This is a genomic window from Kribbella rubisoli (assembly GCF_004217145.1).
Classification (GTDB): Bacteria; Actinomycetota; Actinomycetes; order Propionibacteriales; family Kribbellaceae; genus Kribbella; species Kribbella rubisoli.
The window spans coordinates 284,702-340,489 of record NZ_SHKR01000017.1; the positions used below are offsets into that span (position 1 = coordinate 284,702).

At 68.1% G+C, this 55,788-nt stretch carries 58 protein-coding genes, 2 tRNA genes and 1 riboswitch (1 of these 61 running past the window's edge); of the genes, 35 read left to right on the plus strand and 25 right to left on the minus strand.

The annotated features are described in order from the left end of the window. Window positions 1–55: 55 nt before the first annotated feature. A complete protein-coding gene (locus tag EV645_RS36855) occupies window positions 56–622 on the minus strand; it encodes an O-methyltransferase (protein ID WP_130449012.1) in 567 nt (188 codons plus the stop codon). A gap of 146 nt (window positions 623–768) precedes the next feature. Between EV645_RS36855 and EV645_RS42460 the strand changes: the two genes are divergently transcribed. The 6 genes from EV645_RS42460 (at window position 769) to EV645_RS36880 (ending at window position 5,979) form a co-directional block, all read left to right on the plus strand. After that, window positions 769–924, plus strand: a complete 156-nt coding sequence (locus tag EV645_RS42460; RefSeq protein WP_198682109.1) for a hypothetical protein — start codon at window positions 769–771, stop codon at window positions 922–924. Continuing rightward, window positions 921–1,970: a 3-isopropylmalate dehydrogenase gene (locus EV645_RS36860; RefSeq protein ID WP_130449014.1), complete on the plus strand. Its 1,050-nt coding sequence runs from the start codon at window positions 921–923 to the stop codon at window positions 1,968–1,970. Before EV645_RS42460 ends, EV645_RS36860 begins: the two co-directional genes overlap by 4 nt. An 80-nt stretch (window positions 1,971–2,050) precedes the next feature. Further along, complete coding sequence (locus tag EV645_RS36865; protein WP_130449016.1) at window positions 2,051–3,139, plus strand: branched-chain amino acid aminotransferase; 1,089 nt, start codon at window positions 2,051–2,053, stop codon at window positions 3,137–3,139. A 125-nt stretch (window positions 3,140–3,264) separates the two neighbouring features. Beyond that, a complete protein-coding gene (locus EV645_RS36870; RefSeq protein ID WP_130449018.1) occupies window positions 3,265–3,663 on the plus strand; it encodes a hypothetical protein in 399 nt (132 codons plus the stop codon). Between the two features lie 484 nt (window positions 3,664–4,147). Next, complete coding sequence (gene cimA, locus EV645_RS36875) at window positions 4,148–5,746, plus strand: citramalate synthase (RefSeq protein ID WP_130449020.1); 1,599 nt, start codon at window positions 4,148–4,150, stop codon at window positions 5,744–5,746. Further along, complete coding sequence (locus EV645_RS36880) at window positions 5,743–5,979, plus strand: hypothetical protein (protein WP_130449022.1); 237 nt, start codon at window positions 5,743–5,745, stop codon at window positions 5,977–5,979. The genes cimA and EV645_RS36880 overlap by 4 nt, the downstream gene beginning before the upstream one ends. On the opposite strand, the gene nagA is transcribed toward EV645_RS36880, so the two are convergent. From nagA to EV645_RS36910, 6 genes are read right to left on the minus strand one after another with little or no spacing between them, the layout of a single operon-like run. Beyond that, window positions 5,972–7,099: an N-acetylglucosamine-6-phosphate deacetylase gene (gene nagA / locus EV645_RS36885; protein ID WP_338419176.1), complete on the minus strand. Its 1,128-nt coding sequence runs from the start codon at window positions 7,097–7,099 to the stop codon at window positions 5,972–5,974. The genes EV645_RS36880 and nagA overlap by 8 nt on opposite strands. After that, window positions 7,096–8,565, minus strand: coding sequence for a glycoside hydrolase family 3 protein (locus tag EV645_RS36890; protein WP_157997242.1), 1,470 nt, complete (start codon window positions 8,563–8,565; stop codon window positions 7,096–7,098). The genes nagA and EV645_RS36890 overlap by 4 nt, the downstream gene beginning before the upstream one ends. Before the next feature lie 28 nt (window positions 8,566–8,593). Further along, window positions 8,594–9,415, minus strand: coding sequence for a carbohydrate ABC transporter permease (locus EV645_RS36895; protein ID WP_130449028.1), 822 nt, complete (start codon window positions 9,413–9,415; stop codon window positions 8,594–8,596). Then, the gene (locus EV645_RS36900; protein WP_130449030.1) at window positions 9,412–10,380 is read right to left on the minus strand and encodes a carbohydrate ABC transporter permease; all 969 of its coding nucleotides are present in this window, start codon (window positions 10,378–10,380) and stop codon (window positions 9,412–9,414) included. The genes EV645_RS36895 and EV645_RS36900 overlap by 4 nt, the downstream gene beginning before the upstream one ends. A gap of 6 nt (window positions 10,381–10,386) precedes the next feature. Continuing rightward, entirely contained in the window at window positions 10,387–11,679 is a 1,293-nt protein-coding gene (locus EV645_RS36905; protein WP_130449032.1) for an extracellular solute-binding protein, read from the minus strand. After that, on the minus strand, window positions 11,676–12,902 hold the full coding sequence (locus EV645_RS36910; RefSeq protein ID WP_130449034.1) for an ROK family protein: 1,227 nt from the start codon (window positions 12,900–12,902) through the stop codon (window positions 11,676–11,678). Before EV645_RS36910 ends, EV645_RS36905 begins: the two co-directional genes overlap by 4 nt. A gap of 154 nt (window positions 12,903–13,056) precedes the next feature. On the opposite strand from EV645_RS36910, the gene EV645_RS36915 reads away from it, so the two are divergent. The 3 genes from EV645_RS36915 (at window position 13,057) to EV645_RS36925 (ending at window position 16,174) form a co-directional block, all read left to right on the plus strand. Continuing rightward, a complete protein-coding gene (locus tag EV645_RS36915; protein ID WP_130449036.1) occupies window positions 13,057–13,503 on the plus strand; it encodes a MarR family winged helix-turn-helix transcriptional regulator in 447 nt (148 codons plus the stop codon). 67 nt (window positions 13,504–13,570) lie between these two features. Next, complete coding sequence (locus EV645_RS36920) at window positions 13,571–14,905, plus strand: MFS transporter (RefSeq protein ID WP_198682110.1); 1,335 nt, start codon at window positions 13,571–13,573, stop codon at window positions 14,903–14,905. A gap of 114 nt (window positions 14,906–15,019) precedes the next feature. After that, window positions 15,020–16,174 (plus strand): alginate lyase family protein, encoded by a 1,155-nt coding sequence (locus EV645_RS36925; protein ID WP_242000888.1) that lies wholly within the window; start codon window positions 15,020–15,022, stop codon window positions 16,172–16,174. Between the two features lie 110 nt (window positions 16,175–16,284). On the opposite strand, the gene EV645_RS36930 is transcribed toward EV645_RS36925, so the two are convergent. The 4 genes from EV645_RS36930 to EV645_RS36945 form a co-directional block, all read right to left on the minus strand. After that, window positions 16,285–17,337, minus strand: coding sequence for a ribonucleotide-diphosphate reductase subunit beta (locus EV645_RS36930; protein WP_242000889.1), 1,053 nt, complete (start codon window positions 17,335–17,337; stop codon window positions 16,285–16,287). Then, window positions 17,334–20,162 carry a ribonucleoside-diphosphate reductase subunit alpha gene (locus tag EV645_RS36935; RefSeq protein ID WP_130449040.1) on the minus strand — a complete coding sequence of 943 codons (2,829 nt, stop codon included), beginning with the start codon at window positions 20,160–20,162 and terminating at the stop codon, window positions 17,334–17,336. The genes EV645_RS36930 and EV645_RS36935 overlap by 4 nt, the downstream gene beginning before the upstream one ends. Window positions 20,163–20,343: 181 nt before the next feature. Then, window positions 20,344–20,511: riboswitch (cobalamin riboswitch) on the minus strand. A gap of 66 nt (window positions 20,512–20,577) precedes the next feature. After that, window positions 20,578–21,159 carry a DinB family protein gene (locus EV645_RS36940; RefSeq protein WP_130449042.1) on the minus strand — a complete coding sequence of 194 codons (582 nt, stop codon included), beginning with the start codon at window positions 21,157–21,159 and terminating at the stop codon, window positions 20,578–20,580. 65 nt (window positions 21,160–21,224) lie between these two features. After that, complete coding sequence (locus EV645_RS36945) at window positions 21,225–22,484, minus strand: Fic family protein (protein ID WP_242000890.1); 1,260 nt, start codon at window positions 22,482–22,484, stop codon at window positions 21,225–21,227. A 112-nt stretch (window positions 22,485–22,596) separates the two neighbouring features. Here EV645_RS36945 and EV645_RS36950 point away from each other — a divergent pair, with 112 nt between their 5' ends. Beyond that, window positions 22,597–23,430: a class I SAM-dependent methyltransferase gene (locus tag EV645_RS36950; protein WP_198682111.1), complete on the plus strand. Its 834-nt coding sequence runs from the start codon at window positions 22,597–22,599 to the stop codon at window positions 23,428–23,430. On the opposite strand, the gene EV645_RS36955 is transcribed toward EV645_RS36950, so the two are convergent. The 3 genes from EV645_RS36955 to EV645_RS36965 are packed head-to-tail and all read right to left on the minus strand — an operon-like array spanning window position 23,417 to window position 24,945. Beyond that, window positions 23,417–23,611, minus strand: a complete 195-nt coding sequence (locus EV645_RS36955; protein WP_130449046.1) for a hypothetical protein — start codon at window positions 23,609–23,611, stop codon at window positions 23,417–23,419. The two genes, EV645_RS36950 and EV645_RS36955, sit on opposite strands and share 14 nt — an antisense overlap. Before the next feature lie 9 nt (window positions 23,612–23,620). Continuing rightward, window positions 23,621–24,472, minus strand: a complete 852-nt coding sequence (locus EV645_RS36960) for a 3-methyladenine DNA glycosylase (RefSeq protein WP_130449048.1) — start codon at window positions 24,470–24,472, stop codon at window positions 23,621–23,623. Then, window positions 24,469–24,945: a GNAT family N-acetyltransferase gene (locus EV645_RS36965; RefSeq protein ID WP_242000891.1), complete on the minus strand. Its 477-nt coding sequence runs from the start codon at window positions 24,943–24,945 to the stop codon at window positions 24,469–24,471. The genes EV645_RS36960 and EV645_RS36965 overlap by 4 nt, the downstream gene beginning before the upstream one ends. A 41-nt stretch (window positions 24,946–24,986) precedes the next feature. Between EV645_RS36965 and EV645_RS36970 the strand changes: the two genes are divergently transcribed. The 11 genes from EV645_RS36970 (at window position 24,987) to EV645_RS37020 (ending at window position 34,615) form a co-directional block, all read left to right on the plus strand. Further along, window positions 24,987–25,775, plus strand: coding sequence for a fumarylacetoacetate hydrolase family protein (locus tag EV645_RS36970; protein WP_130449052.1), 789 nt, complete (start codon window positions 24,987–24,989; stop codon window positions 25,773–25,775). Further along, entirely contained in the window at window positions 25,768–27,297 is a 1,530-nt protein-coding gene (gene gltX / locus EV645_RS36975; protein ID WP_242000892.1) for a glutamate--tRNA ligase, read from the plus strand. Before EV645_RS36970 ends, gltX begins: the two co-directional genes overlap by 8 nt. Continuing rightward, window positions 27,294–28,181: a CPBP family intramembrane glutamic endopeptidase gene (locus EV645_RS36980; protein WP_130449054.1), complete on the plus strand. Its 888-nt coding sequence runs from the start codon at window positions 27,294–27,296 to the stop codon at window positions 28,179–28,181. Before gltX ends, EV645_RS36980 begins: the two co-directional genes overlap by 4 nt. A gap of 118 nt (window positions 28,182–28,299) precedes the next feature. Next, window positions 28,300–28,371 (plus strand) — tRNA-Gln (locus tag EV645_RS36985). Window positions 28,372–28,449: 78 nt separating this feature from the next. Then, window positions 28,450–28,525 (plus strand) — tRNA-Glu (locus EV645_RS36990). 122 nt (window positions 28,526–28,647) lie between these two features. Continuing rightward, the gene (locus EV645_RS36995) at window positions 28,648–29,964 is read left to right on the plus strand and encodes an ABC transporter substrate-binding protein (protein ID WP_157997243.1); all 1,317 of its coding nucleotides are present in this window, start codon (window positions 28,648–28,650) and stop codon (window positions 29,962–29,964) included. Next, on the plus strand, window positions 29,961–30,824 hold the full coding sequence (locus EV645_RS37000) for a carbohydrate ABC transporter permease (RefSeq protein ID WP_198682112.1): 864 nt from the start codon (window positions 29,961–29,963) through the stop codon (window positions 30,822–30,824). The genes EV645_RS36995 and EV645_RS37000 overlap by 4 nt, the downstream gene beginning before the upstream one ends. Then, window positions 30,821–31,636 carry a carbohydrate ABC transporter permease gene (locus tag EV645_RS37005; protein ID WP_130449060.1) on the plus strand — a complete coding sequence of 272 codons (816 nt, stop codon included), beginning with the start codon at window positions 30,821–30,823 and terminating at the stop codon, window positions 31,634–31,636. Before EV645_RS37000 ends, EV645_RS37005 begins: the two co-directional genes overlap by 4 nt. A gap of 7 nt (window positions 31,637–31,643) precedes the next feature. After that, window positions 31,644–32,540, plus strand: coding sequence for a nucleoside hydrolase (locus EV645_RS37010; protein WP_130449062.1), 897 nt, complete (start codon window positions 31,644–31,646; stop codon window positions 32,538–32,540). Next, on the plus strand, window positions 32,512–33,504 hold the full coding sequence (locus EV645_RS37015) for a LacI family DNA-binding transcriptional regulator (protein ID WP_130449064.1): 993 nt from the start codon (window positions 32,512–32,514) through the stop codon (window positions 33,502–33,504). Before EV645_RS37010 ends, EV645_RS37015 begins: the two co-directional genes overlap by 29 nt. Window positions 33,505–33,550: 46 nt before the next feature. Next, window positions 33,551–34,615 (plus strand): hypothetical protein, encoded by a 1,065-nt coding sequence (locus tag EV645_RS37020; protein WP_130449066.1) that lies wholly within the window; start codon window positions 33,551–33,553, stop codon window positions 34,613–34,615. A 7-nt stretch (window positions 34,616–34,622) separates the two neighbouring features. On the opposite strand, the gene EV645_RS37025 is transcribed toward EV645_RS37020, so the two are convergent. Next, window positions 34,623–35,189, minus strand: a complete 567-nt coding sequence (locus EV645_RS37025) for an HdeD family acid-resistance protein (RefSeq protein ID WP_130449068.1) — start codon at window positions 35,187–35,189, stop codon at window positions 34,623–34,625. Between the two features lie 69 nt (window positions 35,190–35,258). Beyond that, on the minus strand, window positions 35,259–35,978 hold the full coding sequence (locus EV645_RS37030) for an IclR family transcriptional regulator (RefSeq protein WP_130387568.1): 720 nt from the start codon (window positions 35,976–35,978) through the stop codon (window positions 35,259–35,261). 107 nt (window positions 35,979–36,085) lie between these two features. On the opposite strand from EV645_RS37030, the gene leuC reads away from it, so the two are divergent. The 4 genes from leuC to EV645_RS37050 all read left to right on the plus strand — a co-directional run bounded on the left by leuC (window position 36,086) and on the right by EV645_RS37050 (window position 40,312). Beyond that, complete coding sequence (gene leuC, locus EV645_RS37035; protein ID WP_130449070.1) at window positions 36,086–37,510, plus strand: 3-isopropylmalate dehydratase large subunit; 1,425 nt, start codon at window positions 36,086–36,088, stop codon at window positions 37,508–37,510. 14 nt (window positions 37,511–37,524) lie between these two features. Next, window positions 37,525–38,124, plus strand: a complete 600-nt coding sequence (gene leuD, locus EV645_RS37040) for a 3-isopropylmalate dehydratase small subunit (protein ID WP_130449072.1) — start codon at window positions 37,525–37,527, stop codon at window positions 38,122–38,124. 259 nt (window positions 38,125–38,383) lie between these two features. Continuing rightward, a complete protein-coding gene (gene corA / locus EV645_RS37045; RefSeq protein ID WP_130449074.1) occupies window positions 38,384–39,550 on the plus strand; it encodes a magnesium/cobalt transporter CorA in 1,167 nt (388 codons plus the stop codon). A 180-nt stretch (window positions 39,551–39,730) separates the two neighbouring features. Continuing rightward, window positions 39,731–40,312, plus strand: coding sequence for an HU family DNA-binding protein (locus tag EV645_RS37050; RefSeq protein WP_130449076.1), 582 nt, complete (start codon window positions 39,731–39,733; stop codon window positions 40,310–40,312). An 87-nt stretch (window positions 40,313–40,399) separates the two neighbouring features. Here EV645_RS37050 and EV645_RS37055 read toward each other — a convergent pair whose 3' ends face one another. Together EV645_RS37055 and cofC are read right to left on the minus strand one after the other, a co-directional pair. Continuing rightward, window positions 40,400–40,606 carry a hypothetical protein gene (locus EV645_RS37055; RefSeq protein ID WP_130449078.1) on the minus strand — a complete coding sequence of 69 codons (207 nt, stop codon included), beginning with the start codon at window positions 40,604–40,606 and terminating at the stop codon, window positions 40,400–40,402. A gap of 1 nt (window position 40,607) precedes the next feature. Next, a complete protein-coding gene (gene cofC / locus EV645_RS37060) occupies window positions 40,608–41,279 on the minus strand; it encodes a 2-phospho-L-lactate guanylyltransferase (protein ID WP_130449080.1) in 672 nt (223 codons plus the stop codon). Window positions 41,280–41,295: 16 nt separating this feature from the next. Here cofC and EV645_RS37065 point away from each other — a divergent pair, with 16 nt between their 5' ends. Genes EV645_RS37065 through EV645_RS37075 form a run of 3 tightly spaced genes read left to right on the plus strand, consistent with a single transcriptional unit; the run spans window position 41,296 to window position 44,020 of the window. After that, window positions 41,296–42,123, plus strand: coding sequence for a lysophospholipid acyltransferase family protein (locus EV645_RS37065; protein WP_130449082.1), 828 nt, complete (start codon window positions 41,296–41,298; stop codon window positions 42,121–42,123). Beyond that, window positions 42,120–43,124, plus strand: coding sequence for an NAD(P)H-dependent glycerol-3-phosphate dehydrogenase (locus EV645_RS37070; protein ID WP_130449084.1), 1,005 nt, complete (start codon window positions 42,120–42,122; stop codon window positions 43,122–43,124). The genes EV645_RS37065 and EV645_RS37070 overlap by 4 nt, the downstream gene beginning before the upstream one ends. Further along, window positions 43,121–44,020: an aminoglycoside phosphotransferase family protein gene (locus EV645_RS37075; RefSeq protein WP_198682113.1), complete on the plus strand. Its 900-nt coding sequence runs from the start codon at window positions 43,121–43,123 to the stop codon at window positions 44,018–44,020. The genes EV645_RS37070 and EV645_RS37075 overlap by 4 nt, the downstream gene beginning before the upstream one ends. On the opposite strand, the gene EV645_RS37080 is transcribed toward EV645_RS37075, so the two are convergent. After that, the gene (locus EV645_RS37080) at window positions 44,013–45,128 is read right to left on the minus strand and encodes an ROK family transcriptional regulator (protein WP_130449086.1); all 1,116 of its coding nucleotides are present in this window, start codon (window positions 45,126–45,128) and stop codon (window positions 44,013–44,015) included. The two genes, EV645_RS37075 and EV645_RS37080, sit on opposite strands and share 8 nt — an antisense overlap. 75 nt (window positions 45,129–45,203) lie before the next feature. Here EV645_RS37080 and EV645_RS37085 point away from each other — a divergent pair, with 75 nt between their 5' ends. Together EV645_RS37085 and EV645_RS37090 are read left to right on the plus strand one after the other, a co-directional pair. Then, window positions 45,204–46,310 carry a Gfo/Idh/MocA family protein gene (locus EV645_RS37085; protein ID WP_130449088.1) on the plus strand — a complete coding sequence of 369 codons (1,107 nt, stop codon included), beginning with the start codon at window positions 45,204–45,206 and terminating at the stop codon, window positions 46,308–46,310. 10 nt (window positions 46,311–46,320) lie between these two features. Then, entirely contained in the window at window positions 46,321–47,328 is a 1,008-nt protein-coding gene (locus tag EV645_RS37090) for a sugar phosphate isomerase/epimerase family protein (protein ID WP_130449090.1), read from the plus strand. 3 nt (window positions 47,329–47,331) lie between these two features. Here EV645_RS37090 and EV645_RS37095 read toward each other — a convergent pair whose 3' ends face one another. Then, window positions 47,332–48,504 carry an MFS transporter gene (locus EV645_RS37095; protein WP_198682114.1) on the minus strand — a complete coding sequence of 391 codons (1,173 nt, stop codon included), beginning with the start codon at window positions 48,502–48,504 and terminating at the stop codon, window positions 47,332–47,334. A 91-nt stretch (window positions 48,505–48,595) separates the two neighbouring features. Here EV645_RS37095 and EV645_RS37100 point away from each other — a divergent pair, with 91 nt between their 5' ends. After that, window positions 48,596–49,282 carry a FadR/GntR family transcriptional regulator gene (locus EV645_RS37100; RefSeq protein WP_198682115.1) on the plus strand — a complete coding sequence of 229 codons (687 nt, stop codon included), beginning with the start codon at window positions 48,596–48,598 and terminating at the stop codon, window positions 49,280–49,282. On the opposite strand, the gene EV645_RS37105 is transcribed toward EV645_RS37100, so the two are convergent. Continuing rightward, complete coding sequence (locus EV645_RS37105; RefSeq protein ID WP_242000893.1) at window positions 49,245–49,787, minus strand: GNAT family N-acetyltransferase; 543 nt, start codon at window positions 49,785–49,787, stop codon at window positions 49,245–49,247. The genes EV645_RS37100 and EV645_RS37105 overlap by 38 nt on opposite strands. Before the next feature lie 13 nt (window positions 49,788–49,800). Continuing rightward, window positions 49,801–50,571, minus strand: a complete 771-nt coding sequence (locus EV645_RS42990) for a helix-turn-helix domain-containing protein (RefSeq protein WP_130449097.1) — start codon at window positions 50,569–50,571, stop codon at window positions 49,801–49,803. Window positions 50,572–50,619: 48 nt separating this feature from the next. Between EV645_RS42990 and EV645_RS37115 the strand changes: the two genes are divergently transcribed. Further along, window positions 50,620–50,871: a hypothetical protein gene (locus EV645_RS37115; protein ID WP_130449099.1), complete on the plus strand. Its 252-nt coding sequence runs from the start codon at window positions 50,620–50,622 to the stop codon at window positions 50,869–50,871. On the opposite strand, the gene EV645_RS37120 is transcribed toward EV645_RS37115, so the two are convergent. Further along, window positions 50,852–51,211 carry a MerR family transcriptional regulator gene (locus EV645_RS37120; protein ID WP_130449101.1) on the minus strand — a complete coding sequence of 120 codons (360 nt, stop codon included), beginning with the start codon at window positions 51,209–51,211 and terminating at the stop codon, window positions 50,852–50,854. The genes EV645_RS37115 and EV645_RS37120 overlap by 20 nt on opposite strands. Before the next feature lie 17 nt (window positions 51,212–51,228). Between EV645_RS37120 and EV645_RS37125 the strand changes: the two genes are divergently transcribed. Continuing rightward, the gene (locus EV645_RS37125) at window positions 51,229–51,696 is read left to right on the plus strand and encodes a hypothetical protein (RefSeq protein WP_198682116.1); all 468 of its coding nucleotides are present in this window, start codon (window positions 51,229–51,231) and stop codon (window positions 51,694–51,696) included. On the opposite strand, the gene EV645_RS37130 is transcribed toward EV645_RS37125, so the two are convergent. Continuing rightward, the gene (locus tag EV645_RS37130) at window positions 51,605–52,786 is read right to left on the minus strand and encodes an MFS transporter (protein ID WP_130449103.1); all 1,182 of its coding nucleotides are present in this window, start codon (window positions 52,784–52,786) and stop codon (window positions 51,605–51,607) included. The two genes, EV645_RS37125 and EV645_RS37130, sit on opposite strands and share 92 nt — an antisense overlap. A 52-nt stretch (window positions 52,787–52,838) precedes the next feature. Here EV645_RS37130 and EV645_RS37135 point away from each other — a divergent pair, with 52 nt between their 5' ends. Both EV645_RS37135 and EV645_RS37140 read left to right on the plus strand, forming a co-directional pair. After that, window positions 52,839–53,600 carry a DeoR/GlpR family DNA-binding transcription regulator gene (locus EV645_RS37135; protein WP_198682117.1) on the plus strand — a complete coding sequence of 254 codons (762 nt, stop codon included), beginning with the start codon at window positions 52,839–52,841 and terminating at the stop codon, window positions 53,598–53,600. Continuing rightward, complete coding sequence (locus tag EV645_RS37140) at window positions 53,597–54,790, plus strand: MFS transporter (protein ID WP_242000894.1); 1,194 nt, start codon at window positions 53,597–53,599, stop codon at window positions 54,788–54,790. The genes EV645_RS37135 and EV645_RS37140 overlap by 4 nt, the downstream gene beginning before the upstream one ends. Here the strand turns inward: EV645_RS37140 and EV645_RS37145 are convergent. Beyond that, window positions 54,783–55,788 carry the 3' portion of a trans-sulfuration enzyme family protein gene (locus EV645_RS37145; protein ID WP_130449104.1) on the minus strand. 98 nt of this gene lie beyond the right edge of the window, so the window shows 1,006 of its 1,104 coding nt (coding positions 99–1,104); its start codon lies off the right edge, out of view — the gene reads right to left on this strand; it ends in the stop codon at window positions 54,783–54,785. The genes EV645_RS37140 and EV645_RS37145 overlap by 8 nt on opposite strands.

Below are 55,788 nucleotides of genomic sequence, written 5' to 3' on the forward strand. Positions count from 1 at the left end.
GGCGCATGGCGGCCGGCAAGGGCCCGGGCTCAATAGCCCGGGCCCGCTCCAATTCCTAGTGCCTGGTGGCAAGCAGTACGGCGGCGTCGGGGGCGACCATCACCTCGACGGTCGTGAAGCGCTTGTCCATCAGCCATTCCTGGCGGAGCGTGTCGACGCGGCCCTCGTACATCGGCGGCCACACCGCTGACGGCGTGAAGTCGTCCAGTACGACGAAACCGCCGGGCTCGACCACGTCCGCGATGATGTCGCGGGCCGAGAGCTTGGCCTCGCGCGCGTCCACGAACAGCAGTGCGAACGGTCCGCGCTCGATCAGCGCGGTCCAGTCGGCCGAGACGACCTCGATCCGCTCGTCGGCGGCGAACAGCTCCGCGACCACCTGCGCCAGCTGCGGATCGCTCTCCGCGGTGACGATGTTCGTCGACTCCCCGGCGCCGCTGCGCAGCCAGGCAGAGCCGACCCCGCAGCCGGTCCCGAGCTCACCGAGCAGGCCGGTCTTCGACGCGGCGAGCGAGGCGAGCAGCCGGCCGGTCTCGTTGCGGGTGGAGCTGACGAATCCGCGCCGGCCGGACAGGCTGAGGGCCGCCGACACCAGCGGCGGCAGTTCTGGAGGAGCACTCACCGGCTGAGAGTTGCACAGGTCCGGTCCAGGACCAGCACCGGGATCTCACATACCGGGACAAGGTGCCCGCATAGTGGTGAACTAGTCGGACGTGCGAGTAAATTCGTGCGCATCCTGCCGCCCACGACATATTTGGGAGCAGCAGCATGTACGACATGTATCCAGCCAACTGGCCCGCGATCGACGCCCGGGAGCGGAAGGCGGCCCGCCGTCGCCGTACCGCCCGCCCGGCCAGTGACGAGGTCAAGGCTGTCCAAGAGGCCATGAACCGCCGTGACAATGGGGGAGAACCCAAGAAGTGAGCGAGAACAAGAACTTCACGCTGGCCGTCGTTCCCGGTGACGGGATCGGACCGGAGGTCACCACCGAGGCCCTCAAGGTCCTCGACGCGGTAGCCGCGCAGCACGGCGTGACGTTCGAGCGGACCGAGTACGACCTCGGCGCGAAGCGCTGGCACGCCACCGGCGAGACGCTGCCGGACGCCGAGCTGGAGGAGATTCGCAAGCACGACGCGATCCTGCTCGGCGCGGTCGGCGACCCGAGCGTCCCGTCCGGCGTGCTCGAGCGCGGTCTGCTGCTCAAGCTCCGCTTCACCCTCGATCACTACGTGAACCTGCGGCCCTCGAAGATCTACCCCTCCGTCGGCTCCCCGCTGGCGAACCCGGGCGAGGTCGACTTCGTCGTCGTCCGCGAGGGCACCGAGGGTCCGTACGTCGGCAACGGCGGCGCGCTCCGGGTCGGGACTCCGGCCGAGATCGCCACCGAGGTGTCGGTCAACACGGCGTACGGCGTCGAGCGGGTCGTCCGTGACGCGTTCGCGCGCGCCATGGCGCGGCCGCGCAAGAAGCTCACGCTGGTGCACAAGAACAACGTGCTCGTGCACGCCGGTCACCTGTGGAAGCGGACCGTCGACAAGGTCGCGGCCGACTTCCCCGAGATCACCGTCGACTACCTGCACGTGGACGCGGCGACGATCTTCCTGGTCACCGACCCGGCCCGGTTCGACGTGATCGTCACCGACAACCTGTTCGGCGACATCATCACCGACCTGGCGGCCGCGATCAGCGGCGGGATCGGGCTGGCCGCGAGCGGCAACATCAACCCGGACCGGACCGCGCCGAGCATGTTCGAGCCGGTGCACGGCTCCGCGCCGGACATCGCCGGCCAGCAGAAGGCCGACCCGACCGCGGCCATCCTCTCGGCGTCGCTGCTGTGCGAGCACCTCGGCCTGACCGAGGCGGCGCGTGCGATCGAGGCAGCAGTCGAGGCCGATATCGAGGAGCGCACGGGGGTAGCCCGCAGCACCGCCGAGATCGGCGACGCGATCGCCAAGCGCGCGGCGGGCTGACCGGTGACCGTCGGTGAGGCCCCCGCTGCGGCCGGGGCCGATGCTCGCATGACCACTTGGTCGAGAGGTACGGTGCGGCTATGAGCGCCTTAGAGTTCACCGTTGAGCCGAGCACCCATTTGGCCGGCGACGACCAGCGCGCCCAGATCCTGGCGAACCCGGGATTCGGGCAGTACTTCTCCGACCACATGGCGATCGCCACCTGGACGGCCGAGAAGGGCTGGCACGACGCGCGGATCACCGCCTTCGGACCGCTGGAGTTGTCTCCCGCGACCGCGGTGTTCCATTACGCCCAGACCATCTTCGAAGGGATGAAGGCCTACCGGCATCCCGACGACTCGATCCATCTGTTCCGCCCCGAGGCCAACGCGGCCCGGTTCCAGCGGTCCGCGCAGCGCCTCGCGCTGCCCGAGCTGCCGACCGAGGCCTTCCTCGACTCGCTGCACAAGCTGGTCGAGCTCGACAAGGCCTGGGTGCCGGGCGGCGGCGAGACCTCGCTGTACTTGCGCCCGTTCATGTTCGGGTCCGACCCGTTCCTCGGCGTACGGCCGTCCAGTCACGTGACGTACTGCTTGATCGCGTCGCCGGCCGGTTCGTACTTCGCCAAGGGCGTGAAGCCGGTCCGGATCTGGCTGAGCGAGGAGTACACGCGGGCGGCCCCCGGCGGCACCGGCGCGGCGAAGACCGGCGGCAACTACGCCTCCTCGCTGCTCGCTCAGGCCGAGGCGATCGAGGAGGGCTGCGACCAGGTCGCGTTCCTCGACGCGGTCGAGAAGAAGTGGGTCGAAGAGCTCGGCGGGATGAACCTGTACTTCGTCCTCGACGACAACTCGGTGGTCACGCCGGAGCTGTCCGGCACGATCCTCGAGGGCGTCACCCGGGACTCGATCCTGAAGCTCGTCACCGACCTCGGCTACACCGTCACCGAGCGGAAGATCTCGGTCGACGAGTGGCGCGAAGGCGCGGCCTCCGGCAAGGTGCGCGAGGTCTTCGCCTGCGGCACGGCCGCGGTCGTGACCCCGGTCGCCTCGCTGAAGTGGAAGGACGGCGAGACCCAGATCGGCGACGGCAACGGCGGCCCGGTCACCGCAGCCGTCCGCAGCGCCCTCCTCGACGTCCAGTACGGCCGCGTAGCGGACCCGCACGGCTGGATGACCCGCATCTCCTGATTCGCAGTTCGATCAGTGGCCCGGCGCAACCAGCCGGGCCACTGCTCTTTCATAGGATCTTTTCAGGTCTGAAGGCCGGACTGGTGGTCGCTGCGCGACGGTTCGGTTCGGTAGGGTCGGGCGCCATGAGCAGCTTCCCGGATGAAGTCGAGGGCTACTACGTCGAGCTGGCCGAGCGTCGGCGATGGTCGGACGAGACGTCGGCGGCGATCCGGGCGACGGTGGAGCTGATCCGGGATCTGGACCGCGGTACGGCGCCGCGGACGTACGGTGCGGTTGCCGACGACCACGGCACCGACTGGCTGTACGAGGCGGTCTGGCACGAGCGCGAGTGGGTCGTGATCCGCCAGCTCGGCTCGGGCGAGGACGGCGAGGTCACCCGGTACTGGTGGCAGCGGCTCGAGGACGACGAGGGCATGCTCACCGACCAGGCGCTCGACCGCGAGGAGTGGGGACTGCGGCCGTTGTCCCGCGAGGACTTCTACACCGCGTGGGACGACCCCGGATGGTCGCTCAGCGCCTGACCCCCACCCCCGCCGACCACCCTCCCCGCCCGGCCGCCGCCACTCGCCGACCAACCTCCCCGCCCAGCCGCCGCGACCCGCCCCGCGCCGACCACCCTCCCCGCCTGGCCGCCGCCACCCGCCGCGTGCCGAGGCCCGGCTCATTCGGGTGGATAACCACTGGTGTTGGGGGTTGTTCGTTGGCATACCGGCGGAGAACCCTCAACTCGGGTGGATATCCCGTGGTGTGACATGCGCGGGTGCTGGGGTGTGGGGTGGACTGGGGTGGGCGCTGGAGTACTGGTTGGAGTACTGAATGTTCGTGATGCGAGACAGTCACGTCATCGGTCGGACATTGTGTGGCAGACTGCAAAAGTCATGAAGAACTACAAGGGCATCATTATCTAGGCGCGCTCAGCAAGCTGGACCTGAGCGCGCAGACCTCTCGCACCTTGCGGGAGGTTTTTTGTTTGCCCAATCCCTCCGTTCCGGAAGGCCGACCCCCATGAGCATCTCGGACGATTTCCACGTCTACGACACGACTCTTCGCGATGGCGCGCAGCAAGAGGGGCTGGCGCTGTCCGTGGCCGACAAGATCGTGATCGCGCAGCACCTGGACGAGCTGGGGGTCGGCTTCATCGAGGGCGGGTGGCCGGGTGCGGTACCCAAGGACACCGAGTTCTTCGAGCGGGCGAGGACCGAGCTGCACCTGAAGAACGCGACGTTCGCGGCCTTCGGCGCGACCCGCAAGCCCGACACCGCGGCCGCCGACGACCCGCAGGTCGCCGCGCTGCGCGAGTCCGGCGCCGGTGTCGTCACACTTGTTGCCAAGAGCCACGATGCGCACGTCGAGCGCGCGCTGCGTACGACGCTCGACGAGAACCTGCGGATGGTCGCCGACACCGTGAAGCATCTGCGCGAGCACGGTCAGCGGGTCTTCCTCGACACCGAGCACTTCTTCGACGGGTACCGCGCCAACCGCGCCTATGCGCTGGAGGTAGTACGAGTAGCCGTCGAGGCCGGGGCGGACGTGGTCGCGCTCTGCGACACGAACGGCGGGACCTTGCCGAGGGAGCTGCAGGACGTCGTACGGGATGTCCTTGATTCCACCGGCGCCCGGCTCGGCATCCACTGTCACAACGACGCCGGCTGCGCGGTGGCGAACTCGATCGCCGCCGTCGAGGCCGGCGTCACGCACGTCCAGGGCACGATCAACGGGTACGGCGAACGCACCGGGAACGCCGACCTGCTGGCGATCGTCGCCAACCTCGAACTGAAGCGTGAGCACGAACTGCTGCCGCCGGGAAACCTGGCCGAGTCGTTCCGGATCGCCCACGCGATCGCCGAAGTCACGAACGTGCCGCCGTCGACCCGGCAGCCGTACGTGGGCCTGTCCGCGTTCGCCCACAAGGCGGGCCTGCATGCCAGCGCGATCAAGGTGGACCCGGATCTCTACCAGCACACGGATCCGGCGCTGGTCGGCAACGACATGCGGATGCTGGTGTCGGAGATGGCCGGCCGCGCGAGCGTCGAGCTGAAGGGCCGCGAGCTCGGGTTCGACCTCGGCGGTACGAAGGCTGACCGCGACGTGGTCAGCCGGGTGACCGAGCGGGTGAAGGAGATGGAGTCGCGCGGGTACACGTTCGAGGCCGCGGATGCGTCGTTCTCGCTGCTGCTGACCGAGGAGGTGACCGGGAAGCGGGCGTCGTTCTTCGACGTCGAGTCGTGGCGGGTCATCACCGAGTCGCGCGCCGACGGCGAGGCGGTGTCCGAGTCGACGGTGAAGCTCGTCGCGGGCGGCGAGCGGGAGATCGTCACGGGGGAGGGCAACGGTCCGGTGAACGCGCTGGATCATGCGCTGCGTACTGCGATCGAGCGCGCGTACCCGGTGGTGAACAAGTTCGAGCTCGTCGACTACAAGGTCCGCATCCTCGACTCGGGACATGGCACGGACGCGGTTATCAGAGTCCTGATCGAGACCGCGGACGGCGAGGGGTCGTGGGTGACGGTCGGTGTCGGGCACAACATCGTCGAGGCGTCGTGGGAGGCGCTCGTCGACGGGGTCACTTTCGGTCTGCTGCGCCACAAGGAGGTCGTGCGATGAGCCTGCTCGCGGTCGAGCGAACGATGACGGTCTTCACCGCCGAGGTGGTCGAGACGGGCGGGATGCTCGCGCGGATCGCCGTACTGCTGAATCCGTACGACGTGCGCGAGCTCGAGCTGTCGCTGGACCGGGGTTCGTTGCGGATCGTTGTTGAAGGCAATGGGTTCGACGCCGGGCGGGTCGCGGCGCGGCTCGAGAAGGTGATCGGTGTGCTCGAGGTCGCGGTCAGCTGACCGGCGTACCTGCCAGGTAGACGGCCTCTATGGTGAGGTCGGGCGAGAGCAGGACCAGGTCGGCGACGTTGCCGATGGCAAGCGTTCCGCGGTCCTGCCAGCCGTAGTGGCGGGCCGCGTTGCTCGCCACCAGCTTGGCGGCTTGTGGGACTGGTAGGCCGAGGACGCGTACGGCGGTTGCCAGCGCGTCGGCGAGGAAGTGGACCGAGCCGGCGAGCGTGTCGGTGCCGCGAAGGGTGGCGACGCCGTCGCTGACGTGGACATGTCGGTCGGCGTAGGAGTACTCGCCGTCGCCGAGACCGGTCGCGGCCATCGCGTCGGTGACGAGGATCGTGCGGTCGAGCCCGGCGGTGCGCGTCGCGACGGTCAGCGCCTCCGGCGACAGGTGGATGCCGTCGGCAATCAGTTCACACGCGACGCGCTCGTCCGTGAGAGCGAGGCCGACCGGCCCGGGTTGGCGGTGGGTCATCGCAGACATCGCGTTGAACAGGTGGGTAGCAGTCCGCGCACCGGCGTCGAACGCCCACCGCGTCCAGGTCCCGTCATCATCGGTATGCCCGACAGCAAACGTGATCTCGCCCCGATGCTGCTCGATCAGCTCGATCGCCCCCGGCAACTCAGGCGCAATCGTCATCGCCATCGCGAGCCCGCCGGCCGCGCGGATCAGCTCGTCGAACACCTTCCCATCAGGCGCAAGCAACGCATCAGCCGTCTGCGCTCCACGCCGCCGATGCGACAAGAACGGCCCTTCAAAGTGAATCCCACGAACATTAGGCGCCTCCGCCGCAACAACCGCCTCCGCAGCCCGAACCATCCGATCAAGCCGCATAGTCGCCACCGACGCAACCAAGCTCGTCGTCCCGTGCCGCAAGTGACTGCGAGCAGCCCGCAGCACATCCTCCACTTCACCCGAGTAAAGCGCCGCCCCGCCACCCCCATGACAATGCGTATCCACAAACCCCGGCAACAACCACCGCCCCCCAACATCAACCACCGCGGGACGGGCGGGGTTTTCTGGTGGGGCGCCGGGGCCTAGGGCGACTATTCGGCCGTGCTCGACTTGGAGCCAGCCATCGACTGGCTCCGGCGTGCAGAGGTGGGCGTTCAGCAAGGTGGTCACGGGGCTAGGAGGCGGCCCGCGGCTGCTTCGGCGCAGACTCGGGCGCTGCCGAAGGTTTGGAGCCAGCCGGCGAAACCGGAGTAGTCCACGCCGGGGACGCCCATGTCTACGACGATCATGTCCGGGTGCTGGGTCTGCAGTTCGCCGATCAGTTTCTCCTGCCAGTCGAAGCGATGGGCGCCACGGACCAGCAGGATCACCTGGCTGTCGGCGCCGTACTCGGACCGGAACTCACCCACCCCGGCCCGCGCCATCCCGGGCCCGTTGTAGGTCTGTCCCGACAACCCGATGCTCTCGACAACCTTCCCGGCGTCGCGCAGCAGCTGCTCCACACCCCAACCCGAAGACCCAGCAGCGGGGGAGTGCGTCGGCTCCAGCCGAATGATCAGTACGGCGTCACTCCGCACCCGCGGATCCCCGTGAGTCACGACAACCTGCTCGGCCAACCGCGAGCCCAGCTCGTTGTCCCGCTCCGCCACATCCGCCTTCGCTCGCGACCCCAACCGAGCAAGCCGCTCGTTCGCGCTCTCCAACCGCTCCAGCGGCAACCGCCCGCTCTCAACAGCCTCAACGAGAGCAGCGGCCGCCACATCCACGTCGTCCAGGAACGCCCACGACCCAAGACACAGCGCATCCGCCCCAGCCTCGATCGCCCGTACGGCGGCCTCCGGCAGCGGCGCCACATCCGCGATTCCGTACATCTCGAGCGCGTCCGTGATCACCACCCCGTCGTACCCGAGCTCACCCCGCAGGATGTCCGTCAGCAGCACCTTGCTGATCGTCGCCGGTACGTCGTCCACCTGCGGCACCAGGTCGTGCGACACCATGATGCTGTCGACGCCGGCCTCGATCGCCGCGCGGAACGGATCGAGATAGCTCGCGAGCAACTCCTCCCGCGATACGTCGACAAGCGGCGTCGCGAGGTGCGCATCGGTCCCGCTCATCCCATGCCCCGGGTAGTGCTTGGCGCACGCACTCACTCCGGCCGCCTGCATCCCCGACACCCAAGCCGCGGTGTGCCGGCTGACCAGCTCGCGGTCCGACCCGAAGCAGCGGATCCCGTTCGGGCTCATCGGGTTGACCGCCGTGTCCACTGCCGGAGCCAGGTCCCAATCGATCCCAGCCTCGACCAGCGACAAACCGATCTGGTACGCCGCCTGCCGCGTCAGCTCCACGTCGTTCAACTCACCCAGCGCGCGGTTACCGGGCATCGAAAAACCGCCGAGATCGGCGATCCGACTGACATCACCGCCCTCTTCGTCGATCGACAGCAACACGTGATCGCGCAGACTGTGCAGTTGAGCCGCCAACTGCCGGAACTGCGGCCCGTCGACGGTGTCCCTGCCGAAGATCACGAACCCGCCGAGGCCGGCCTCGATCCGCGACGGAACCCAGTTCGGGACCGAGGGCCGGCCGAGCGCCGGGAACAGCACACCATGGGCGAGCCGGTTGAGCTCTGCGTTCACAACATCCTCCATATGAGTCAGGGGGAAATCAGCCTTTGACCGCGCCGGCCGTCATCCCGCCGACCAGCCGGCGCTGGATCAGCAGGAAGACGATCAGCACCGGGAGCGAGAAGATCGCCGACGCCGCGATCGTGGCGCCGTTGTCGATACCGTCGGAGGTCTGGAACGAGACCAGCCAGACCGGCAGCGTGTAGTTGTTCTGGGATTTCAGGAACACGTAGGCGAACAGGTAGTCGTCCCACGCGCTGATGAAGGCGAAGATCGAGGTGGCCACGATGCCCGGCGCGAGCAGCGGGAGCTGGATGTGCCAGAACGCGCCGAACCGGCCGCAGCCGTCGACCATCGCGGCTTCCTCGAGCTCCAGCGGGATCCCGGCGACGAAGCCACGCAGCGTCCAGATCGTGAAGGGCAGGACGAACGTCATGTAGGTGATGATCAGTCCGGGCACGAAGTCGATCGCGCCGACCGACCGCAGCATCAGGTACAGCGGGATGACCATCGCCGAGCCGGGCACCATCTGCACCAGCACCAGCCCGACCAGGAACGCCCGCCGGCCGATGAACCGGAACCGCGCCAGCGCGATCGAGGCGCCCAAGGCAACGACCAGCGCGATCAGCACTGTCGACACCGAGACCAGCAACGAGTTGCGCACGTAGTGCAGGAACGGCCCGTGCGTGAGCGCCGTACGGAAGTTGTCGAGGCTCAGCGGCCACGGGACGAACTCGGGCGTCGCCGACAGGATCTTGCCGGGTTGCTTGAGCGCGGTCGCGAACATCCAGTAGACCGGGAAGATCACCACCAGCGAGACGAGTACGGCGATCGTGTTCGGGACGGCCCGCTTCCGTCTCATGCGATCGCCTCGTCCTGCGCGAACAAGCGCCGTACATACAGCACGGACAGTACGGCGAGCAGCAGCACCGTGATGATCGCGATCGCCGCGCCGCCGCTGTAGTCGTTACGGGTGAACGCCTCGAGGTACGAGTAGACGCCGAGCGTCGTCGTCCCGCCGTCGGGACCGCCCTGCGTCAGCACCCAGATCGGCGTGAACGAGTTGACCGACCAGATCACTTCGAGCAGCACGAGTACGGCGAGCACCGGCGCGAGGATCGGCATCGTGACGTTGCGAGCCACGTTCCACCGCCCGGCGCCGTCCAGAGCGGCCGCTTCGTACAGGTCACCGGGGATCTGGCCCATCGCGGCGTACAGCGTGAGCGCCACGAACGGCAGACCCTTCCACACGATCAGCGCGATGATCAGGAACAACGCCTGACTGGGCGACGAGAACCAGTCGTGGGCCGAGAAGTCGCCGAACACCTTGAGCTGCGTGATCACCCAGTTCAGTACGCCGTACTGCGGCTCGAACAACCACCGCCAGATCATCGTGGCCGACACCATCGGCATTGCCCAAACCAGCACCAGGCAGACCGACAGCATCACCCGCGCCCACGCCGACACCTGCATCAGCAGGGATGCCAGCAGGAAGCCGATCACCATCAGCCCGCTCACGCAGGCGACGCTGACGATCAGGGTGCGCAGCAACGTGAACCAGAAGTCGCTGTCGCCGAGCACCCGGCTGAAGTTGTCGAGCCCGACGAACGGCGCCTCCCCGGTGAACAGCGACCGCGGCCCGAAGTCCTGGAGCGACAGCCAGATCAGCCGCACGATCGGATACCCGAGCACTGCCGCGAACGCGATCAGCGCGGGCCCGATCAAGCCGTACGGCGTGAACCGTGCGAGCCGATTCCCGCGCACCGCCTGATGGGTGCGCGGCGGCGTTACCGGTGTGGTCTCCGGCGCCTGGGTGAGCGAGGTCATCGGTCGTCAGCGCTGTCCGGACTGGGCGTTGAACGCTTCGGTCGCGTGTTTGTCGTAGTCCTTCGCGGCGCCGGCGATGTCCGCGCCCTTGGCGATCTTCGAGAAGAACTGCTCGTTGTAGCTCTCGGTCTCCAGCGTCGCCTCGCCCGGGGTGGACGGCAGCGCCTGGCTGACGGTGGCTGCCTGCGCGCCGAGCTTCAGCACCTCGGGCACGTTGCCCGTCGTCGGCAGGAAGGCGGCGACCACCGGGAGCTGGTGGATCGTCCGGGTCATCGTCTGCTGGAACTCCTTGCCGGTGATGATCTTCAGCCAGTCGACGGCCATGTCCTTGTTCGGGCTGTTCTGGGCGATACCGATCGTCGAGCCGGCCACGATCACCGGCAGCGGCTTGCCCGCCTCGTAGCCGGGCATGATGAAGTAGCCGGCATCGGCGGCGGCCTTGGCGTTCTTCTCGGCGACCGCGCCCGGTTCCCACGCCTTCACGTAGATCATCGCGGCCTTCTGGTCGGCGAAGATCTGGTCCTGGTCCGGGCTGTCGGTATTGGCACCGATCGAGGACGGCGTCGAGCAGCCGTTCTGGAACTTCTTCCACTCGGCCAGGCCGGCCTGGTTCTCCGCGCTGCTCATCTGCGCGGTCCACTTGTTGTCCGTACTGGTTGCGATGGTTCCGCCCTTGCCGAACAGGAACGGCATCCCGGCAAACCAGTACTGGCCGGGCATGTAGAACGCGGAGAAGTTCGGCGTCGAGGTGTGCGCCTTCGCGAGCTTGCCGCAGTCCGCGATCAGGTCGTCGACGGTCGCCGGCGGTTTGTCGATCCCCGCGGCGGCGAACATCTTCTTGCTGTACATGACGACTTTCGTTCCGCCGTACAGGGGAGTGGCGTAGAGCTTGCCCTGGTACGTCGACGGTCCGGCCAGGCCGGCCAGCCACTGGTCGGACGACTCGAACTCGCCCTTCTTGTCGGTGAGCTCGGCCAGCGCGCCGGAGGCGGTCAGCATCGGGGTCTGGGTGTTGCCCATCTCGACGATGTCGGGCGGGTTGTCGGAGGCAAGCGCCGTGGTCAGCTTGGTGACGATGTTGTCCCACTGCTGTACTTCGACGGTCACCTTCACGTCGGGGTGCTTCTCGTTGAACTGCTTGGTGACGTCGCCGATGATCTTGTTGTCACCGGGACCGCCGGTCATCATCCAGACCGTCAGTTTGTTCGTCGGCGCGGCCTTGCCCGGGCCGGAACCGCCGCAGGCGGCCAGGCTGAGCGATATCGATGCGAGCAGAGCCAAGGACTTCCAGGGCTTCATGTCAATACCTCTTCGTCGGGTGGGTCGACAGCGCAGCCGTCCAGCTGGGCCACGACACCGGGGGCGGACGTAGTGATCGAGGCGACCTGGTGGCGGGCCACCCCGATCGCGGTGTAGTAACCACTCAGGGCGGCGGCCATCGCACCGAGCAGGCCGCCCGAATCCCCGAGCACAGACCGGCGCAGATCGCTGTGTACGCCGACCGTCTCGTACGTCTCGGCGCTCACCGACTCCAGCACGGAGTCGCTGAACGCACCGGAGAAGCCGCCGGTGAAGACCACCGTGCTCGGCTCGTAGGCCAGGGCAACGATCGACACCAGATGCAGCAGCGCCTCGTGGATCTCGTCGACCAGGCCGCCGAACCGGTCCGGTTCGGCGAACACCTCGTCGGCCTTCCTGAGTCGGTGACCGGCTTCGTGAGCGAGCGCGAGCAAGCCCGCGCCGGACAGCAGATCCCGGAGCCGTTCCTTGCGGCCCGGCAGCCGCAGCCGGCCGAACTCGCCGAGCAGACCCTCGGGCCCCGCGAGCACCTGCCGGTTGAACGCGACCGCCGAGCCGAGACCAGTGCCGAGGCTGAGCAGGACGACGGTCTCGTCCCTGGGCAACTCGCCGTAGTGCAGCTCACCCAGCAGTGCCAGGTTCGAATCGTTGTCGATGATCGTCGGCACGCCGAGCTCCGCGGCGACCGTCTCGACGAAGGTCGTGCCGAGGATCGGCGGCAGGTTGAACGCGCCGACCACGCGATCCTTCGTGGAGGCAACGACACCGGGCAGTCCGATCGCCACCGACGTGAGCGGTACGCCGTCGCCGTACCGCTCGACCAAGCCGAGCACCCGCGTCGCGATCCAGGACGCCAGCTCGGCGGCGGCCAGGTCCCGCGGTGTCTCGTCGCGGCAGCGGATGATCGCAGTACCGATGCCGTCGGCGATCACCATCCGGCAGTAGGTGCCGCCGAGGTCGATCCCGCACACCAACCCGGATCGCGGGTTGAATCCGAGTGCGGCGCCGGGGCGGCCGGGGCCGTCGCGGACGATCTTGTGCTGCTCGAGGGCCAGCCCGTCGGCCAGCAGATCGTCGACGATCCGGGCCACCGTGGCCCAGCTCAGTCCGGTCTGCTGCACCAGTTGCCGCCGGTCGATCCCGGCGCCGGACAGCAGCGCGGCGATGACCGCCCCGCGGTTCGCCGTCCGGGTGCCGACACTGCCTCGTTCGAGCTTCGCCATTTATTCTCACGGTGAATAGAATTGGTGGAGACTGAGACGCTAGTCCGGTCCGCCGGGCCGTGTCCAGCGATCGCGGAAACTTCCTCGGCTGTCGTTGGTGCGGCCAATGACAGCCATAACTGATCAGTCTGGACTGATGAGTATGGTGGCCGGTATGGAGATCTCAGCGTCCGCGGCCCGCGCGGCGAGCGAGGTGCGGGTGGTCCTCGGCCGGGTCAAACGGCGGTTGACCGCGCTGGCCGATACCGATGATCTGACGCCCTCGCAGTCCTCGGTGCTGAGTCGGCTCGACAAGGACGGACCGGCGTCGGCGAGCGAGTTGGCCACGGCGGAGCGGATCCGGCCGCAGTCGATCGCGGCGATCCTGGCCGCGCTACGGCAGGCTGATCTGATCGAGCGGCACCCCGATCCGGAGGACGGCCGGCGTCAGGTCGTGTCCCTGACCACAGCCGGCCGGCACCGCCTGCAGGGTGATCGCAAGGTCCGGCAGGAGTGGCTCGCGCAGACCCTGCAGGAACACTGCACCGAGGCCGAGCGGCAGACCATCATCAAGGCGCTCGCGCTGCTCGACCGGGCCATCGAGGCGGCGACTCCGCGGTGATTGCCCGTGTGACGGGTCCAGTGACGGGTCCAGTGGCCGGTCCAGTGGCGGGTCCAGTGGTTGCGCAGTGACGGCAGATCCGGCGCAGTTCGATCGGCGCCTGATCGCGCCGATGATCGTCGGTTCGGTGCTGAACCCGATCAACTCGTCGATGCTCGCGGTGGCGCTGATCCCGATCGGCGCGGCGTTCGGCGTACCGCCGTCGCAGACCGCGTGGCTCGTCACCGGGCTGTACATCGCGACCGCGGTCGGCCAGCCCGTGATGGGCCGGCTGGTCGACCTGTTCGGATCGCGTCCGCTCTACTTGATCGCGACCTCGCTGGTCGGCGTGGCGGGTCTGCTCGGTGCGCTGGCCCCGAACCTCGGCGTACTCGTCGGGTCCCGGGTCCTCCTCGGTCTGGGCACGTCGGCGGCGTACCCGGCCGCGATGTCCTTGATCCGCAGCGAGGCCGACCGGACTGGGATGGACACGCCAGCCGTCATCCTGAGCAGTCTGTCGGTCGCGAACCAGGTGATCGCGGTGATCGGGCCGACGCTCGGCGGCCTGCTGATCGGGCTCGGCGGATGGCATCTGATCTTCACGATCAACGTCCCGCTGTCGGTGATCTGCGTGGTGCTCGGCTCGCTGTGGCTGCCGCGCCGGGCACGGTCGCGCGGCGCCGGGGGACTGGACTATGCGGGGGTCGCGTTGTTCACCACGACGTTGATCTCGCTGATGTTGTTCCTGATGCAGCCGCGGCTCTCGCGGTGGTACGTACTGGTGCTTGCCCTGGTCCTGGGCGTGTCGTTCGTGATCACGCAGCTGCGCGTCGTCGCGCCGTTCATCGACCTGCGAGTGCTGGGCGGCAACCGTCCGCTGATCTTCACGTACACGCGCCAGGTGCTCGCGTACGTCGGCGCGTACTCGTTCCTCTACGGCTTCACGCAATGGCTGGAGGAGGCCCGCGGGCTCAGCGCTTCCTCCGCTGGTCTGCTCCTTCTACCACTGTCCCTGGCGGCGGTCCTGGTCACGCTGCTGACCGGCCGGCGGGCAGCGATCCGCGGCAAACTCGTTGCCGGAAGCATCTGTCTCGTCGTGGCCGCGGCCGGGCAGTTGTTCGTCGGTCCGAGTACTTCGATCTGGGTCCTGGCCGTGGTCGGTGTTGTCGCCGGGATCCCGCAGGGCCTGAACAACCTCGCCAACCAGACCGCCCTCTACCAGCAGGCCGATCCGGCGCGGATCGGCTCATCCGCCGGCTTGCTGCGGACCTGCGTGTACGTCGGGGCGCTCATCTCTGCCGCGGCCAATGCCCACTTCTTCCAGCACGGCGCAACGACAGCCGGACTGCACGAGATGGCGATCTTCCTGCTCGTCGTCGCCGGTCTGCTCGTGCTGGTGATCTTCGTGCAGCTCCCCGAATAATTTGGTTAGGAAGGTTTACTAATAGTCGGTGGACCGGGTAGTTTGCTGTCTCCGCCCCCATCACAGGAGACAGCCATGCTCCGACTGCACCGCCCACTCCTTCTGATCCTGACAATGACTCTGATCGCGGCCTCCGTCGTACTGGTCGCCGCCCGTCCCAGTGAGGCCATGACCAAGGCGCCTGCCGCCTTCAAGCATCCGGGTGTCCTTGTCGACAAGGCGCAGCTCGACTTCGCCCGGCAGCAGGTCCTCGCCGGAGCCCAGCCGCAGAAGGCGGCGTACGACGCGATGAAGGCCAGCTCGTACGCCGCCTTGTCGTACACGCCGAAGCCGCGTGCGATCGTCGAATGCGGCTCGAGCTCGAACCCGAACAACGGGTGTTCGGACGAGCGTGACGACGCGCTCGCGGCGTACACGCACGCACTGCTCTGGTACATCACCCGCGACGACCGGTACGCCAAGAAGGCGATCCAGATCATGGATGCGTGGTCCGCCGTACTGAAGGACCACACCAACAGCAACGCGCCGCTGCAGACCGGCTGGTCCGGCGCCTCGTTCTCACGCGCCGGCGAGCTGATCAAGTACACGTACGGCGGGCAGTGGGCCCAGCGCGGGCGCTTCGAGAAGATGCTGCGCGAGGTGTACCTGCCCGAAGTACGCAACGGCGCCGGCTGCAAGAACGGCAACTGGGAACTGATCATGACCGACGCCGCGATCGGCATCGCGGTGTTCCTCGACGACCACGCGGCTTTTGACAAGGCTCTGAGCATATGGCGTGGCCGGTTGCCCGGCTATGTGTACGAGTCGACCGACGGTGCGTACCCGAAGGCGCCGTCGACCTGCGCGAAGGACACTCGCGAGGAGATCGTCGACTACTGGCAAGGACAGTCGACGTTCTCGAACGGTCTGGCCCAGGAGACTTGCCGCGACTTCGGCCACACCGGCTGGGGCCTGACCGCTGCCACGCACGTCGCCGAGACGGCGTACCACCAAGGCGTCAACCTGTATGCCGAAGCGGGCAAGCGACTCACCGACGGCTACTACTTCCACACACGCCTGGAGAACGGAGCCGCGGTCCCGTCGAACCTCTGCGGCGGCACGGTGAAGAAGGGCCTGGGCGCGGTCACCGAGGTGGTCTACAACCATTACCACAACCGCCTCGGCCAGCAGATGCCCACAACCCTCGCCTACACCGAGGCCAAACGCCCCGCCGGCGCGAACTACTTCTTCGCCTGGGAAACCCTCACCCACGCCAACAACCCACGCTGACGAATCGGACTGGTAGACGAATCGGGCTGGTAGCGGAATCAGGCGCGGTAAGGAAGGCCCGCGGGGCGGCGAGTAGCTCCGCGGGCCTTCCGATCTGGGGTGATCCGGTGTCAGTCCCAGCTGAGTCCGCTGGAGGACTGGTACTCGATCACTCGGGTCTCGAAGAAGTTCTTCTCCTTCTTCAGGTCCATCACCTCTGACATCCAGCCGAAGGGGTTCCGCGTTTCACCGAAGATCGGATCGATACCAATCTGTTCTGCACGGCGGTCGGTGATGAAGTGCATGTACTGCTCGCACAGCTCCGCCGTGAGCCCGAGCATGCCGTTCGGCATGGTGGACCGGCCGTAGGCGACCTCCAGCTCGCACGCCTCGGTCAGCATCTGCCGGACCTCGGCCTGGAACTCGGTTGTCCACAGGTGCGGGTTCTCCTGCTTGATCTGGTTGATGCAGTCGATGCCGAAGTTCAGGTGGATCGACTCGTCGCGCAGGATGTACTGGTACTGCTCGGCGATGCCGACCATCTTGTTCCGCCGGCCGAGCGACAGGATCTGCGCGAACCCGGTGTAGAACCACATCCCCTCGAACACCACGTAGAACGCGATCAGATCGCGCAGGAACGCGGTGTCGGTCTCCGGCGTACCGGTCCGGAAGTCGGGGTCCTCGAGGTGCTGGGTGTACTTCAGCGCCCAGGCGTCCTTGTCCGAGATCGACGGCACCTCGCGGTACATGTTGAACAGCTCGCCCTCGTCGAGCCCGAGCGACGTGCAGATGTACTGGAAGGTGTGGGTGTGCACCGCCTCCTCGAATGCCTGGCGCAGCAGGTACTGCCGGCACTCGGGGTTGGTCAGCTGGCGGTACACGGCGAGGACGATGTTGTTCGCTACCAGGGACTCCGCGGTGGCGAAGAAGCCCAGATTGCGCTTGAGCATCAGCCGCTCGTCGTCGGTCAGGCCGTCCTTGGCCCCTGGTGGACGCCGCCAGAGCGAGATGTCGGCCTGCATCGAGACCTCGGTCGGCATCCAGTGGTTGTTGCAGGCGGCAAGGTACTTCTCCCAGGCCCACGTGTACTTCAGCGGCAGCAACTGGTTGACGTCGGCCCGCGAGTTGATCATCGCCTTGTCAGCGACCTCAACTCGCGCCGCTCCAACGGAAATGGTGCTCACTGGCAGGCCTCGCAGTCGGGGTCTTCGATGGAGCAGACAGCTCCGGTCGGTTCTGGCATTGCTGGTACTGCTACCGGTACTGCTACTGGTACAGCTACTGGTACTGCGTTGAGTCGGCCGTCGGTTCCCTTGAGCGTGGACTTCTCCACGTGGGTTGCTGACTGGGAACGCAGGTAATAAGTCGTCTTGAGGCCATAGCGCCACGCCGACCGGTACAGCTCGTCGAGCGCGCGTCCGCTCGGCTTCGCCATGTACAGGTTCAGCGACTGCGCCTGGTCGATCCACTTCTGCCGGCGCGACGCCGCCTTCACCAGCCACTGCGGGTCGATCTCGAACGCGGTCGCGTACAGCTCCCGCACGTCCGCCGGGATCCGCTCGATACCGGCCAGCACACCGTCGTGGTACTTCAGGTCGGACACCATCACCTGGTCCCACAGCCCGCGTGCCTTTAGCTCGGCGACCAGGTACGGGTTGGCGACCGTGAACTCACCGGACATGTTCGACTTCACGAACAGGTTGCTGTACGCCGGCTCGATCGACTGGCTCACGCCGCAGATGTTGGAGATCGTCGCGGTCGGCGCGATCGCCATGACGTTCGAGTTCCGCATGCCGTCGCGCAGTACCTTCGCCCGCAGCGCATCCCAGTCCAGCCGACTGCTCTCGTCGACGATCACGTCGCCGTTGCGGGCGGACGTCAGCAGCTCGAGCGAGTCGATCGGCAGGATCCCCCTGCTCCACAGCGATCCGTCGTACGTCGAGTACCGCCCGCGCTCTGCGGCGAGATCGCTCGACGCCTCGATCGCGTGGTAGCTGATCTGCTCCATCGAACTGTCCGCGAACTCGACCGCGGCATCCGACGAGTACGGGATCCGCAGCGCGAACAGCGCGTCGGCGAAGCCCATCAGCCCGAGGCCGACCGGACGGTGGCGCTGGTTGGCCCGCTCCGACTCCGGGGTCGTGTAGAAGTTCACGTCGATGACGTTGTCGAGCATCCGGACCGCGGTCTTGACCGTGTCCCGGAGCAGCTCGGCATCGAGACCGTCCGCGGTGAGATGCGCGACCAGGTTGACCGACCCCAGGTTGCAGACGGCGGTCTCCTCGACCGTGGTGTTGAGGGTGATCTCGGTGCACAGGTTCGACGAGTGGACGACACCGTCGTGCTGCTGCGGCGAACGCAGGTTGCAGGCGTCCTTGAACGTGATCCACGGGTGCCCGGTCTCGAACAGCACCGTCAGCATCCGCCGCCACAGGTCGACGGCCTTGACCCGCTTGAACACCCGGATCTCACCACGATCCGCCGCCGCCTCGTACGCGACATACGCCTCGGCGAACGCCACGCCGTACAGATCATGCAGATCGGTCACCTCGTTGGGCGAGAACAACGTCCACTCGCCACCAGCCTCGACCCGCTGCAAGAACAGGTCCGGCACCCAGTTCGCCGTATTCATGTCATGCGTACGCCGACGCTCGTCCCCGGTGTTCTTCCGAAGATCGAGAAACTCCTCGACATCGATATGCCAGGTCTCCAGATACGCACAGACTGCGCCCTTCCGTCTTCCTCCCTGATTCACGGCTACTGCGGTGTCGTTGGCGATCTTCAGGAACGGGACTACGCCCTGGGACTCGCCGTTGGTGCCGCGGATCTTGGCGCCGATGCCGCGGACCGGGGTCCAGTCGTTGCCGAGGCCGCCGGAGTACTTCGCGAGCAGCGCGTTGTTGCGGATGCCGCTGAAGATGCCGGCCAGGTCGTCCCCGACCGTGGTGAGGAAGCAGGACGAGAGCTGCGGACGGGTCGTGCCGGAGTTGAACAGCGTCGGCGTCGACGACATGAACCGGAACGAGCTGAGCAGCTCGTAGAACTGGATCGCCCGCGCCTCCCGGTCGTCCTCGCGTAACGCCATCCCCATCGCGACCCGCAGGAAGAACGCCTGCGGCAGCTCGTACCGAACCTTGTCGAGGTGGAGGAGATACCGGTCGTACAGCGTCTGCAGGCTGAGGAACGTGAAGTCCAGATCGGCCTCGGGCCTGATCGCCGCGGCGAGCCGCTCGAGGTCGAAGGTGCCGAGCTCCGGGTCGAGCTGGCCGGCCTCGATCCCGGTGCGGATGTACTGCGGGAAGTAGGTCGTGTACGCCTCGGCCATCTCGGCCTGGCTGGCCTGCCGCGGCTCGCCGTGGACACGCCCCAGCGCCTCGCGCCGGATCTGATCCAGCAGCAGCCGGGACGCGGCGAAGCTGTACTGCGGCTCGGTCTCGACAAAACCGCGCGCGGCCATCACCAGCGCCAGCTCGACCTCGTGCTGCGCGATGCCGTCGTAGCAGGCGCCAAGAGTCTCGTTGAGGATCAGCTCGGGGTCGACCGCGTCGAGGCCGGCTGCCGCCTCCGCGACGATCACCCGCAACCGGTCGACGTCGAGTGGGGACGCGGTGCCGTCGGCCGCGCGGACGGTCAGCGCCGGCTTCTCGGTCACGCCGGCCGCATTGGCAGGCGTGCGAGCCTTGGTCCGCTCCTCGCGGTACAGCACGTAGGCGCGGGCGACCTGGTGTTCGCCGGCACGCATGAGCGCCAGCTCGACCTGGTCCTGGATGTCCTCGACCTGCACGCTGCGACGAGCTGTGTGATGACGGCCGCGGCTGGTCAGGGCTCCGACGACCCGGCCGGTCAGGTCGGTCACCAGGTCGCGGACCCGGTGGGTTGCGCCTGCGTCGGCGCCCTCGACCGCGAGGAAAGCCTTCGTCACGGCGACGGAGATCTTGGTGGCGTCGAACGGCGTGCTGCTGCCGTCGCGACGGATGACGGTGAGCTCGATCGGCTGCTCCGCCGCCATCCCCGAGGACGGGGACGCAGACGCAGCCGTTGAGGAAGCAAGGGTCACAGGTGTGCTCTCCACAAGAGTTCGGAAGCCTGGGACCACGCGAGCAGGCGCACGACGGGACCGGCAGCACCGGCCGGGAACACTGCCGTCACGCCCTGCGACCCACCCGCGAGGTCTCGGACCGCATGCACCGGCGGTGCATGCGCCGGTGGCAGGTATCCGGACTCGCGGACGCCTCTCGACAGCACGTCCGCTCACCGTTGCGGGGCAGTTCCGGACTCGCACCGGATTCCCCTGTTGCCTCGAAGTGGCCCACATCTTGTGGTGCCGGACACTCCGAACCACCAGCAGTAGTGATGCTAGGTGGAGAGATCTACATCTTGTGGTAGCGCCACGCCGCGTGTCGCACATCTTGTGGTCGCCGATCTCACGCCGCGACCGCGTAGAGGTCCTGGAGCGTCATGATCTCCGAGCCGTGGTGGATCAGCTCGCGATTCAGCCGCAGCACGACATGACCGAACGGCTCGCCGGCATCCAGTTCGTTGGCCTGGCTCAGGCCGACCGTCATCACCTCGTCCTCGTCCAGCGCGGCGATCGCGTCGCGCCACGCCTCGACCCAATAGGTCAGCCAGGCGACCGCGTCGCGCGCGTTGCCGTGCAGGTTGATGTCGGCGCGCCCTTGCTGACTCGCGCCGAACGTCCACTCCCACCGCTCGAAGAAGGTCTCGGTGAGATGGGCGATCAGCCAGGCGATCGTGCGGGGGCCGCGATGGTCCGGCTCGTCGGGCCACTGCGCGACCCATTCACCGGATCCGAGTGATCGGAAATGACCGGCGTAGTGCCGCCGGACGACGGTCAGCGCCTCGCTGCTCGGTCGCCAGAAGTACTGCTCGTCGGTCAACTGCGCGAGACGGCCGGACAGCACCATCCAGCTGAAGCCGAGCTGGCCGCGCACCATGGCCATCGCCGATGGCTTGTGCAGGATGTCCCAGTCGAACGCCTCCGACATCACTTCTCCCCTGTACGATCGAACATATGTTCGAATTCTTGCTCGCCGGGGAGACGAAAGTCAATTCACTGGTGTGTCGGTTCTGGCCTCGACGGAACAGGTCTGCTAGGCGGCTCGATCCGGGTGTCGGCGGCCGGGCTGGCGAAGCGGCGTTCGAGCAGCGTGAAGGCGTCGATGAGCTCGGGCGCCTCGTAGACGCGATTTCGCCGGCCGTCAGTCACCTCGCGGAGGATGCGCGCCTCGACGAGACGGGCGAGGCCTTGGTTGGCGGCCTGTTGCGAGCGGTCGATGAGCTGCGCCGCGGCGGCGAGCGTGAGGACCGGCGCGGCGGGCAGCGCGTCGATGAGCAGCTCGGCCGCGGAGCCCGCCCGGACCGGCGCCGCGCGTTCTCGCCAGGCGGCCTTGAGGTCGACGGCGGTCCGCTCGAAGCGCGCGGCTTCGGCGGTCGCGTGCGTGCAGGCCAGCGCGAACATCCGCAGCCACGGGTTCGCGGCGGCGCGTGCCTTCGGGGTCGTCGCGCGTCCGACGTACCGGAAGGCGGTCAGAGCGTCGACGTACTCCGATGCGTGCGTGGCGAGCGAGAGCGAGACCGGCGGCACGGTCCGCGTGACCAGGCCTTCGGTGCGCAGGATCAGGTGGATCAGCGCACGCCCGGTCCGGCCGTTGCCGTCGGCGAAGGGGTGGATGGTCTCGAACTGCGCGTGCGCGATCGCCGCCTTCGCAAGCACAGGCAGCCGCGACTCGCGGACGAACGTGAGCAGATCCTCGAGCAGGTCGGGGATCAGCTGCGCCGGCGGCGGGACGTAGTACGCCTCGGCGGGGGAGCGGCCGCCGATCCAGTTCTGCAGGTAGCGGATCTCCCCGGCGTACTCCGAGTGCGGCGACTGCGCCATCAGCAGGCGATGCGCCTCGAGCAGATGCTCGACCTCGAGCTTGTCGCCGGCCTGCACGGATTCGGTCACCCAGGTCATCGCGTCGACCGCGCCGAGCACTTCCTCGGCCGTCACGTCCCGCGTTCGCTCCCGCAGTACGTCGGCCTTCAGCAGCCGTCGCGCTCCGACGACGAGCCCTTCGATGTGCGAGGACCCGACGGCCTCGGCCCGCAGCAGCAGCCGAGCCAGCGCCTCGCTGTTCGTCAGCACGGCCGCGGTCGCGTCGAGCCGCGCCAGATCGCCCGCGGCGTCTTCAAGTACGGCGAGTACGTCGTCGCTCAGGTCGAACTCACGCCCGACCAGCGGATCGGGGAAGTACAGCTCGTACGACCCGCCTAGCCGCTCCGCCCGGGTGAACCCGTCGGGGTGTCCGGGCCACCGATGTAACTCCACCCGTGCCATATCCCTTATTCAACCTTATCCACAAACCTTGAACAAGCCTGTGGATGCGAGCGCTGGCGCTGTGGACACAGCTGTGGACCTACCTGTGGGCAGACTGCTGCTTGTGACTCTCGACGCGCAGACGCTGGAGATGGTGGCCGCCAACGAAGCCGACTGGGACGCCCGGGCGCCGCTGCACGCGGCGAGCGACTTCTACGACCGGCCCGCGGAGTTCTGGTTCGCCGATTACGAGTGGGAGGATCTCGGGCCGCTCGAGGGTCGCGACGTACTGCATCTCCAGTGTCATCTGGGCACCGAGACGATCGCTTTCGCGCGCCGGGGCGCTCGGACCAGTGGGCTCGATCTGTCGAGTGAGTCCCTGGAGGCGGCGCGACGGATCGCTGATGACGCGGGCGTCGAGGTCGACTACGTGCACGCGAACGTCTACGACGCCGTCGATGCGGTCCAGGGCAAACAGTTCGACATCGTCTACACCGGCAAGGGCGCGCTCTGCTACCTCCCTGACCTGAAGGAGTGGGCCGAGGTCGTCCGCGAACTCCTCAAGCCTGGTGGCGCTCTCTACCTCGTCGAGTTCCACCCGCTGTTGAACTCACTCCGCGAGGTCTCCCTCCCCGGCGAGTCCGACGAACTGGTCCTTCGCGCCGACTACCTCGAAGGCCGCGGCCCGATCGCCCACGACTCCACCGTCACCTACACCGGCGACGAGGTCCCCGGCCGTCAGACCAGCTACGAGTGGCGGCACGGCCTCGGCGAAATCACGACCACGCTCGCGGGCGCCGGCTTCCACCTCACGAGCCTGCGCGAGTCCGAAGTACTGCCGTGGCCGCGCTGGTCGACGATGGAGCAGACACCCGAAGGCTGGTGGCGCCTGCCGGACGACGCCCCGCGCATTCCGCTTCTGTTCGCCCTGAAGGCGACCAGGGTCAGCGCTTCCTAGTGCCGCGGAAGGCGACGTAGATCAGGGCCACGCCGAACGCGGCGACGATCGGGCCGACCGTTGCCCAGACGGTGCTGCCGGTCATCGAGCTGCCCTTGACGTAGCCGAGGCCTTGCAGGGTCCAGACGCCGCCGATCGCGATGAGCAGTGCGGCGATGGCGATGGCGACGATCTTTCCCATGGGGCGAGGTTATCCGAGGAGCGCGTCGCAAAGGGTCACGAGTTGGCGGCGGAGCGGGCGGGCGCGATCGGCGAAGTTCCGCTGGGCGGCTGTGTACTCGGCTTTGCCCTCGGGGGTCTCGATGCGGACGGGGGCGTAGCCGAGCGGGGCCAGGTCGTACGGCGACGCCTGCATGTCGAGCGTGCGGATGTCGCGGGCGAGCTCGAAGCAGTCCAGCAGCAATGAGCTCGGTGTGAAGGGCATGAGCTTGGACGCCCATTTGTAGAGGTCCATGTTGGCGTGCAGACAGCCGCCTTGCTCCAACGCCGGCTGAGACTCGCGTGTCGGCTGCAACACATTGAGCGGTCGCGCGGACGTCGTGAAGAAGCGGAAGGCGTCGAAGTGCGAGCAGGCGACCTTGTGCGACTCGACGACCTGGTCGGTGCCCTCGGCCCCTAACCGCAGCGGCCACTTCTCATGCCGTACGTCGGATGTCCGGTAGACCATCGCCCACTCGTGCAGGCCGAAACAGCCGAACTGCGGTTGCCGATCCAGCGTCGAGGCGAGCAGCCGGCGGATCCACGTGATGTTGTCTGTACGGCGCGTGATCTCCGCCGGGTCGAGAGAGGCCGTCCCGTCCACAACGACGTAGCCGCGACGATCGGCGTACTCCGATGCGTCGAGCAACCGCACGCCCGGTCCGGGGTGCCAGACGCGGAGCTGGTTCGGGCGGGTGGAGTAATAGGTGAAGAGGAAATCCTCGACCGGGTGCGCCTCACGACGCTCGCGGCGCTCGAGATGGCCGGCCACCAAGGCTTCGACACGACGAACGTGGCCCTCGGCGTACGACGACCACTCGGCAAAGGAAAGCGTGGTGGTCATAGGTCGAGAGTGAACGCGTACAGATCGAGGCCTGGGATGGGCGCCCAGTCACGTTCGGGAAGACGGGTGAAGCCGAGGCGTTCGTAGATGCGGTGGGCTGTGGTCATGTAGGTGGCGCTGCTCAGAACCACGCGCCGGAGGCCCAGTTCGCGCGACCGTTCTATACAGCGCTCGGTCAGCGCCGTACCGATGCCTTGTCCACGAGCCCTTCCGGCAACGCCGAGCATGCGGAACTCGCCCTCGTCGTCGCGGCCGATCTCGCGGTAGACAGAGCCGACCGGGCAATAGGTCACCGTGCCGAGCAGGCCCTCGCCGTCCACCGCGACCCACAGCTCGGCCTTGGCGGCGCGGTCGGCGGCAGCGCGGAGCGTCATCGCGTACTGCCCGCGGACGAACCCGTCGTGCGAGTACGCCTCCACGGTCAGCTCACCGACAGCGTCGTACTCCGAGGGAAGCGCCAGGCGAATAGTCACCAGCTAACTGTCTCATCACGCACCCCCGGTAGGCTCGGCCCGTGCGTATTGCCAGATTCTCTGTGGACGACGAGCCGAAGTACGGCGTGGTCGAGACCGATGACCCCGAAGGACTCGTCGGGACGGTCAACGTTCTCGACTCGGACCCGCTCTACCGCCCGGTGCAGTTCACCGGCGAGCGGTTGCAGCTCGCCGACGTCCGGCTGCTCGCGCCGGTCATCCCGCGTAGCAAGGTGGTCTGCGTCGGCCGCAACTACGCGGCGCATGCCCAGGAGCTCGGCAACGACGTACCCGAGCAGCCGCTGATCTTCCTGAAGCCGAACACCAGCGTGATCGGCCCGCGGGACGGCATCGTCTACCCCGAGCAGACCAGCGACCTGAACTTCGAGGGTGAACTGGCGATCGTCATCGGCCGGATCTGCCGCGACCTGCCCAGGGAGCGGGCCAACGAGGTGATCTTCGGCTACACGGTCGCCAACGACGTCACCGCGCGCGACCTGCAGAAGACCGACGGGCAGTGGGCCCGGGCCAAGGGGTACGACACGTTCTGCCCGCTCGGTCCGTGGATCAGCACCGAGCTCGACGCGTCCGACCTGCGGGTCACCACGGAGCTGAACGGCGAGCCCAAGCAGGACGGGCGGACGTCGCAGTTCATCTTCGACATCCCCGACGTGCTGGCCTACATCACCTCGTTCACCACGCTGCTGCCCGGCGACGTGGTGCTCACCGGCACCCCGGCCGGGGTCGGCCCGATGCTGCCCGGCGACGAGGTCTCGGTCACCGTCGAAGGCCTCGGAACTCTGACCAACAAGGTGATCGTGCGTGACTGACCACCTCGACAGCGACGTGCTCGGAGACCTCGAGCCGAGCAAGGTCCGAGTGCGCTTCCCACCGTCGCCGACCGGCCTGCTGACCGTCGGCAACATCCGCAGCGCGCTGTTCAACTGGGCCTTCGCCCACCACTACGGCGGCAAGCTGGTGCTGCGGATCGAGGACACCGACACCGCCCGCAACACCGAGGAGGGCTACCAGTACACGTACGACTCGCTGCGCTGGCTCGGCCTCACCTGGGACGAAGGTCCCGGGGCCGGCGGCGACTACGGGCCGTACCTGCAGTCCGAGCGCATGGACGTGTACGCCGATGTAGTCGCCAAGCTGCTGGCCGCGAACAAGGCGTACCACTGCTATTGCTCGCAGGAGGAGCTCGACCAGCGCCGCGAGGCCGCCCGCACCGCCGGCGAGCACAGCGGGTACGACGGTCACTGCCGCAACCTGACGCCCGAGCAGATCCAGGCGTACGTCGAGGAAGGGCGCCGCCCCGTGGTGCGGCTGCTGATGCCGGACCGCCCGATCGTGTTCGACGACCTCGTCCGCGGCGAGATCACGTTCCTCCCCGAGAACCTCGGCGACTACGTCCTGGTCCGCGCGAACGGCTACCCGCTCTACCCGCTGGTGAACCCGGTCGACGACGCGCTGATGGAGATCAGCCACGTCCTGCGCGGCGAGGACCTGCTCTCGTCGACGCCGCGGCAGATCGCGCTGTACGAGGCGCTGGCCGAGATCGGGGTCGGCAACGGCCGGACGCCACGGTTCGGGCACCTGCCGTTCGTGATGGGCGAGGGCAACAAGAAGCTGTCCAAGCGCGACCCGGGCTCCGGCCTCGGCGAGTACATGCAGCGCGGCTTCCTGCCCGAGGGCCTGCTGAACTACCTGGCGCTGCTCGGCTGGTCGATCGCCGACGACCGCGACGTGTTCACGATGGACGAGATGGTCAAGGCCTTCGACGTCCGCAAGGTGAACTCGAACGCGGCCCGGTTCGACCCCAAGAAGTGCGAGGCGATCAACGCGGCGCACATGCGGATGCTGCCGCCGGAGGACTTCGCCCAGCGGACGATCCCCTTCCTGGCCGGCGCGGGCGTGCTCCCGGCGGAGCCTTCGCCGGACCAGCTCGCGACGCTGCAGGCCGCCGTACCGCTGGTGCAGGAGCGGATGAACATGTTGTCCGAGTCGGTCGACATGCTCGGGTTCCTGTTCGTCGACGAGCACGCCTTCACGATCGACCCGGACGCCGCCGCGAAGGTGCTGACCGGTGACGCCGGCGCCGTACTCGATGCCTCGGCCAAGGCGCTCGGCGATTGCGAGTGGACGACCGAGGCGATCGAGGCGGCGCTGCGGGCGTCGCTGATCGACGGTCTCGGGCTGAAGCCGAAGAACGCGTTCGGCCCGGTCCGGGTGGCGATCTCCGGTCGCCGGATCTCGCCGCCGCTGTTCGAGTCGCTCGAGTTGCTCGGCCGGGAGAAGTCCCTGCGCCGGCTCGAGCAGGCCCGGCGTACGACGTCATCCCCGTCATGAGCGAGCTGAGCCCGCGGACGCCGTACGAGCGGCTGCTGCGTAATCCCGACGCCCCGCGCGGGTACGTCGTGCTAGGCGCGCTGACGATCCTGGTCGGCTGGATGGTCGCCAGCGTGATCATCCTCGGCATCCAGCAGGCGATCCGGAAGGATCCCGAGGGCACGCTGTCCTGGTTCGGCCTGCTCGCGACGAACCTGACGCTGATCGTGCTGATCCCACTCAGCATGCTCGTCGCCCGCAAGCTCAACCGGCAGGCGCCGGGGCTGCTGTCATCGGTGGCCGGCGGGTTGCGCTGGCGGCCGCTGGCCTGGTTTGCCCTCGCGGCGATCGTGATCGAGTTGCTCGCGCTCGCCGTCGTCCAGTTCGGCGACATCCAGCTCGCCACCGGCGAGCGGCACAGCGGTGGAGCGGCGCCGGATGCGATCGCGGTCATCGTCGTCACCCTGTTCACGTCGACGTTCCAGGCCGCGGGCGAGGAGTACTACTTCCGCGGGTACCTGCTGCAGGCGATGGGCGCGCTGGTTCGCAGTACGGCGATCGTCGTCGTGGTGACCGCGCTGCTGTTCACGGCGGCCCACGGGATCTGGCCGTGGCAGAGTCCGGCGCTGTTCGTGGACCGGCTCGCGTTCGGGCTGGTCGCGGCGGTGCTCGTCGTACGCACCGGTGGCCTGGAGGCGTCGATCTCGGCGCACGCGGCCAACAACGTGGTGACCTTCATCTTCGCGGCGCTGACCGACACCGTCGGTGCGAGCCTCGGCGTGAAGGATGCGCCGTGGTCGCTGGTGACGGTCGACGTGGTGAAGTTCGTCGCGTTCGGAGCGGTCGCGCTGGTGATCGCGCGCCGGCTCGGACTGACCGCCGACAACCGCAAGAGTCTGGTGTGACGGGAGTGACAACGCGCCGGAGGGGGCCCGTTTTGGTGTCCGGTCCCAGCCTCGGGTAAGCTCTCCGAGCCGGGTTGGTGAGGGCGGAAACAAACTCCCAGCGACGGTGAAATGCCTTTGGGGTATGGGGTAATTGGCAGCCCGTCTGATTCTGGTTCAGTTAGTCTAGGTTCGAGTCCTAGTACCCCAGCGGATTGGACCGCACCGATGAGAATCGGTAGAGTTCAACCTCGTTGCCCGGACCGCAAGGTCCGGCTGACAACACTCTGGCCCCGTTGTGTAGCGGCCTAGCACGCCGCCCTCTCAAGGCGGTAGCGCGGGTTCGAATCCCGTCGGGGCTACCAGAGAACAAGGCCCCCGTCCTCACGGACGGGGGCCTTCGTGCGTTCCCACCCAACTGCTGGACAACGCAAGATCTAACCGCTTAGAGTCTAAGCGCTTAGACCACTCCTGAAAGGGGATCGCCGTGCAGCGGAAGCTCTTCGTCGTCCCTGCTGCCGTGCTTGCGGCCGCATTGCTTGTCGCCGGCTGTGGGTCGTCGGGGTCGTCGGGGTCGGCCGGTGCGCCGGCCGCGGCTGACTCCGGTCCGGCGAGCGGGACCATCACGTTCACCGGCACCGACAACGCCGAGACCTACCAACCGGTGATCAAGGCCTTCGAGGCGAAGAATCCGGGGATCAAGGTCGCCTACACCCAGATCCCGTTCGACCAGTTCAACGCGACGATGCAGCAGCGGCTGAGCGCGAAGGACAGCGGCATCGACGTGTACACGGTCGACGAGCCGCGGGTCTCGCAGCTCGCCGCCAAGGGATTCCTCACAGATCTCAGCGACCTCGACGACCAGGTGAAGACGAAGGTCAGCGCCGCGGCGTACAAGACCAACCACTTCCGCGACAAGCTGTGGTCGTTGCCGATGTGGAACTCGACGCAGTTCCTCTTCTACAACAAGACCGCGCTCGCGAAGGCGAAGGTGCCGCCGCCGACCGCGGACCCGCAGCAGCGCTGGACCTGGGAGCAGGTCGAGGCGGCCGGCCGCAAGGCGATGCAGTCGGGCGGCGCGAAGTACGGCCTGTTCATGGAGCAGCCCGAGGCGTACTACCAGCTGCAGCCGCTGGCCGAGTCGCTCGGCGGCGGCTCCGGGATCGAAGGCGACGACGCGCTCACCCCGGCGGTCGAGACCGACGGCTGGAAGAAGGCCATGCAGTGGTACGGCGCTACCTTCGCGAGCGGACTGTCTCCGCGCGGGATCGGCGGCTTCCAGACCGGACCGGTGTTCTCCAACGGTCAGGTGGCGTTCTTCGTCGGCGGTCCGTGGGACCTGAAGATCTTCGGCAGCTCGAAGATCGACTGGGGCGTCGCGCCGCTGCCGTACTTCCAGGGCGGTAAGCCGGTCACGCCGACCGGGTCGTGGTCGCTCGGCATCAACCCGGCGTCGAAGCAGCAGGGAATGGCGCGGAAGTTCCTCGAGTTCGCGACGCTCGATGCCACCGGCAATCTGGCCACGACCAGTACGACGACGATCATCCCGGCCAACCTCGAGGCGCAGAAGCAGTACACCCCGAAGATGGACGCGTTCTCCGGTGCGAAGACGGCCGGCGCCGCGGCGATCACGGCGTACGAGAGTGAGCACACGGCGGTGTCGCGGCCGGTGAGTGTCGGGTACATCCAGTTCGAGGAAGTCATGGGCAAGGCGTTCGCCGACATCCGCAACGGCACCAACCCCGACACCCGGCTGCAGGAGGCGACCCGCCAGCTCACCGACGCCTGGAAGTCCATCAAGTGAAGAGACGTGGGCAAGGGCTGATCGCCCTTGCCTTCCTCGCACCGGCGCTGCTGTGCCTCGCCGTACTGCGGATCGTGCCGGCGATCTCGGCCGTGGTCGAGAGCTTCTACACGGAGAGTCTGCTGCGCGGCGGGCGGGTGTTCGCGGGGCTGGGCAACTACACGGACCTGCTGTCGAATCAGGACTTCCGGCAGTCGGTCGGCGTGACGCTGCTCTTCACCGTCTTGGTCAACCCGATCCAGGTGGTCGTCTCGTTCCTGCTGGCGGTCCTGTTCACGCAGAAGGCCGCCGGCGCGAGGCTCTGGCGCACGCTGGTCATCCTGCCGATAGCCACCCCGCCTGCGGTGTCGGCAGTGATCTGGAGCGTCATCTACCGGCCGGACGGCCTCGCGAACGGCGTACTCGAGCGGCTCGGTCTGCCCGCGCAGCCGTTCCTGACGTCGTCCGGCCAGGTGCTGCCGTCGCTGATCGTGCTGCTGTCGTGGATCGGCGTCGGCTACTGGATGCTCTTCCTGATCGCGGGCATCCAGGAGGTCCCGGTCGAGGTCCGCGAGGCGGCGCTGCTCGACGGCGCGAGTGCGTGGCGGCGGATGGTGTCGGTCATCCTCCCGCTGGTACGACGGCCGCTGGCGTTCGTGCTTGTCGCTGACACGGTCTCCAACCTGCTCGTGTTCGCGCCGGTCCAGATCCTCACCAAGGGCGGCCCGAACGGCAACAGCAACCTGTTGATGTACGACGTCTACACCCGCGCGTACGCGATCGGCGACATCCACGTCGCGCAGGCCGAGGTCGTCATCCTGGTCGCACTGACGCTGGCGATCGTGGCGGGGCAGTTCCGGTTGCTGCGAGGTGACCAGTGAAGCGCGCGAGCCTGTCGGTTCTCGGGGGCGTCATCGGCATCCTGTTCTTCCTGCCGCTGCTGTGGGTGCTGACCAATTCGTTGCGGCCGGGCTCGGAGACGTTCGCGCATCTGACGCTGTCGTGGCAGACGTTCTTCGAGCTGAAGCCGACCTTGCACAACTACTCGGCCTTGCTGAGCAGCGATGTCGGTCGCGCGACGCTCAACTCGATCGTGGTCAGCGCGGCCACGGTCGTCATCGGCCTCGCGGTCTGCGCGTCGGCGGCGTTCGGGCTGGCGGCGTTCGAGTACCGCGGCCGCGGGCTGGTGTTCGGCATCGTCGTACTGAGCTTCCTGGTGCCGTTCGACGCGATCGCGATCCCGCTGTCGACGATGTTCCGCGACTGGCACCTGACCAATACGTTCACCGGCCTGGTGCTGCCGGGGATCGGCAACGGGATGGCGATCTTTCTGCTGCGGCAGTTCTTCCTCGGCATCCCGGCCGAACTTGTCGAGGCCGGCCGGCTCGACGGGCTGGGCTGGTTCGGCGTCTTCCGCTGGATCTACCTGCCGCTGTCGCGACCCGCGCTGATCGGCGCAGGGCTCATGCTGTTCCTGTTCCAATGGCAGTCGTACGTCTGGCCGCTGCTGATCGGGACCGACGCCAAGCACATCCTCGGCCCGGTGGCCCTGTCCAACCTGCAAGGTCAGAACTTCGCCGACTACGGTCTCGTGTTCGCGGGCGCCGTCGTACTCACCGTCATCCCGCTGGTGGTCATTGCCGGCTTCCAGCGGTACTTCGTCCAGTCCGTGTCGAGCACGGGCCTGAAATAGGGAGACCATGCACCAGCTCATCCTGGATACCGATATCGGCTCCGACGTCGACGACGCGATGGCGCTCGCCCAACTCCTGGGCAGCCCGGACGTCGAGCTGCTCGAGGTCCACACCGTGTACGGCGACACCCGGCTGCGCGCGCAGCTCGCCCACCGGTACGCCGCGCTGGCCGGCCAGGACATCGACGTCGTACCGGGTGTGGCCCAGCCGTTGTCGGGCCGGGAGGTGTGGTGGGCCGGGCATGAGGGGTCGTTACACGAAGGGCTCTCCGCCGAGGTCGTCGGTAGCGGCAGCGCGCCGGAGCGCCTGGTGGCGCGGTTGAAGGAGCGCCCGGGAGAGATCGACGTCGCGGCGATCGGGCCGCTGACGAATCTCGCGGCGGCACTGGAGCGCGAACCGGAGGCCGCTGGATGGATCAGGCATCTGTGGGTGATGGGCGGGTCGTTCGGCGACGACGTGTCGGAGCACAACTTCAAGTCCGATGACGTGGCCGCGCAGGCCGTGCTCAACGCCGGGATCCCGACGACGATCACCGGGCTGGAGATCACGCGGCAGGTGACGATCGGCGCCGAGTTGCTGGAGAGGATTCGCCAGGCAGGTCCACTCGGCCAGGCGCTCGGGGCGGATATCGAGCAATGGTGGGCCTACTGGAACGAGACGTGGAACGTGCCGCATGACCCGGTGGCGGTTCTCGCGCTGAGCCGCCCGGAACTGTTCAGCTTCTCCGAGGCCGGCCGGGTGACCGTCGCTGCCGGCGGGCACAGCACTTTCACGCCGGATCCCCAAGGGACTGTCCGAACCGTCACCGGTGTGCGCGCCGACGAAGTAGCTGAGGAGATCACCGCCCGGATCGTGGCGGCATACGCTGCTGACCATGGGGAGATCGATGGCGACGGCTCGTGATGTCGCGGAGCGGGCCGGTACGTCGACCGCGGTCGTCAGCTATGTCTTCAACAACGGGCCCCGGCCTGTCTCGGCGGACACCCGCCGGCGCGTGCTGGAAGCCGCGGCGGAGCTGGACTACCGGCCCAACATCCTCGCCCGAGCGCTGAGCGCGGGCCGAACGTACTCGCTCGGTCTGCTGATCCCGCAGATCCGCAACCCGTACTTCGCCACACTCGCCGAGCATCTGGAGAACTTCGCGCGGCAGCACGATCACCTGCTCCTCATCGGTGACTCGGCGGGCGATCCGGAGCAGGAGTCCGCGCACATCGGCTCGTTCATCGAGCGCAAGGTCGACGGCGTCGTACTCGTCTCGCTGCTGGTCGAGCCCGCGATCCAGCGGTTCGCTGCGGCCGGCGTACCCGTTGTTGCGCTGCATCCCGTGCCTGAGGGCGTGACGGTGTCGACGCTCTCGATCGACTACGTCGCGGCCGCCGAGGCATCGACGGATCACCTGCTCTCACACGGCTACCGCACCCTCGGCGTCGTCACGGGCCCAGAAGATTCACCTGGTACGTCGGAACACCGGCGCGGGATCGAGCGGGCGCTGGACAAGCACCCGCGGGCATCGGCGCGGTACGTCGCCAGCCCGGTGTCGCGCTTCGCCGCGCGCGACGCCGTACAGCCGTGGTTCAAGCAGAAGCGGCCGCCGCGGGCGATCTACTGCTCCACCGACGAGCAGGCGTTCGGCGTACTGTTCGCGGCTTGGGAGGCCGGGCTGCGAGTGCCGGAAGACGTTGCGGTGATGGGGTTCGACGGGACCAGCGAGTGCACGGTGACGGTCCCGCCGCTGGCCAGCGTGCGCCAGCCGATCGAGGAGACCGCACGCAGCGCCGTCGAACTGCTGCTCGATCGCACGAACACCCAGGCCGCCCGCCACGTCCTCGACTACGCGTTGGTTCCGAGTACGTCCTGCGGTTGTTGAACCACCCGTTGGGCGGAGTTCATTCTGCGAGTGGAAGATCCGCCGAGTGGCAGAGGTACCGGTTTCGAAGACAGCAGCGCAGTTCGTCGATGCGTGGGAGGCAGCGGTCCGCGAGCGGCTGCGGGAGACTCCGCCGGACCGGCGCGACCGGCGGGTGCTGCTCGGTCCTTACTTCTCGCCGGAGAAGCACACGGATGGTGTGCTCGGTGTCGGATTCGACGATGCGGAGAGGCTGCAGAAGCTGGGTCGCAGCACGGGTTGGCGCCGGTCCCGCGGTTGGCCGACCGGTGAAGAGATCTCCGAGGTGCAGCGGCTCGGCGTCGGCCTGACCCGTGAGCTCAGCGCGGGTGTCGGGCGTGGAGCCGACCGTGAACTCCGGGACCGGCAGGACCGAGCCGAGAACCGCCTGAGCGTGGACATGAACCGTCCGGGCTCGCAGTTGGCCGACGCCATCGGTACGGCGGTCGCGCGATTCCACTACGGGCATGTGGTCACGCAGCTTGTGAGCCGGCAGACGATCTCTCAGGATGTCGAGCGGGCACTCCGCAGCGGCAACGGCTGGGCGCAGCACACCCCGAACGAGGGCCTGGTGGTCGCGTTCGCGAACAACCTCGACCCGGTGGAGCACCGGAGCCCCGGAGACGGCCGGCTGCTGGATCGGGTGCACGCCTCCGATGGACTGGACAAGGCCAGGGTCGCGGCCGAGATCCTGGTCAACAGGTCGCCGGTGCTTCAGAAGGCGGACAACGACGTACGGACTGCGGCCGCCGATCGGCTTACCTCGGTGATCGGCGACCAATTGGCCACGGCGATGAAGGAGCTCGACGAATCGAGGGAGTCGCTGCCGGCCCGCCTGGACCGGGGCGACGTACTCGGCCGCCGCATCGGCGAGGACACCCAGCGCGCGCTTATCCGTCTCGAGAACGAGGCTGCGCCCGCACCGGTGGACAACGAGGCGGCGCGGACTGCTGACGTCGCGACGGCTTCGCGGCTGGCGAGTGAAGGTGTGGCCGGCGCGGTCGCGACCACGCCCGGCTCGGCCGGCACCGACTCGTCCAGGAACGCGGCCGATCGCGTCGCCGCCGCCGAGCGGGGCAACGCGATCGGCTAGTTGCGGGTCAGGCCGGTGACGGGCTGGATTGGGCCGGCCCGGTGTTCAGCTCCCGCCGTACCGAGAAGCCGACACCGATCAGGACCACACCCCACACGAGTGCGGTGACGCCCAGTACGACGGCGATGCTGACCGCGCCCGCTCCGGGCTTGGCGGCGAACAGTACGCCGATCAGGATCGACAGCAGCCCGCTCAGCACCAGGAGCCAGCGCGGCATGACCTGCTGACTGCTGAAGGCGCCGGCGAGCTCGAAGATGCCGCGGATGATCAACCAGATCCCGAGGATCCAGGTCAGGGTCGCCGCGGTCATCCCGGGGCTGGTGATCGCGAAGAACGCCGCGACCAGAGCGATCACGCCGAGGACGACCAGCCAGAGCCGGCTGCCCTTCGACTCGGGCTGGAACGCCTGCACGATCGAGCCGATGCCGTCGGCCAGGGCCCAGAAGCCCCACAGCAGGGCCAGGGCGATCGCCGTATGAATCGGCCATGCGATCGCGAGGATCCCGAAGATGACAGCGATGACACCGCGGACGAGCAACATCTTCCAGCCGAGAGTCAACCAGTCCCGCTCCATGTCGGACCTCCTTTGAGGGGCTTTCCACCCTCATGGTGATCCTGGTGGCGCTACGTGACAACTACCCGGCTATTCCGACGCGCGGCGCAGCGCTTCGGAGAGTCGCTCGGCGGCGGCCATCACGGCTGGGGCGTGCATGCGGCCGGGCTGGCGGGACAGGCGCTCGATCGGGCCGGAGACCGAGACGGCGGCGATCACCTTGCCACTGGGGGAGCGGACCGGGGCGGAAACGGACGCGACGCCCTGCTCCCTCTCACCGACCGAGTGCGCCCAGCCACGACGCCGTACGCCGGCCAGCGCGGCCGCGTTGAACGACGCGTTGTGGAGACCGCGATGCATCCGCTCCGGGTCCTCCCAGGCAAGCAGTATTTGGGCAGCCGAACCGGCGGCCATGGTCAACTGACTGCCGACCGGCACGGTGTCACGCAGACCGGACGGACGCTCCGCGGCGGCGACGCACACGCGGTACTCACCCTGGCGGCGGAACAGCTGCGCCGACTCACCGGTGATGTCCCGCAGTCGCGCCAGCACCGGGCCGGCGGTCGCGAGCAGCCGGTCCTCGCCGGCGGCGGAGGCCAACTCACTGAGTCGCGGACCGAGCACGAACCGTCCTTGCATGTCGCGACCGACCAGGCGATGGTGCTCCAGCGCCACCGCGAGGCGGTGTGCGGTCGGGCGGGCCAGCCCGGTGGCCGCGACGAGTCCGGCCAGGGTCGCCGGCCCGGACTCGAGCGCAGACAGAACGAGAGCTGCTTTGTCGAGAACGCCGACTCCGCTAGAGTTGTCCATGAGACGATACTGCCGTCTCGAATCGTGGAACGCAAGTCGCTTCAGGGCCTCAATCGAGAGCACTGTGAGCGAAAGCACCTCACCACATACCTCAAAGGAGAAGTCTGATGGGTAGGACGTTGTCGGAAAAGGTCTGGGATGCGCATGTCGTGCGCCATGCCGACGGAGAACCCGACCTTCTCTACATCGACCTCCATCTGGTCCACGAGGTGACCAGCCCGCAGGCCTTCGACGGACTGCGGCTGGCCGGCCGCGGAGTCCGGCGTCCCGATCTGACCATTGCCACCGAGGACCACAACGTCCCGACGTTCGACGTCGACAAGCCGATCGCCGACCCGGTGTCGCGCACCCAGGTGGACACGCTGCGGAAGAACGCCGAGGAGTTCGGCATCCGGATCCACACGCTCGGCGACCCGGACCAGGGTGTCGTGCACGTGATCGGCCCGCAGCTCGGACTGACCCAGCCGGGGATGACCGTGGTCTGCGGTGACAGCCACACCTCCACGCACGGCGCGTTCGGAGCGATTGCCTTCGGCATCGGTACGAGCGAGGTCGAGCACGTGCTGGCCACCCAGACGCTGATGCAGGCCCGTCCGAAGACGATGGCCGTCACGGTCGACGGCGTACTGCCGGACGGCGTCTCCGCGAAGGACCTGGTGCTCGCGCTGATCGCGCAGGTCGGCACCGGCGGCGGCCAGGGCTACATCGTCGAGTACCGCGGTGAAGCGATCCGCGCGCTGAGCATGGAAGCCCGGATGACGATCTGCAACATGTCGATCGAGTGGGGCGCCAAGGCCGGCATGATCGCGCCGGACGAGACCACGTTCGCGTACCTGCAGGACAAGCCGCACGCGCCGCAGGGCGTCGACTGGGAAGCCGCCGTCGAGTACTGGAAGAGCCTGGCCACCGACGAGGACGCGACGTTCGACCGCGAGGTCGTGCTGCGGGCCGAGGACATCGCGCCGTTCGTCACCTGGGGAACGAACCCGGGCCAGGGCATCCCGCTGTCGGAGAGCGTCCCGTCGCCGGACGACTTCGACAACGAGAACGACAAGGTCGCCGCCGAGCGGGCGCTGGAGTACATGGGCCTGACCGCCGGTACGCCGATGCGCGAGATCCACGTGGACACGGTGTTCCTGGGCTCGTGCACCAACGGCCGGATCGAGGACCTGCGCGCCGCGGCCGGGGTGCTCGCCGGCCGGAAGGTTGCCGAGGGCACCCGGATGCTCGTCGTACCGGGCTCGGGCCGGGTCCGGCTGCAGGCCGAGGCCGAGGGCCTGGACACGATCTTCAAGGACGCCGGCGCCGAGTGGCGCGGCGCCGGATGCTCGATGTGCCTGGGCATGAACCCGGACCAGCTGGCCCCGGGCGAGCGCAGCGCCTCCACCTCGAACCGGAACTTCGAAGGCCGCCAGGGCAAGGGCGGTCGCACCCACCTGGTGTCGCCGCTGGTCGCCGCCGCGACCGCCGTCACCGGGACCCTGGCCGCACCGGCCGACCTGCCGCCCGTCGCCGTACCTGCGAACGCCTGAGGAGCAAGGGAATCATGGAAGCCTTCACCCAGCACATCGGTACGGCGGCCCCGCTGCGCCGCAGCAACGTCGACACCGACCAGATCATCCCGGCCGTGTACCTGAAGCGGGTCACGCGGACCGGCTTCGAGGACGGACTGTTCGCTGCCTGGCGCAACGATCCTTCGTTCGTCCTCAACCAGCCCGAGTACGACGGTGTCTCGGTGCTCGTCGCCGGACCGGACTTCGGCACCGGATCGTCGCGTGAGCACGCGGTCTGGGCCCTGCTCGACTACGGGTTCCGGGTGGTCGTGTCGTCGCGGTTCGGCGATATCTTCCGCGGCAACTCCGGCAAGGCCGGGCTGCTCGCCGCCCTGGTGGAGCAGGACGTGGTCGAGCAGTTGTGGACCACGATCGAGAGCGACCCGGGCACCAAGGTGACGGTCGACCTTGAGAACAAGACGATCTCAGCCGGTGACGTGTCGGCACCCTTCGAGATCGACGACTACACGCGCTACCGGTTGCTGAACGGTCTGGACGACGTCGGCATCACGTTGTCGCACGCGGACGAGATCACTGCCTACGAAGCGACCCGGCCGTCCTTCAAGCCGGCAACGCTGCCTGCGAAGGCCTGAAACATCGGCCAGAGTTAGCGCCCCCGTAACGTTCGGCGGGCCGGGGGCGATAACTCTGGTGTTACCCTTACGTGGTTGTCAGAACAAGGCTTGCGAGACCGAGGAGGTGGGGCGCTGATGAGCGAACCCTCCAGACATACGGGTCTCGCTCGACCTTCGGGGGCCTCCTTCTTCTAGAAGGTGCAGAGTTCTCCAGCAGTTGTGGGGTCGGGCAGACGTGTGTTCATCACTCACCTGATCCACCGCACCTGGAGGACTCATGTCCGACCTTCGCCTGCGCACGATCCGTGCGTTCAGCCGCACCCCGTCACTGCGTGCTGCCGCTCGCAAGCACGCTGCTGCCGTCTCCGCCGCCGTGCCCGAGCAGGCCGAGAAGCAGCCCCGCGATCCGCAGATGCCCAAGGGGCACAGCGTCGTGGACAGTGCGATCTACTGCGACGGCCGCCGGGTCGCTTCTCCTGACTCCCTCGCCGAGACCTACGGCGAGCTGCACCAGGCCCCGCACAGCCTGGCCTGGATCGGCCTGTACCGGCCCGACCGCCGCGAGCTGGCCTCGCTGGCGCAGGAGTTCGACCTGCACGAGCTGGCGATCGAGGACGCCAACGAGGCGCATCAGCGACCGAAGCTGGAGCGGTACGGCGACACGTTGTTCGTCGTACTGAAGGCCGCGCGGTACCGGGACGCGACCGAGGAGGTCGAGTTCGGTGAGGTACACGTGTTCGTCGGACCGGACTTCGTGGTGACGGTCCGGCACGCCGAAGCGCCCAACCTGGCAGCGGTACGGCGCCGGGTCGAGCGCGACCCCGAGCTGCTCAGCCGAGGCGCCGAAGCGGTCCTCTACGCGATCATGGACAAGGTCGTCGACGGCTACGCTCCGGTCGTCGCCGGTCTCGAGAACGACATCGACGAGATCGAGACCGAGGTGTTCCGCGGCGACCCGAAGGTGTCGCGGCGCATCTACGAACTGTCCCGTGAGGTGATCGAGTTCCAGCGCGCGACCCGGCCGCTGGTCGGCATGCTCGAGCAGCTGCGCGGCGGATTCCAGAAGTACGGCGTCGACGAGGAACTGCAACGTTCACTGCGCGATGTCGCCGACCACGTCACCGAGGTGGTGGAGAAGGTCGACGGATTCCGCGAACTGCTGCGCGACATCCTGACGGTGAACGCGACCCTGGTCGCCCAGCAGCAGAACGAGGAGATGAAGAGCCTCGCGATCGCCAGCAGCGAGCAGAACGAAGAGGTGAAGCGGATCTCTGCCTGGGCGGCGATCCTGTTCGCCCCGACCCTGATCGGCACCGTCTACGGGATGAACTTCGACAAGATGCCGGAGCTGCACTGGCAGTACGGATACCCCTTCGCGATCGGCCTGATGGCCTTGGTGTGTGGAGGTCTGCACCAGATCTTCAAACGCCGCGGCTGGCTCTGAACTCCTGGGAATCTCCTGCGAAAAGGGCCCTCAGGGCCCTGATCGGGCCAAATTGTGGCACGAATCGCCCAAAACAAGGGCGAATTGCCGCGTTGGTGTTTGTGAACGGCGTGTTGAGTCCATAACGTTCCTGTGAGATCGAGCGCTGTGCTCGACGCCTAGTGTTCACGGAGGGAAGCAGTGAACAAGAGCCAGTTGGTCGAAGCGCTCGCAGTGCACTTCGACGGAAACCGCCGCCAGGCCCAGCACGCATTGGAATCGGTGATCGACACCGTCCAGCGTGAGCTGACCAAGAAGGGCGGCAAGGTCGCCATCACCGGTTTCGGTGCCTTCGAGGCCATCGAGCGTGGGGCGCGCATCGTGCGCAACCCGCGGACCGGTGAGACCAAGCGTGCCAAGAAGACCACGGTGCCGAAGTTCCGCGCAGGTGCGGAGCTGAAGGCCGTTGTCTCCGGTGCCAAGAAGCTGCCGAAGCTGGTAGCCCCGAAGCCGGCCGCGACCGCCACCAAGGCGGCTGCCCCGGCGAAGAAGGCTGCACCGGTCAAGGCCGCTGCGACCAAGACCGCTGCAACCAAGACCGCCGCTGCGAAGAAGACGGTCGCCAAGAAGGCCCCGGCCAAGACGGTTGCCAAGAAGGCGCCGGCGAAGACCGTTGCCAAGAAGGCCCCGGTCAAGAAGGCCCCGGCCAAGACCGTTGCGAAGAAGGCGCCGGCCAAGAAGGCCCCCGCCAAGAAGACCGCGGCGAAGCGTACCGCTCGCTGATCTTCACGCACTGCGGCATCAGCATCACAGCGAAGGCCGGTCACCCCACTCCAGGGGTTGACCGGCCTTCGCCGTTGTCTGTGGCAACTAGAGCTGGGTGCCGAACTCCACCTTGGTGATCGCCAGTCCGGCACCGGAGCCGGTCGTCTCGATCCGCACCCGTTGTCCTACGCGCAGATGACGGACCGGAGTATCGGCGACGGCGTGCACGGTGAACGGAAGCTCGACACCGGCGTCGGTCAGCACCGCGCCGGAAAACGTCTCGCCGTCGTAGCGGCTCACGGTTGCCTGCATATCAGCAGGCTAGACCCTCGGTCCCGGTCGCGGCACCGAGAACCAGCGACATCACGTCGGCGGTCGCCGGCCCCACCCCGAGCTGTACGGCGTGCGCCAGATCGGCGGCGGTGTCGACATCGCGACGTACCGACTCGATCCCGGTCAGCTCGATCGGCACCGCCCCGGACGCCTGGTGTGCCAGCGCGGAACCTACGCCGAAGCGGGGATCCAGCGGTACGCCGGGAGCCGCCGCGAGCAACGTCGTCCCCGTGCCGGGCTGGTCCACCACGAACGAGCGCGGCGCCGTACAAGCCGCGAGTACGGCGGTGAGCTCGGCCGGACGCAACGCCGGAAGATCCGCGGACAACGCGGCGACGCCGTTGTCCGGGAACTCGGCAGCGGCAACAGCGGCTCCGTGCAGCAAGGCCTCGTTGAGCCCGGCCGCCGGCAGGTCCGGCACGACGTACGCACCGGCGTCGGTCACGTCCGCCGCGACCAACGGATCGTCCGTGACGACCAGGACGGCCCGCACCAGGGCAGAGGCGAGCGCGGCCGCAGTAGTGTCGACAGCGAACGCACGAGCCAGCTCGGGACGGTGCTGCGGGTACGCCGGAGCGAGCCGGCTCTTCGCGATCGCCGTACGCTTCACCGGGATCGCCAGGATCCAGGGAGCGACCTGTAGGTCTGCCATCAGGCAGGATTCTCCCATGACGGATCGCAGCAACGAGCAGCAGGAGGCTCCAGTGGACAACGGGCAGGGTGATCCGCGTCCGCCGCGGGGCTTCTGGTTCGGCATCATCGTCGCGATCGTCAAGCCGTTCATGATCGTGTTCACCAAGTGCCGGTTCACCGGCCGGGAGAACATGCCGCGCACCGGCGGGGTGATCTACGTGCCCAATCACATCTCGCATTTCGACCCCGTGCTGCTCGGATACTTCATCTGGGAGTGCCGGCGGATCCCGCGGTTCCTGGGCAAGGCGTCGCTGTTCAAGATCCCGGTGCTCGGCACGATCATCACCAGCGCCGGCCAGATCCCGGTCTACCGGGATTCCGCCCAGGCAGCGGATGCCTTCCGGGACGCGGTGGCCGCGGTCGAACGCGGTGAGTGTGTGGGCGTTTACCCGGAGGGCACGATCACCCGTGACCCGGAGATGTGGCCGATGACCGGCAAGACCGGCGCCGCCCGGATCGCGTTGATGACCGGCTGCCCGGTGATCCCGCTGGCCAACTGGGGCGCGCAGGAGATCATCAAGTCGTACACGGGCAAGATCCGGATCCGCCTGCTGCCGCGCAAGACGCTGCAGGTCCGGGCCGGTGCGCCGGTCGACCTGAGCGCGTTCGAGGGCAAGCCGCTGACCAACCAGCTGTTGCACGAGGCAACCGAGGTGATCATGGCCCGCGTCGCCGAGACCCTCGGCGAGCTGCGCGGAGAGACCCCGCCCAAGGAGCTCTACGACCTGCGCATGGCCCGCAAGGCCGAAGGTAGGGCGGAAGGTAAGGCCGAAGGTAAGGCTGAAGGTGAGGAGAAGGCATGACGAAGGTTGCGGTGTTCGGTGCCGGATCCTGGGGTACGGCGTTCGCGGTGGTGCTCGCGAACGCCGGGAACCAGGTGTCGGTCTGGGGCCGGCGTGAGTCGCTCTGCGAGTCGATCAATGCCGGGCACGAGAACGCCGAGTACCTTCCCGGTCTGCGATTGCCTGATGCGATCACCGCGACCCACGACCCGGCCGCGGCGGCCGACGGCGCGGAGGCGATCGTCCTCGCGGTTCCGTCGCAGTCGTTGCGGGACAACCTGACGGACTGGGCCGGCGTGCTGCCGAACGCCGTACCGCTGGTGAGTCTGATGAAGGGCGTCGAGCTCGGTACGACGAAGCGGATGAGCGAGGTGATCGCCGAGCTCACCGGCGCCGGGCCGGAACGCATCGCCGTCGTCTCGGGGCCGAACCTGGCGCGCGAGATCGCCGAAGGCCAACCGGCCGCGTCGGTGGTCGCCTGCGCGGACGAGGGTACGGCGGCACGGCTGCAGAAGCTGTGTCATTCGCCGACGTTCCGCCCGTACACGAACAATGACGTGGTCGGCTGCGAGCTTGGCGGCGCCTGCAAGAACGTGATCGCGCTCGCGGTCGGGATGGCCGTCGGACTCGGGTTCGGCGACAACGCCCGCGCATCGGTGATCACCCGCGGTCTCGCCGAGATTGCCCGCCTGGGTACGGCGCTCGGCGCTGACGAGCACACGTTCTCCGGTCTGGCCGGGCTCGGCGATCTGGTCGCGACATGCTCGTCGCCGCTGTCGCGGAACCGGACCTTCGGCGAGAAACTCGGCCAGGGCATGAGCGTTGCGGAGATCGCCGGCGCGACCCGGCAGGTCGCCGAGGGCGTGAAGTCCTGCGCGTCGATCTCCGAGCTGGCACACCAGCACGACGTCGAGATGCCGATCGCCGAACACGTCACCAAGGTCATCGCCGGCGAGATGACCCCGAAGGACATGTTGTTCAGCCTGGTCTCCCGCTCGGCCAAGCCGGAGCGCTGGGGATGATCCCGGCCGCGTTCGCGAAAGCCACCATCGATCGTGAAGGCGCCGTCGGCGAAGCCTGGCTGGCCGAGCTGCCTGGGATCATCGACGACCTGTTGACCCAGTGGGACTGCGAGCCCGACGGCGAAGCCGCACACGGGCAGGTGGGCGTGGTCGTGCCGGTCCGGGACGCCGTGCTCAAGGTGTCGTTCCCGCATCCGGGCAATGTGCACGAGCCGGACGCGTTCGAGGCCTGGGGCGGTGAGGGCGCGGTCAAGCTGTACGAACGCGACGACGCCCGCTACGCCATGCTGCTCGAGCGCGTGCATCCCACGACGCTGCTGGAACACGACGAGGACGTCGTCGTCATCGCGGGCGAGCTGCATCGCCGGCTGACGATCCCTGCCCCGGACGGCCTACCCCGCATGTCCGCACAGGCCGACGTCTGGGAGGAGGAGCTCCGCAAGGACGCCGCCGAGCTCGACCACGCGCTGCCGCCGTACGTCGTGGATGCGGCGCTCGCCGTGGTCGAGGAGCTCGGTCGCGATCAGCCAGAGATCCTGATCCACGGCGACTTCCACCCGCGCAACATCCTCCGCGCGGACCGGGAGGCGTGGCTGGCGGTCGATCCCAAGGGGTACGTCGGCGACCCGGCGTACGACGCGACCACGTTCCTGCGAACGCGGGCCGCGCACCAGCTCGGCGCCGACGACCTGATGAGCGTGTTGAATCACGAGCTCGAACTGTTCGCCGAGACCGCCGAGCTCGAGCCCGAACGAATCCGCCGATGGGCCCAGCTGAACATGGTCCAGTCCGCTTTCTGGGGCCGCCGCCACGGCTTCGGCCGCGCCCGCGGGGGCAGCGAACTCGACCGGTTCATCGCGCTGGCCGACGAGCTCGCGCTCAGCTGGATCAGTTGAGGGTCTGGTTCAGGACGAGCGTGGCTGCGCCCCGGAGGGCCGCGTCCTGGCCGGTCCGGGAGCGGACCACGTGGAGGTGGGTTGTGGCCAGAGGCAACGATCTGGCGTAGATGGTTTCGCGGATGCCAGCCAGCAGGCTGTCGCCGGCCTGGGACAACGAACCACCGACGACGATGACCGACGGGTTGAGCAGGCTGACCGCGGCGGCGAGGACCGTGCCGATCTCGCGACCGGCCTGGCGGATCTCGGCAGTGGCGGCAGTATTTCCGGAGCGGACCAGTTCGACGATGTCGCCGCTGGTGCTGACTCCGAGCCGGGTTGCCAGCGCGGCTGCGGACGCGACCGCCTCGAGGCAGCCGATGTTGCCGCAGCGACAGAGTTCGGTGTGGCCGGGCGCCTGGATGTGGCCGATGTCGCCGGCCGCGCCCTGGGCGCCGCGGTGCAGGCGGCCGCCGCTGATCACGCCGGCACCGATGCCAGTGGCAACCTTCACGAACAGCAGGTGCTCGACGTCCGGGTACGCCGTCGCGTGCTCGCCGAGCGCCATGATGTTCACGTCGTTGTCGACCAGCACCGGGCCGGGGAGCTCACGGCTCAGTCGGCCGACCACGTCGTACGAATCCCAGCCGGGCATGATCGGCGGATGGTTCGGCCGTCCGGTGCTGTGCTCGACCGGACCGGGCAGCCCGACGCCGGTGCCGGCCAGATCCTCCGGCGGCCTCTGCGCTTCTTCCAGTAGCGCGTGGCCCGCCACGGCGACGGCGTCGAGAACAACCTCCGGCCCTTCGGCGATCTTGAGCGGCGTCGTCGACCGGTGCAGGATCTCGCCGGCCAGGTCCGTGAGAGCGACGGACAGGTGCGTCGCCCCGACGTCGGCGGCGAGCACGAGCCGCGCGGTCGGGTTGAACCGGAAGCGCGCGGGCGGCCGTCCGCCCGTCGATGCGGCCTCACCGGACGGTACGACGAGACCGGCGGCGAGTAGGGCCTCGATCCGCCCGGTGACCGTGGAGCGGGCCAGGCCGGTCACGTCGATCAGTTCGGCGCGGGTCCGGGCCTGTCCGTCGAGGAGCAGTCGCAGGACCGCGTCCGTCGTACCGAGATCGCTCATGTGTCGGACTTTCGTCGTACCAGCCGTGGACTTTTGCTTGACAGGGTTCAAAAGGGTCCCATAGCGTCCTACGACATGTCCACCAATGCGCGAAAGCTCAGGGTCGGGATTGTCGGCGGCGGGTTCATGGGCCAGGTCCACGGCAGGGCCGCATTGGTTTCGGGAGCGACCGTGGCCGGCGCTGTCGGCTCGTCACCTGGGCGGGCGGAGGCTGCGGCCGAGGCGACCGGCGCCGAGCGCGGGTTCGCGACCCTCGACGAGTTGCTCGCCTCGGACATCGACGTGGTCCACGTCTGTACGCCGAACAACACGCATCGCGAAGTCACGCTGAAGGCGCTCGAGGCCGGCAAGCACGTGGTCTGCGAGAAGCCGCTCGCCACATCCGTCGCCGATGCGACCGGTCTGACCGCCGCGGCGCAAGAGGCAGGCCTGGTTGGCGCCGTGCCGTTCGTGTACCGCTATCACCCGATGGTCCGCGAGCTGCGGACCCGGATCGCGGCAGGCGACGCGGGGACGATCACCAGCCTGCACGGCTCGTACCTGCAGGACTGGCTCGCCGGTGCGGACGACCAGAACTGGCGCGTCGACGACACGACCGGCGGTCCGTCGCGGACCTTCGCGGACATCGGGTCGCACTGGTGTGACCTGACCGAGTTCGTCACCGGCGACCGGATCGCTGCGATCAGCGCGCAGCTGCGGACGGTGCGAGCCCAGCGCGGCGGAGTCGACGTACACACCGAGGACCTGGCCACCGCGCAGTTCCGGACCGAGGCCGGGGTGGTCGGGACGATCGTGGTCAGCCAAGTCGCAGCTGGCCGAAAGAACCGCCTGTACCTGGAGGTGTCCGGCACCGAGTCGAGCTTCGGCTTCGACCAGGAGGATCCAGACCGCCTGTGGGTCGGTCGCCGTGACGCGTCGCAGTTGCTGACCCGCGATCCCGAGACGCTCAGCCCGCCCGCCGCGCGGGTGAACCGGCTGCCGGCCGGGCATGCGCAGGGGTACCAGGACGCGTTCGACTCGTTCGTCGCCGACAGCTATGCCGCCGTGCTGGGTGACCGCCCGGACGGACTGCCTGACTTCGCCGCCGGAGCCCGGTCCGCTCGCGTGGTCGACGCCGTACTGCGCTCGGCTGCCGCGGACTCTGCCTGGATCACGGTAGACAACTCTGTCGACAACTCTTAGGAGCCTTGAGATGCCACGCCCTATCACGCTGTTCACCGGTCAGTGGGCCGACCTGCCGTTCGAGGAGGTCTGCCAGTTCGCGTCCGAGGCCGGGTACGACGGCGTCGAGATCGCCTGCTCCGGTGATCACTTCGACGTCCAGCAGGCCGTCGACGACGACTCCTACGTCCAGGGCCGCAAGGACATCCTGGAGAAGTACAACCTGCAGGTCTTCGCGATCTCCAACCACCTGGTCGGCCAGGCGGTCTGCGACGACCCGATCGACTTCCGCCACCAGGCCATCGTGCCGTCCCGGATCTGGGGCGACGGCGACGCCGAGGGCGTCCGGCAGCGCGCCGCGGAGGATCTGAAGAACACCGCCCGCGCGGCGAAGAAGCTCGGCGTGAACACCGTCATCGGCTTCACCGGCTCGTCGATCTGGCAGTACGTCGCGATGTTCCCGCCGGTGCCGGCGGAGCGGATCGAGGCCGGCTACCGGGACTTCGCCGACCGGTGGAACCCGATCCTCGACGTGTTCGACGAGGAGGGCGTGCGGTTCGCGCACGAGGTCCACCCGTCGGAGATCGCGTACGACTACTGGACCACGACGCTGACGCTCGAGGCGATCGGCCACCGCGAGGCGTTCGGGCTGAACTGGGACCCGTCGCACATGGTCTGGCAGGACATCGACCCGGTCGCGTTCCTGTGGGACTTCAAGGACCGGATCTACCACGTGGACTGCAAGGACACCCGGATGCGGGTCGGCGGCGGCCGCAACGGCCGGCTCGGCTCGCACCTGCCGTGGGGCGACCCGCGCCGCGGCTGGGACTTCTACTCGACCGGTCACGGCGACGTGAAGTGGGAGGACTGCTTCCGGGTGCTGAACTCGATCGGCTACGACGGCCCGATCTCGGTCGAGTGGGAGGACGCCGGCATGGAGCGCAAGGTCGGCGCCGCCGAGGCGGTCAACGTCATCCGCGCCCTCGCCTTCGACAAGCCGGCCGCCGCCTTCGACGCGGCCTTCGCCACCGACAAGTAAGTCCTAGCGGTTGTCGCGACCCGCGACGAATCCGAGCGTGACCTGGGTGGCTGAGAGCACGGCGAACACGATGAGCGTCGTACTCCAGCCGCCGGTCACCTGGGTCAGGTAGCCGGCAACGACCGGTCCGGCTGCGGCCAGCGTGTAGCCGACGGCCTGCGCCATCCCGGACAACTGCGTCGTCTCGTGGTGGCCGCGACCGCGAAGACTGATCAGCGACAGTGCGGCGACCAGCCCGGCGCCTTGACCCAGACCGCCGACGACCGCCCAGACGATCGCGAGCTGCGGCGCGAGCAGCAGACCCAGCAGCGCGACGAGGATCGGCGTACTCGCCGTCATCAGACCGGCTCGCTGATTCGTCGGGTGCTTCAGCAGGAACGGGATGCTGAGGCCGCCGATCAGGCCGAAGACCTGGAACAGAAACAGGTGTACGCCGGTGGCGCGCTCGGACACGCCACCGGTCGAGATCTCGATGGTGGGCAGCCAGTTCACGAACAGATAGAAGCTCGTCGACTGCAGCCCCATGAAGCCGGTCACGAGCCACGCCGTGGGCTGACGCCACACGCTGACCGGGGGAGTGTCGTCCTTGACGCTTGCCGCCGGCATCGGCTCCGGGGAGAGCGTCCGCGGTAGCCAGATCACAGCGACGAGTACGGCGAGACCGCCCCAGACGGCGAGCGACAACCGCCAGTCGACCGCATCAGCGATCGGCACGGCGAGGATCGACGCGATCGCAGCGCCGCCCGTGATGAACGCCGTGTAGACCCCGGTCGCCCGTGAGACATTGCCTGCGTAGTCCCGTTTGATGATCACCGGGACCAGCACGTTCCCGACCGCGATCGCGGCGCCGACCACCGCCGTACCGATCCAGAGGCCCGCCTGGCCTGTGTACGGGCGGAGCGCGCTGCTGAGCGCCAGGACCAGGAGCGAGACGAAGACGGCGCGCTCCATGCCGAAACGGCGGGACGCGAGGTGGACCAGCGGTGAGGCGACGGCGAACGCAAGTAGCGGCAGCGTGCCGAGCAGGCCCTGTGCGGCCTCGCCGAGATGCAGGTCGAGACCGATCCGCGGCAGCACCGGACCGACCGCGGTCAGCGCCGGCCGGAGGCTCAGCGCGACCACGAAGGCGGTTGCTGTGATCAGCGCCGACCGCTCCCGAGTCACTGGTTCGGTCAACACCGCCACGACACACCCCTACCTGTTCTCGTCTTCTGCAGATGTCCTACATTTACACACAGTACGCTATCCCCTGAACGGAGGTGGGCTGGTGTCCATCGAAGGACCAGTGCGGCAGGTGCCGCTCGTGCTGCAGGTGTCGGAGCGGTTCCGTGCGCAGATCGAGTCCGGGGCCTGGCCGCGCGGCTCGCGGATCCCCGGCGAGAACCAGCTCGCAACCGACCTCGGCGTCAGCCGCGGGACAGTACGGGAGGCGCTGCGTTCACTGAGCCTGACCGGCCTGCTCGAGCCGCGCGTCGGCGACGGCACCTATGTCCGCGCGACCAACGAGATCAGCGGCGTGCTGGTCAGGGACGAGCTCTCGGCGTCATTGACGCACGTGCTCGACGCCCGCGCCGGCATCGAGGCCGCAGCCGCTCGCCTGGCCGCGCAACGCCCTGACCAGGAGAGCCTGGCGGCTTTGTCTGTCGCATTGGAGTCTCGGGCGGCCGCGGGCGACCTGGACGCGTTCGTGGCCGCGGACGCCGACTTCCATCGCGGAGTCGTGGTCGCCAGCGGGAATCCGTTGCTGCTGCGCTTGTACGACGCGATCGCCGAAGTGCTGACCGAATCGATCCACCAGACCGCGACGATGCCCGAGGATCATCGGATCCTCGACGCGCATGTCGACGTACTCGAGGCGATCCGGGCGGGCGATCCCGAGGCGGCTAGTCAAGCGTCGTACGCGTTGATCGAGACCATCAAGCAAGAAGCGAAGGATCCGGCCAGTAGTACCTGAAACAGGCCGGCTGGCCGTTGAGCCGCCGTTGCTCCCCACCGGGCGGCGGGACGTCCTTGCGGTCGCCGCGGACGCCTCCGCGCGCTTCGTAGAACCCCTGGGCTGCGATGTTCTGCTCCAGGACCCATAGGTAGATGCCGGATCCGGGAGCCGCCTCCTGCAGGGCCTTGGCGGTCAACGCCAGCAACTGGGTCCCGATGCCTTGCCGCTTCACCGGTGCGCGGACATGCAGGTTGTCGACGAGCGCGCCGAACTTCGGATCGGCGCCGATGATCAGGTGGCTCAGCCCGACCAGTTGGCCGTCGTACTCCGCGAGCGTGGTCCGCGTGCCCTCGCGCGCCGCCAGCCGTTTGGACCACATCGCGTCGAGATAGCCGGCCGACTCGTCGTCGAGGAACGCGTCGGCGTACGCACCGCGGTAGTGCCGCCGCCAACTGTCTCCGTGCAGCTCAGCTACCGCCGCCGCGTCATCTGCCCCAGCCGTCCGAAACCGCAGCTCATCCACCCTCGAATTCGTATCACCCGTCATGGCTGTCATCCGAGGTTGTCCGAAGGGTGAACCCGGCGTCCGCCATTCGACTGCGGATCAACGAGTCGAGCCTTTGCCAGCCGGGTGAGGCTGCGTTGAGGGTGTTCTGCAGGAGGTCGGGGATGGCGGGATCGGCATCGCTGCCGGGTGGTTCGGTGCCGTAGCGCTGGATGCTGGCGGCAACGATCCGGTCCGCGAGCTCGATCAGGGCTGGATCGTCCGGGTCGAGGTCGTGGGCGTGGTCGGCGGCCAGATACAGGTTTCTCAGGTCGGGATCGGTGAGCGACTGCGCCTGGTCCTGGAACAAGGTGTCGGCCAGGTCTGGGTGCGTTGCGTAGACGATGATCCACAGGTCGCGCTCCATCGCGATCCACCGGTCGGTGAAGCCGAGCGCGGGCAGCCCGGCGAGATGCTCCTCGACGTTCGCGGGCAGGATGCGGATCTCGCCGGCGGCCAGCTTGCGGAGTCGGCGCTGAGTGTCGCGGAGACCTTTGATGCGGGCGGTCAGGCCGGCATCGATCTGCTGCAGCGCATCGGCGAGCTCTTCCGGGGTTGAACCGAGCTCACGGATCCGCGCGAGCGGTACGCCGGCGTCCGCCAGCATGCGGATCCGGACCAGCTCGACGACCGCGTCCGCGGAGTACCGGCGGTATCCGGACGAGTCCCGCTCGGGCTCGGGCAGGAGGCCCTTCGCGTGGTAGACGCGGACGGTCTTGGTCGACACCCCGACGTACCGCGCCAGCTGTCCGATGGTGAGCACGACTCCATTCTTGACCTTGCCCCTAGGGCAATGTCGCACGATGGCTGCATGACCGACTGGGACACCCTCCGCACACTCGCCGACGAAGGCAACGAGAAGGCCCTCGCCCGGCTGGCAGATCTGGCCGACGAGCGGGACGACGTCGAAGCGTTGAGTGAACTACTCGACGAGGGCTGCGACCGCGCCGGCGAGCATCTCACCCGCCGGGCGGCGGCCGCGAAGGACCTGGTCGAGCTCCAACGCATCAGCGACGCCGGCTACGACGAGGCAGGCGAAGTGCTCAACCGCCTATTGGACTGAGCGGACAGCCGGTGCCGATCCGCTCGGTCAGGTCGGCGCGCAGCGTCGCCAGGTCCGCCATCCGCCGATCGATGACCTGCACCTTCTCTGCGAGCAGTGCGGACAGAGCGGTCGCCGAGTCGGGGGAGTCGCGGAGTTGGTCGCCATGCTTGGCGATCTCGGCGAGCGAGAACCCGAGCGCCTGCGCCGTCCGGACGTAATGCAGCCAGGGCACCATCTCCGCGGAGAAATCCCGGTAGCCGTTCGGCCGGCGCTGACCCTCTACAAGACCGATCCGCTCGTAGAAGCGGATCGTGTCCTTGGACAGGTTCGTCTGCTCAGCGAGCTCACCGATGCGCACGGGATCCTCCGTCGGGCTTGACCTTGGACAGCACTCCACTGTTTACCTTCAATCGCGTGTCTCCCCAAAACAGCGGCTATCTCCGCATCGTCCGCGCGAGCGCCTGGTACGACCTGATCGTCACCGCCGGCTTCGCCACGCCCTGGACCTATGTCCTCGTCCACCGCGCCCTGTCATCGTTCGGGACCTTCCCGCCGGTCGACCCCATCCAGACCCTGTACGCGAACCTGATGGGTTCGGTCGTGGTCGTCTGGGCGCTGCTCCGCCTGTTCCGCACGCTGCCGCTGCACGGCTTGTGTGACGGGATCGCGCGGGTCCTGTTCGCGAGTTGGCAGGCCTATGCGCTGGCGCATGGCGGGCCGAAGATCTTGGTGCTGTTCCTGGTGGTCGAGGTCAGCTTTGGAGGGGTTCAGCTCCTGCCGTGGTCGGTCGATGGGTTGCGAGGACGCGCGCGAACACGGCAAGTCCAGCCGCCAGCGCGGTGACCACGATGAACGACATTGTCAGGTTGGCGGCCTGGGCGATGCCGCCGATGATCGACGGCGCCACCAGGCCGGACGCGTAGGTGATGGTCGCGACGCCCGCGATCGCCTGGCTCGGGTTGGGTCCGGTGTGGCCGGCGGCGGCGAAGGCGAGCGGTACGACGACCGCGATCCCCACGCCGATCAGGCCGAACCCGGCCATCGCCACGACCGCCGTCGGCGAAACCACCACGAGCAGCCCGCCCAGCGTCGCGATCACACCGCTCCACCGCACAGTCCGAACGGCGCCGAACCGGTCCACCACCGCATCACCGGTCAACCGCGCGATCGCCATCGTCAACGCGAACCCGGTCGTCGCCCCGGCTGCGACAGCCGCCGAACTGCCGAGGATGTCCCGCAGATACACGGCCGACCAGTCCAGGCTCGCGCCCTCCGCGAACACCGCGCAGAACCCGACCGCCCCGATCAGCAACGCCGACTTCGGCGGCAACGCGAACCTCGCCGGCGGCTCCTCGTCCTCCTCGGGATGGATGTTCAGCACGAACTGACACACCACCGCACCGATCACCGTCAGCACGACGGCTACCACCGCGTGATGGACCTGTGCGCTGACATTCGCATGCGCCGCGAGCGTCCCGACCGCCGAACCGAGCAGCGCGCCCACACTCCAGAGACCGTGCAGCCCGGACATGATCGACTTCTTCAGCCGGTGCTCGATCTCGACGCCGAGCGCGTTCATCGCCACGTCGGCCATGCCCGCCGTACCGCCGTAGATGAAGAGCGCTCCGCACAGTGCGAGCAGACCCGGGGCGAGCGACGGCAGGATCAGCGCGAGCGTCCAGAGCGCGAGCAGACCGCGCAGCGCGTTCCGCGTCCCGAACCGGTGACTGACCCGGGCGGCGAGCGGCATCATCAGCGCCGCGCCGAGCGCCGGGAACGCGAGCGCCAGCCCGAGCTGGCCCGCGGACACTCCCGCATGCTCCTGGATCCACGGCACCCGGGTCGCGAACGACCCGGTCACCGATCCGTGCACACAGAAGACGGCGGCCACGGCGTACCGGGACCGCTTGACGAGTGTGGTGTCCTCAGTCACAAGTAAACAGACAATCTGTTTGAACGATCAGGCGGATGGTAGATTTTTGCGCGTGAGAAGTGCAGAACGGCATCAAGTGATCGTAGAACGACTACGAGTCGTCGACCGAGTGTCGGTCCAGGAACTGGTCGAGGCGACCGAGGCGTCGGACATGACAGTCCGCCGCGACCTCGACTTCCTGGCGGCGCAGGGCGTGCTGAAGCGCGTCCACGGTGGCGCCGTGTCCGCGATGCCGTCCGGCCTCGAGCCGCCGTACTCGCTCCGCACGCAGGCCGCGACCGCCGCCAAGCAGGCGATCGCCAGGGCCGCGGTCGAGCACCTCCACGACGGCGAGACAATCGTCCTCGACAGCGGTACGACGGCACTCGAGACCGCGCGACTGCTGCACGACCGCGCTCTCACGGTCATGCCGCTGTCGCTGCAGGTCGCGCACGAGTTGGCGGATGCGCCGCGGATCCGGCTGCTGATGCCGGGCGGTGAGGCGCGCAAGGGCGAGCTGTCGCTGGTCGGTCCGCTGACCGTCGCCTCGCTGCGGGCGCTGCGCTTCGACGCCGCCGTACTCAGTCCGTGCGCCTTCAGTCTCGACGCCGGGCTGACTGCCTTCGACTTGGGCGATGCGGAGGTCAAGCAGGAGGCGATGAACGTCGCCACTCGCACCGTCGTACTCGCGGACGGAGCCAAATGGGACCGCTCCGCCCTCGCCTACGTCTGCCCGGCCGACCGCCCGGACCTGATCATCACCGACGAGTCGGCTCCCGAAGACCAACGCATACTCCTGACCCAACGCGGCGTAATCGTAGAGGTGGCCTCTTGACCGCGACCGACCTGCGACCGCAGACCGCGCCGCCGCGCGCCGCTCGGGTCGCCACCTGGATGTACTTCGGCCTGAACGGCTTCGCGGTCGGGATGTGGGTCGTGCACATCCCGAGCATCGAGCAGAAGACCGGCATCACCCACAGCACGCTCGGGCTGCTCCTGCTGGTGCTCGGCGGCGCAGCGTTCACCGGCATGCAGGTCGCGGGTCCGCTCGTCGACAAGCTCGGCCAGCGCCGGCTCGTCCCGGCGGCCGGCATCCTGCTCGGCATCGCGCTCGCCGGACCGGGCCTCGCGACGAACTGGTGGACGCTCGGCCTCACGCTGATACTGATCGGCTTCGGCAACGGCTCGATCGACGTCGGCATGAACGCGCAGGCCGTCGTGGTCGAGCGCGGTTACCCGCGGCCGATCATGGCCGCCTTCCATGCGATGTGGTCGATCGGCGGTGCCATCGCCGCGATCGTCGGTGCGGCGACGCTGCGGGCCGACGTACCGCCGGAAGTCACACTCGCATCGGCCGGTGTGGTGTGCATCGTGCTGTCCCTCGTCGCCAGCCGGTTCTTGCTGGAGGCAACCGTTCCTCCGGAGGACGACGTCGCCGAGGGGGAGCAGCGGGCGAAGCCGTCGGCCAAGCTGGTCTGGGCTCTGGGCGGACTCGCCTTCGGCCTGATGCTGTCCGAGGGCGTCGCGAACGACTGGGCCGCGCTGCACTTCCGCGACATCCTCGGCACCTCCGTGAGCACGGCTGCCTACGCGTACGGCGCGTTCGCGGTCGCGATGACCGTGGGCCGATTCCTCACCGACCGGGTCGCGGCCGTCGTCGGACCGGCAGCGATCGTCCGCTGGGGCGCCGCGATGGCAGCGGTCGGCCTGACGCTGGTGATCGTCGTACCGTGGGTGCCCGTCGCGCTCGTCGGCTGGGCCATCTTCGGGCTGGGCCTCGCAGGCGGCGTACCGCAGCTGTTCACCGCCGCAGGCAACCTCGACCCGCGGTCGTCCGGCGCGCTGATGGCGCGCGTCGTCGGCCTCGGGTACGTCGGACTGCTCGCCGGGCCCGCGCTGATCGGCGGGCTCGCGCACTGGATGCCGCTGAACATCGCGTTCATCCTGCCGGTCGTGCTGTGCGTGCTGACGTTCTTCGGCGGCCCTGTCCTCAACGGCCGTGAGATGAAGAAGAGCGCTAACTAAGGGCTTGCTCGAGGTCCGCCCACAGGTCGTCGGGGTGCTCGATGCCGACGGACAGGCGGATCAGGTCCTCAGGGATCGTCGGGACCTCCATCGGCCAGCGGCGGCGGCGTTCGAGCATCGACTCGACACCGCCGAGGCTCGTCGCGTGCACCCAGAGCTCGGTGCGTTCGCAGACCCGCTGGGCGAGCGCCGCGTCGCCGCCGAGTTCGACCGCGAGGATCGCGCCGAAGCCGGACATCTGGGCGGCCGCGCGGTGATGCCCGGGATCGCTCGGCAGTCCGGGGTAGCGGACGCGGCTGACGCGCGGGTGTTCCAGCAGGCGCTCGGCCAGGAACGCGGCGTTCGACTGGGCGCGCTCGAGGCGGAGAGCGAGGGTACGCAGACCGCGCAGCGCGAGCCAGGCCTCCATCGGGCCCGGGATCGCGCCGAGTCCGCGGCGACGGCTCTCGATCGCCGACCACAGGTCGTCGTCCGCGGTGATGACCGCGCCGAGGATGACGTCGGAGTGGCCGGAGATGAACTTGGTCGCCGAATGCATCACGACATCCGCGCCGAGCTGGAGCGGCTGCTGGAGCAGGGGAGTCGCGAACGTGTTGTCCACGACAACGGTCGCGCCGGCCGCGTGCCCAGCTTCGGCAAGCGCCGGGATGTCGGCGACCTCCATAGCGGGGTTGGTCGGCGACTCGATCCACAGCATGTCGGCTCCGTCGAGGACCCGCTTGACGGCCTCGGTATCCGCGACGTCGACGTGCTCGACCGTCAGCCGGCCGGTCTCGGTCTGCTGATCGAGCAGCGCGACCACGCCGGAGTACGCGTGCTGCGGCGCCACGACCCGCCCGCCGACCGGAACCAGGTCGATCACCGCGGCTGCCGCCGCCATCCCCGAGGCGAACGTCAGCCCACGCCCGCCTTCGAGCTCGCCGAGCGTCTCCTCGAGCGCCGACCACGCGTCGTTGCCGAACCGCCCGTACCCGCGATCGCCGCCGGCGACGTACGTC

Coding starts and splice junctions, on each gene's coding strand:
- EV645_RS37065 (WP_130449082.1), top strand. CDS start 41,296: ATGACGGATCGCAGCAACGAGCAGCAGGAGGCTCCAGTGGACAACGGG.
- EV645_RS37030 (WP_130387568.1), bottom strand. CDS start 35,978: ATGGACAACTCTAGCGGAGTCGGCGTTCTCGACAAAGCAGCTCTCGTT.
- EV645_RS36955 (WP_130449046.1), bottom strand. CDS start 23,611: ATGGGAAAGATCGTCGCCATCGCCATCGCCGCACTGCTCATCGCGATC.
- EV645_RS37080 (WP_130449086.1), bottom strand. CDS start 45,128: ATGAGCGATCTCGGTACGACGGACGCGGTCCTGCGACTGCTCCTCGAC.
- EV645_RS36865 (WP_130449016.1), top strand. CDS start 2,051: ATGAGCGCCTTAGAGTTCACCGTTGAGCCGAGCACCCATTTGGCCGGC.
- EV645_RS36900 (WP_130449030.1), bottom strand. CDS start 10,380: ATGACCTCGCTCACCCAGGCGCCGGAGACCACACCGGTAACGCCGCCG.
- EV645_RS37070 (WP_130449084.1), top strand. CDS start 42,120: ATGACGAAGGTTGCGGTGTTCGGTGCCGGATCCTGGGGTACGGCGTTC.
- EV645_RS36925 (WP_242000888.1), top strand. CDS start 15,020: ATGACTCTGATCGCGGCCTCCGTCGTACTGGTCGCCGCCCGTCCCAGT.
- EV645_RS36980 (WP_130449054.1), top strand. CDS start 27,294: ATGAGCGAGCTGAGCCCGCGGACGCCGTACGAGCGGCTGCTGCGTAAT.
- cimA (WP_130449020.1), top strand. CDS start 4,148: ATGAGCATCTCGGACGATTTCCACGTCTACGACACGACTCTTCGCGAT.
- corA (WP_130449074.1), top strand. CDS start 38,384: ATGTCCGACCTTCGCCTGCGCACGATCCGTGCGTTCAGCCGCACCCCG.
- EV645_RS36905 (WP_130449032.1), bottom strand. CDS start 11,679: ATGAAGCCCTGGAAGTCCTTGGCTCTGCTCGCATCGATATCGCTCAGC.
- EV645_RS37115 (WP_130449099.1), top strand. CDS start 50,620: ATGACCGACTGGGACACCCTCCGCACACTCGCCGACGAAGGCAACGAG.
- EV645_RS37010 (WP_130449062.1), top strand. CDS start 31,644: ATGCACCAGCTCATCCTGGATACCGATATCGGCTCCGACGTCGACGAC.
- EV645_RS36940 (WP_130449042.1), bottom strand. CDS start 21,159: ATGTCGGAGGCGTTCGACTGGGACATCCTGCACAAGCCATCGGCGATG.
- EV645_RS37025 (WP_130449068.1), bottom strand. CDS start 35,189: ATGGAGCGGGACTGGTTGACTCTCGGCTGGAAGATGTTGCTCGTCCGC.
- EV645_RS37075 (WP_198682113.1), top strand. CDS start 43,121: ATGATCCCGGCCGCGTTCGCGAAAGCCACCATCGATCGTGAAGGCGCC.
- EV645_RS36935 (WP_130449040.1), bottom strand. CDS start 20,162: ATGGCGGCGGAGCAGCCGATCGAGCTCACCGTCATCCGTCGCGACGGC.
- leuD (WP_130449072.1), top strand. CDS start 37,525: ATGGAAGCCTTCACCCAGCACATCGGTACGGCGGCCCCGCTGCGCCGC.
- EV645_RS36910 (WP_130449034.1), bottom strand. CDS start 12,902: ATGGCGAAGCTCGAACGAGGCAGTGTCGGCACCCGGACGGCGAACCGC.
- EV645_RS42460 (WP_198682109.1), top strand. CDS start 769: ATGTACGACATGTATCCAGCCAACTGGCCCGCGATCGACGCCCGGGAG.
- EV645_RS37090 (WP_130449090.1), top strand. CDS start 46,321: ATGCCACGCCCTATCACGCTGTTCACCGGTCAGTGGGCCGACCTGCCG.
- leuC (WP_130449070.1), top strand. CDS start 36,086: ATGGGTAGGACGTTGTCGGAAAAGGTCTGGGATGCGCATGTCGTGCGC.
- EV645_RS37055 (WP_130449078.1), bottom strand. CDS start 40,606: ATGCAGGCAACCGTGAGCCGCTACGACGGCGAGACGTTTTCCGGCGCG.
- EV645_RS36870 (WP_130449018.1), top strand. CDS start 3,265: ATGAGCAGCTTCCCGGATGAAGTCGAGGGCTACTACGTCGAGCTGGCC.
- EV645_RS36960 (WP_130449048.1), bottom strand. CDS start 24,472: ATGACCACCACGCTTTCCTTTGCCGAGTGGTCGTCGTACGCCGAGGGC.
- cofC (WP_130449080.1), bottom strand. CDS start 41,279: ATGGCAGACCTACAGGTCGCTCCCTGGATCCTGGCGATCCCGGTGAAG.
- EV645_RS36880 (WP_130449022.1), top strand. CDS start 5,743: ATGAGCCTGCTCGCGGTCGAGCGAACGATGACGGTCTTCACCGCCGAG.
- EV645_RS36915 (WP_130449036.1), top strand. CDS start 13,057: ATGGAGATCTCAGCGTCCGCGGCCCGCGCGGCGAGCGAGGTGCGGGTG.
- EV645_RS37015 (WP_130449064.1), top strand. CDS start 32,512: ATGGGGAGATCGATGGCGACGGCTCGTGATGTCGCGGAGCGGGCCGGT.
- EV645_RS37085 (WP_130449088.1), top strand. CDS start 45,204: ATGTCCACCAATGCGCGAAAGCTCAGGGTCGGGATTGTCGGCGGCGGG.
- EV645_RS36895 (WP_130449028.1), bottom strand. CDS start 9,415: ATGAGACGGAAGCGGGCCGTCCCGAACACGATCGCCGTACTCGTCTCG.